This window comes from Streptomyces clavifer, assembly GCF_036345975.1.
GTDB classification, from domain to species: Bacteria; Actinomycetota; Actinomycetes; order Streptomycetales; family Streptomycetaceae; genus Streptomyces; species Streptomyces clavifer.
The window spans coordinates 57,399-115,069 of record NZ_CP107793.1; the positions used below are offsets into that span (position 1 = coordinate 57,399).

General features: G+C 71.6%; 34 protein-coding genes and 2 pseudogenes (1 of these 36 only partly in view). 19 read left to right on the plus strand and 17 right to left on the minus strand.

Translation table 11 applies throughout. The features are described from left to right. Positions 1-1,105, plus strand: partial view of an IS701 family transposase gene (locus OG927_RS00280; protein ID WP_330319465.1) — the 3' portion only. Its footprint begins 59 nt before the window's first position; only the last 1,105 of its 1,164 coding nucleotides appear in the window; its start codon lies off the left edge, out of view; the stop codon is at positions 1,103-1,105. Positions 1,106-1,187: 82 nt separating this feature from the next. Then, positions 1,188-2,018, plus strand: a complete 831-nt coding sequence (locus OG927_RS00285; protein ID WP_056791270.1) for an AfsR/SARP family transcriptional regulator — start codon at positions 1,188-1,190, stop codon at positions 2,016-2,018. Between the two features lie 14 nt (positions 2,019-2,032). On the opposite strand, the gene OG927_RS00290 is transcribed toward OG927_RS00285, so the two are convergent. After that, complete coding sequence (locus OG927_RS00290) at positions 2,033-2,716, minus strand: ScbR family autoregulator-binding transcription factor (RefSeq protein ID WP_241192063.1); 684 nt, start codon at positions 2,714-2,716, stop codon at positions 2,033-2,035. A gap of 105 nt (positions 2,717-2,821) precedes the next feature. Here OG927_RS00290 and OG927_RS00295 point away from each other — a divergent pair, with 105 nt between their 5' ends. After that, a complete protein-coding gene (locus tag OG927_RS00295; protein ID WP_056791265.1) occupies positions 2,822-3,730 on the plus strand; it encodes a ScbA/BarX family gamma-butyrolactone biosynthesis protein in 909 nt (302 codons plus the stop codon). 91 nt (positions 3,731-3,821) lie between these two features. Here the strand turns inward: OG927_RS00295 and OG927_RS00300 are convergent, their stop codons facing one another. From OG927_RS00300 to OG927_RS00315, 4 genes and pseudogenes are all read right to left on the minus strand, one after another. Continuing rightward, the gene (locus tag OG927_RS00300; RefSeq protein ID WP_056791441.1) at positions 3,822-4,592 is read right to left on the minus strand and encodes an SDR family NAD(P)-dependent oxidoreductase; all 771 of its coding nucleotides are present in this window, start codon (positions 4,590-4,592) and stop codon (positions 3,822-3,824) included. 183 nt (positions 4,593-4,775) lie between these two features. Next, positions 4,776-11,273, minus strand: a complete 6,498-nt coding sequence (locus tag OG927_RS00305; RefSeq protein WP_408058125.1) for a type I polyketide synthase — start codon at positions 11,271-11,273, stop codon at positions 4,776-4,778. Between the two features lie 102 nt (positions 11,274-11,375). Further along, a pseudogene (locus tag OG927_RS00310) lies at positions 11,376-16,778 on the minus strand (SDR family NAD(P)-dependent oxidoreductase); the annotation flags it as partial. Positions 16,779-16,874: 96 nt separating this feature from the next. After that, positions 16,875-30,719 carry a type I polyketide synthase gene (locus OG927_RS00315; RefSeq protein ID WP_330319468.1) on the minus strand — a complete coding sequence of 4,615 codons (13,845 nt, stop codon included), beginning with the start codon at positions 30,717-30,719 and terminating at the stop codon, positions 16,875-16,877. A gap of 258 nt (positions 30,720-30,977) precedes the next feature. Between OG927_RS00315 and OG927_RS00320 the strand changes: the two genes are divergently transcribed. The 5 genes from OG927_RS00320 to OG927_RS00340 all read left to right on the plus strand — a co-directional run bounded on the left by OG927_RS00320 (position 30,978) and on the right by OG927_RS00340 (position 33,808). Continuing rightward, the gene (locus OG927_RS00320; protein ID WP_056793629.1) at positions 30,978-31,358 is read left to right on the plus strand and encodes a YybH family protein; all 381 of its coding nucleotides are present in this window, start codon (positions 30,978-30,980) and stop codon (positions 31,356-31,358) included. Between the two features lie 62 nt (positions 31,359-31,420). After that, positions 31,421-31,846: a YybH family protein gene (locus OG927_RS00325; RefSeq protein WP_056793630.1), complete on the plus strand. Its 426-nt coding sequence runs from the start codon at positions 31,421-31,423 to the stop codon at positions 31,844-31,846. Positions 31,847-32,035: 189 nt separating this feature from the next. Beyond that, positions 32,036-32,662, plus strand: coding sequence for a ScbR family autoregulator-binding transcription factor (locus OG927_RS00330; protein ID WP_056793628.1), 627 nt, complete (start codon positions 32,036-32,038; stop codon positions 32,660-32,662). Between the two features lie 47 nt (positions 32,663-32,709). Continuing rightward, positions 32,710-33,411, plus strand: coding sequence for a thioesterase II family protein (locus OG927_RS00335; RefSeq protein WP_330319469.1), 702 nt, complete (start codon positions 32,710-32,712; stop codon positions 33,409-33,411). A gap of 256 nt (positions 33,412-33,667) precedes the next feature. Continuing rightward, positions 33,668-33,808, plus strand: coding sequence for a hypothetical protein (locus tag OG927_RS00340; RefSeq protein ID WP_164494264.1), 141 nt, complete (start codon positions 33,668-33,670; stop codon positions 33,806-33,808). A 126-nt stretch (positions 33,809-33,934) separates the two neighbouring features. Here OG927_RS00340 and OG927_RS00345 read toward each other — a convergent pair whose 3' ends face one another. After that, a complete protein-coding gene (locus OG927_RS00345) occupies positions 33,935-35,521 on the minus strand; it encodes an aspartate aminotransferase family protein (RefSeq protein WP_330319470.1) in 1,587 nt (528 codons plus the stop codon). Between the two features lie 200 nt (positions 35,522-35,721). On the opposite strand from OG927_RS00345, the gene OG927_RS00350 reads away from it, so the two are divergent. The 3 genes from OG927_RS00350 (at position 35,722) to OG927_RS00360 (ending at position 39,259) form a co-directional block, all read left to right on the plus strand. Further along, positions 35,722-36,258, plus strand: a complete 537-nt coding sequence (locus tag OG927_RS00350) for a flavin reductase family protein (protein ID WP_330319471.1) — start codon at positions 35,722-35,724, stop codon at positions 36,256-36,258. Further along, positions 36,255-37,418: a sensor histidine kinase gene (locus tag OG927_RS00355; RefSeq protein WP_124283581.1), complete on the plus strand. Its 1,164-nt coding sequence runs from the start codon at positions 36,255-36,257 to the stop codon at positions 37,416-37,418. Before OG927_RS00350 ends, OG927_RS00355 begins: the two co-directional genes overlap by 4 nt. Positions 37,419-37,504: 86 nt before the next feature. Further along, positions 37,505-39,259: an acetyl/propionyl/methylcrotonyl-CoA carboxylase subunit alpha gene (locus OG927_RS00360; protein ID WP_330319472.1), complete on the plus strand. Its 1,755-nt coding sequence runs from the start codon at positions 37,505-37,507 to the stop codon at positions 39,257-39,259. 365 nt (positions 39,260-39,624) lie between these two features. Here OG927_RS00360 and OG927_RS00365 read toward each other — a convergent pair whose 3' ends face one another. The 3 genes from OG927_RS00365 to OG927_RS00375 all read right to left on the minus strand — a co-directional run bounded on the left by OG927_RS00365 (position 39,625) and on the right by OG927_RS00375 (position 42,576). Beyond that, the gene (locus OG927_RS00365) at positions 39,625-40,809 is read right to left on the minus strand and encodes an acyl-CoA dehydrogenase family protein (protein ID WP_056790258.1); all 1,185 of its coding nucleotides are present in this window, start codon (positions 40,807-40,809) and stop codon (positions 39,625-39,627) included. Positions 40,810-41,051: 242 nt separating this feature from the next. Then, on the minus strand, positions 41,052-41,540 hold the full coding sequence (locus tag OG927_RS00370) for a pyridoxamine 5'-phosphate oxidase family protein (RefSeq protein WP_056790255.1): 489 nt from the start codon (positions 41,538-41,540) through the stop codon (positions 41,052-41,054). A gap of 130 nt (positions 41,541-41,670) precedes the next feature. Beyond that, the gene (locus OG927_RS00375; RefSeq protein ID WP_330319473.1) at positions 41,671-42,576 is read right to left on the minus strand and encodes an NAD(P)-dependent oxidoreductase; all 906 of its coding nucleotides are present in this window, start codon (positions 42,574-42,576) and stop codon (positions 41,671-41,673) included. A gap of 207 nt (positions 42,577-42,783) precedes the next feature. On the opposite strand from OG927_RS00375, the gene OG927_RS00380 reads away from it, so the two are divergent. Beyond that, positions 42,784-44,883 carry a BTAD domain-containing putative transcriptional regulator gene (locus tag OG927_RS00380; protein WP_079100714.1) on the plus strand — a complete coding sequence of 700 codons (2,100 nt, stop codon included), beginning with the start codon at positions 42,784-42,786 and terminating at the stop codon, positions 44,881-44,883. Between the two features lie 300 nt (positions 44,884-45,183). Here OG927_RS00380 and OG927_RS00385 read toward each other — a convergent pair whose 3' ends face one another. The 3 genes from OG927_RS00385 to OG927_RS00395 all read right to left on the minus strand — a co-directional run bounded on the left by OG927_RS00385 (position 45,184) and on the right by OG927_RS00395 (position 48,963). After that, on the minus strand, positions 45,184-46,026 hold the full coding sequence (locus tag OG927_RS00385) for an NAD(P)H-binding protein (protein WP_056790247.1): 843 nt from the start codon (positions 46,024-46,026) through the stop codon (positions 45,184-45,186). Positions 46,027-46,129: 103 nt separating this feature from the next. Then, on the minus strand, positions 46,130-47,308 hold the full coding sequence (locus OG927_RS00390; RefSeq protein WP_056790241.1) for an acyl-CoA dehydrogenase family protein: 1,179 nt from the start codon (positions 47,306-47,308) through the stop codon (positions 46,130-46,132). A gap of 230 nt (positions 47,309-47,538) precedes the next feature. Further along, the gene (locus OG927_RS00395; protein WP_056790238.1) at positions 47,539-48,963 is read right to left on the minus strand and encodes an MFS transporter; all 1,425 of its coding nucleotides are present in this window, start codon (positions 48,961-48,963) and stop codon (positions 47,539-47,541) included. Between the two features lie 222 nt (positions 48,964-49,185). Here OG927_RS00395 and OG927_RS00400 point away from each other — a divergent pair, with 222 nt between their 5' ends. After that, a complete protein-coding gene (locus OG927_RS00400; RefSeq protein ID WP_056790236.1) occupies positions 49,186-49,623 on the plus strand; it encodes a winged helix-turn-helix transcriptional regulator in 438 nt (145 codons plus the stop codon). A gap of 848 nt (positions 49,624-50,471) precedes the next feature. After that, positions 50,472-50,894, plus strand: coding sequence for a hypothetical protein (locus tag OG927_RS00405; RefSeq protein WP_157866818.1), 423 nt, complete (start codon positions 50,472-50,474; stop codon positions 50,892-50,894). Positions 50,895-51,251: 357 nt separating this feature from the next. On the opposite strand, the gene OG927_RS00410 is transcribed toward OG927_RS00405, so the two are convergent. After that, positions 51,252-51,560, minus strand: a complete 309-nt coding sequence (locus OG927_RS00410) for a hypothetical protein (protein ID WP_330319474.1) — start codon at positions 51,558-51,560, stop codon at positions 51,252-51,254. A 368-nt stretch (positions 51,561-51,928) separates the two neighbouring features. Between OG927_RS00410 and OG927_RS00415 the strand changes: the two genes are divergently transcribed. The 4 genes and pseudogenes from OG927_RS00415 (at position 51,929) to OG927_RS00425 (ending at position 54,978) form a co-directional block, all read left to right on the plus strand. Further along, positions 51,929-52,465, plus strand: coding sequence for an NUDIX hydrolase family protein (locus OG927_RS00415; protein ID WP_107103223.1), 537 nt, complete (start codon positions 51,929-51,931; stop codon positions 52,463-52,465). A 500-nt stretch (positions 52,466-52,965) separates the two neighbouring features. Continuing rightward, the gene (locus OG927_RS00420) at positions 52,966-53,904 is read left to right on the plus strand and encodes an SDR family oxidoreductase (RefSeq protein ID WP_056790220.1); all 939 of its coding nucleotides are present in this window, start codon (positions 52,966-52,968) and stop codon (positions 53,902-53,904) included. Between the two features lie 365 nt (positions 53,905-54,269). After that, positions 54,270-54,614 (plus strand): annotated as a pseudogene (locus tag OG927_RS35940) (IS256 family transposase); the annotation flags it as partial. An 88-nt stretch (positions 54,615-54,702) separates the two neighbouring features. Continuing rightward, on the plus strand, positions 54,703-54,978 hold the full coding sequence (locus OG927_RS00425; RefSeq protein ID WP_364798543.1) for a GNAT family N-acetyltransferase: 276 nt from the start codon (positions 54,703-54,705) through the stop codon (positions 54,976-54,978). 13 nt (positions 54,979-54,991) lie between these two features. Here OG927_RS00425 and OG927_RS00430 read toward each other — a convergent pair whose 3' ends face one another. From OG927_RS00430 to OG927_RS00445, 4 genes are all read right to left on the minus strand, one after another. Beyond that, positions 54,992-55,390, minus strand: a complete 399-nt coding sequence (locus OG927_RS00430; RefSeq protein ID WP_056790217.1) for a roadblock/LC7 domain-containing protein — start codon at positions 55,388-55,390, stop codon at positions 54,992-54,994. 38 nt (positions 55,391-55,428) lie between these two features. Continuing rightward, on the minus strand, positions 55,429-55,551 hold the full coding sequence (locus OG927_RS00435) for a hypothetical protein (RefSeq protein ID WP_277426320.1): 123 nt from the start codon (positions 55,549-55,551) through the stop codon (positions 55,429-55,431). Positions 55,552-55,646: 95 nt separating this feature from the next. Next, complete coding sequence (locus OG927_RS00440; RefSeq protein ID WP_330319475.1) at positions 55,647-56,462, minus strand: hypothetical protein; 816 nt, start codon at positions 56,460-56,462, stop codon at positions 55,647-55,649. Next, a complete protein-coding gene (locus tag OG927_RS00445; protein ID WP_241192066.1) occupies positions 56,459-56,764 on the minus strand; it encodes a hypothetical protein in 306 nt (101 codons plus the stop codon). Before OG927_RS00445 ends, OG927_RS00440 begins: the two co-directional genes overlap by 4 nt. Before the next feature lie 204 nt (positions 56,765-56,968). On the opposite strand from OG927_RS00445, the gene OG927_RS00450 reads away from it, so the two are divergent. Further along, on the plus strand, positions 56,969-57,334 hold the full coding sequence (locus OG927_RS00450) for a hypothetical protein (RefSeq protein WP_056790202.1): 366 nt from the start codon (positions 56,969-56,971) through the stop codon (positions 57,332-57,334). The last annotated feature ends 337 nt before the right edge of the window (positions 57,335-57,671 follow it).

Below are 57,671 nucleotides of genomic sequence, written 5' to 3' on the forward strand. Positions count from 1 at the left end.
CCTGCCGAGGAACGACCAGCGGTCGAAGGCCGGGGAGTACGTGGCCGGGCTGCTGGGCGCGCACGGGCGCAAGACCCTGCGCAACGTGGCGAGCCAGTTGGGCGGGCAGGCGGCGCGCAGCCAGAGCATCCATCACTTCATCAGCGAGTCCTCGTGGGAGTGGGAGCCCGTGCGCCGCGGTCTCGCCCGGCGTGCGGACGAGCTGCTCGGGCCCCGGGCCTGGGTGGTGCGCCCCACCGTGGTCCCCAAGGGGGGCGGGCATTCGGTCGGTGTGGCGGAGTACTTCGCGCCGCAGCTCGGACGGACCGTCACCGCGCAGCAGTCCTTCGGGGCCTGGCTGGTCTCACCGGCCGCGGGTGTGCCGGTGAACTGGCAGCTCGCCCTGTCGGCCGACTGGACCGAGGAGCTGCGTCGGCGGCGGGCGCGCATCCCGGCGACGGGCCGGGCGCTGAGTCCGGAGGAGAACGCGGGCGACGTGGCCCTGCGTGCCGTGCGCGCTCGTTCCGGGGTTCCCCTTCCCGTGGTGCTGGACGCGCCGGGGCTCGATCCGCTGCGTATGGTGCGGCGCTTCGGGCGGGCCGGGGTCCCTCTGGTGCAGCGTGTCGAGCAGCGCCTCCGGCTGCGGGTGGGGCCCTTGGCGTTACCCGGCCACGGGGACGTGCCACTCAGCGCGGGCCGGCTCGTCGGCTCGATGCGGCAGCTCTGGCGGGCCCGGCCCGCAGCGGGCGGCAGGAGCTTGTCCATGGCGGTCGCGGTCGTGCTGCCGGGGGCGCCGGACGGCGGCCGGGAGGCGGGCGGGCAGCGGCTCCTGGTGGCCCAGTGGCCCGAATCCGACCTGTCCGCCGCACGGTTGTGGCTGGCGGACAGCCGGCTGGGGCATGCCGGGGTGCTGCGGCTGGCCGGGCTCGCCGAGGTCGTGGACCGCGACGATGCCCTGGTGGCCTCACGCGTGGGGCTGCGGGACTTCGCCGGACGGTCCTTCCAGGGCTGGCACCGTCACATCACGCTGGCGTCGGTGGCCCATCTCGCCTACATGCGGGCGGCCCTCACCACCGCGGCACCGCACCGGACGCCCCTGGTGCCGCTGCTGCCGGGGGCCGGCTGATCCGGCCGGCCCTCCCTCTTCTCCCCCGGCCGCCCGCCGTACGCCGGACCGCCGAAGACGTTCGCATCGAAGGAGAGTGCTCATGCGATTCAACCTGATCGGACCGTTACAGATCATCGCCGACAACGGTTCCGTCCTCCCCGTGGGAAGCCCCAAGGTCTCCCAGGTCCTGGCCGTGCTCCTCACCCATTCCAACGACCTCGTGACGCCGGACACCTTCATCCAGGAGCTGTGGCGGCACGGTCCGCCGCGTTCGGCGCTCAACACGGTGCAGACCTATGTGCACCACGCGCGAAGACTGCTCACGCAGGACGCCCGTCCCGGCACCGAGCACTCCCTGCTGACCACCCGGTTCGGCGGGTACACCATGCGCGTCGACGACTCCGAGATCGACATCAAGATCTTCGAACGGCTCGTCGCCCGGGGGAACAGCGAGCTCCGGGCGGGCCGGTACGAGGCCGCCGCCGACGCCCTCGGCATGTCGCTCGACCTGTGGCACGGCCCCGTGCTCTCCAACGTGCCGACGGGCGATGTCCTCGCCGGCAGGATCGTCCACCTGCAGGAGCTGCGGATCAGGGCGCTGGAGCTGCGGGTCGAGGCCATGCAGCGGCTCGGACGGCTTCGTGAACTCATCCCCGAGCTGCGGACGCTCGTGCACGACTACCCGCTCAACGAGTGGTTCCACGGTCAGTTGATCGCCGCCCTGCACCAGGCGGGACGGCGGGCCGAGGCGCTGGACGCGTATCAGAAGGTCCGGCGCCTGCTGCGGGAGGAGCTGGGCCTCGAGCCGTCGCGCGACATCCAGTGGCTGCACGAGAGCGTGCTCAGCCCGGTCCGGGTCCCGCCGGGTCCCACCACGCCGCTCGGTGGCGGCGTCGTGGTGCCCATGTGGGATTCGGCCCGATCCGGATGAACGCCCCCTCGACGTCAGGGGGTCAGACCGACGAACTCGGATTCCCCCGTCTCGGAACGCCAGGCGGGCATGTCGTCGTGGAGATGGGCCGCCCGCTCGGCCGAGACCGTCAACCGGGACATGACGCCGGGTTCCGCGATGGTCGGCATGAAACGCCGCAGGAGGGAGGCGATCTCGCCCGCCAGGTCGTAACTCCCGGGAAGGCCCTCGGTGACCACCTGGACACCGGTCCAGCAGCACACCAGCATGCGGGCGGTCTCCGTCTCGTCGACGTCCGCGCAGACCTCCCCGCGCTCCTTGGCCTCCTTGAGGAGCGCGGTGAGCAGCTCGGTCCAGTCGACCCAGCGGGTGCCGAACTGGCGCCGGGACTGGGGGTCGATGGCCATGCGCAGGGCGGCGCTCAGTACGGGTTCACGAGGCAGCCGGTAGGCCAGCAGGAGGACGATGTCGATCAGTTCCTGCAGTTTGAGGGCCTGGGGGCGGACTCCGTCCGTGGTCACCGCGGCTGCCAGGACGCCGCGTGCCAGGTGTTCCTTGGACGGGAAGTGGAAGTACAGGGCCCCCTTGGTCACGTCGGCCCGCTCCAGGATCTCGGCGATGGTCGTCGACTCGTAGCCGCGCTCGTCGAAGATCTCGGCGGCCGTCGCCAGGATGACCCTTCGGGTCCGGATCGCTCGTTCCTGCTGCGCCACAGTCACCCCTGGTGTTTGTGTTCTTACCTATCGAAAAAAGGACCGCTTGCGCGGTATATTATCCCGTGCCGAACCCCGGCGCCTCATCTCGGCCTGACCCAGGGGGGGATCATGCCCAAGACACTGCTTTCCGATCGCCAGAGACACAGCCACGTAGTCCGCCGGATCGCGGCACCCGTACAGCGCATCCCCAAAGAGTTCATCCACCTGCACCGGACGGAAGCCGTCCTCCTCACGAACTGGTCCACCCTCGGATCCGGCCGCTACGCCGTGAGCGCGCACTGGCCCCGGGGCGGATTCTTCGGAGACTCGGTGCAGTTACTGCTCGCCCAGACGATCCGGCAGAGCTGCCTGCTCATCGGGCACGCCGAACTCTCGGTTCCGCTTCCGCACCAGACGCTGATGGAGTGGATGGACTTCAGTGTCTCCAGCGATTTTTACGATCCAAAAAATAAACCGGACAACCTGTTCGTTCTTCTGACGTTCAAGCCGAACAACCCCAGGTCACTGCGGGTCGAGCTGTCGATCCTCTCGGAAGGCCGGCTGGTCGCGGAGTCGCTCCTCGACTTCAGCTGGATCGCCCCGGGCGCCTACCGCCGGCTGCGCGGGGCACACGCCGAGGTCCCGTGGGGGGAGGTCGTCGTTCCCTCCCCCGTCCTGCCGCACACGGTGGGGCGCGCCCACGAGCACGAGGTCCTGCTGGCTCCCACGGGGCTTGCGGACCGCTGGGAACTGCGCATGGACGTGTCCAACCCCGCGCTGTACGACCACCGGGTCGACCATGTGCCCGGTCTCGTGCTGATAGAGGCGGCGTACCAGGCCGCCCACGCGGTCACCGGTCCGGGACACGGCCCCGTTCGGGTCATGAGCACCTTCGACTCCTACGTCGAGTTCGACGCGCCGTGCCTGATCGACGCCGCGGTCGTCCCCGCGAAGGACGAGGACACCGTTCGCGTCGAGGTCACCGGCGTGCAGAGCGGCGAGCGCACCTTCTCCATCACCATGGACTGCGCGCAGTAGGATCCGGCCCGCGGCACAGGGGGCGGTGCCGGTCCGTACGGACCGGCACCGCCCCCTCCTCGGTTTCCCCGCCCCGTTCCCGGGGCTGTGCTCACCGGTTGACGTAACCGCCGTCCACCGGCAGCACGGTGCCGGTGACGTAGGAGGACCGGTCACTGAGCAGCCAGGCCGCGGCCTCGGCCACCTCCTCCGGTGCGGCGGTACGGCCCTGGGGGGTGACCGCGTGGACCGCCTCCTCCAGGCCGGGGTTGCGCGCATACCAGTCCACCGTGATCTCGCTGCGGGTCGAACCGGGCGCCAGCGCGTTGACGCGGATGCCCTGGCGGGCGTACTCGTCGGCCGCGGCGCGGGTGAAGCCGACCACCGCGTGCTTGGACGCCACGTACGGGGCGGCGGTGGGTATCGCGACCAGGCCTCCCACGCTGCTGTTGTTGACGATGGCACCGCCGCCGCTCGCGAGCATCGCGCCTATCTCGGCGCGCAGGCAGTTCCACAGCCCGCGCACGTTGATGTCGACGATGGTGTCGTAGACCTCGTCCCCCATCTCGTGGAGAGGGGCCCGGTCCCCGCCGATGCCCGCGTTGTTGAAGGCACCGTCGAGCCGGCTGTGGCGTTCCGTGGCGTGCCCGACCGCGCGCCGCACGTCGTCGGCGCGCGTCACGTCGCACACCACCGAGGAGGCCTCGAACCCCTTGGCGGTCAGCTGCGCCACGAGAGCGGCGAGCCTCTCCTCGCGGCGTGCGGCGAGGACCACCGACGCGCCTTCGCGGGCGAAGAGGTACGCGGCTGCCGCGCCTATCCCGCTGCTCGCGCCCATGACCAGAATGACCTTGTCCCGCAGTAATCCACCCGTATCGCTCATGGCGCCGATGCTGCCATCGGGCGGTCCGCCGCCGGCCCGCATTCCCGCAAGGCCGGGGCAGGGTATGTCAGGTCGGGGGAGGTCCGGGGCCCGGGCCCCGGGCCCCGGGCCTCCTCCGGGTCCCAGGGTGCCGGGGGAGGTCCGGGCCGGGCGCTTCGCCCGGCTGCCGGCCCGGACCTCCGGTCAGGCGCGCGCCTGCTCCCTGCCCGGCGCGGGTGGGAAGTGGCCCACCTCGACGAAGAAGTCGACGTACCGGGCGAAGAGGCCGTCGGTGAGCGGCGGGCAGTCGACGCCTGTCCCGGCGAGCGCCGCGAGGGTCTCCGAGGTGTCGATCGGCGGGTAGAAGCCGTCGGTGTCCGAGGTCATCATCTCGAAGGCGTGGAGCAGCGGACGCAGTGCGTTGTCGCTGCTCGCGCTGACCCTCTCGTTCCAGCTGGGCCAGTCCTGCTCGTCCAGCGCGTACCCGTGCGCCCGCAGGTTCTCCACGCACTGGGCGAGGCTGAGGGAGCTCTGGTTGAACAGGTGGAACGTGCGGCCGGCGGTGTCCGGCTGCCGGGAGAGGGTGGTGATGGCGGCGCTGACGTAGTCGACGGGCAGCAGGTGGAAGCGGCCACCGGTGCCGCCGGGCACCGCCGCGGACTGGAGGATGCCCTTGAGGCTGAGCCATACGAAGTCGCGGGTCTGGCAGGCGCCGTTGCGTGTGTCTCCGGAGATCACGTCGACCCGGTAGACGGAGACGGGCAGCCCCCGGTCGCGGGCGGTGCCGATGAGCTGCTCGGCGACCCACTTGCTCTGGAGGTATCCGCTGGGCAGTGCCTCGGCGGGGCCCGTCGGGTCGGTCACCTTCAGGGGGACGCCCTCCTCCCGTACGCCGTCGAAGACGCCGACGGTGGACACGTAGTGGACGGGGACGGTGCGGTGACGGGCCGCCAGGCGCAGCACCTCCTCGGTGCCGCGGACGTTGGCGTCGCGCAGTGCCGTGTAGGGATGCAGCCAGTGGACCCGGGCGCCGTTGTGGTAGACGGCGTCCACCGTGTGGGCCAGGGCGTCGAAGCGCTCCTGCGTGAGGCCGAGCCGCTCCTCGGCCAGGTCGCCCAGGACGAGGGAGAGCCGGCTCTCGTCGACCTCGTCCCACAGCCGGTACCACTGCATGTTGGTCCGCAGCCGGTCCCTCGCCTCGTCCTGGTCGGCGCCGCGGACCAGGCAGTGGATGGTCGCCGTGGTCGTCCGCATCAGGTCGCGCAGCAGGAAGGCGCCGAGGAAGCCGGTGGCTCCGGTCAGCAGGATCGAGTGCGGCTCCTCGGCCGGCCGTACGGTCCCGGCCGCAGGGCGGATGTCGTCGGCGAGGCGCGCCTCGGCCGCGAAGTCCACGGTGGGCGGGGCCGGGGTGGTGTCCGGGCCGGGCCCGCCGGCGAGCTGCCCGCAGACGAAGGCGGCGAGGGCGGCGGGGGTGGGGTGGTCGAAGACCAGTGTGGCGGGCAGTTTGGAGCCGGCCAGGGCGCTCAGCCGGTTGCGGAGATCGACGGAGGTCAGCGAGTCGAAGCCCAGTTTCGTCAACGGCTGTCCGGCCTGGATGCCGGAGGTGTCGGCGTGGCCGAGTACGGCCGCGCTGAGGTCGAGAACCGCTTCCAGGACGGCCTGTTCGCGCTCTGGCCCCTCGAGCCCGGCGACCAGGTCGGCGAGCGAGGCGGTTGCGGGTGTGCCCTTCTCGACGGCGGTCCGGCGTGCGGGGGCGGGTGCGAGACCGGTGAGGACTGCCGGGATGCGGCCGGGCTGTTCGCGCAGGACGGCGATGTCCAGGGGGGTCGCGACGACGGCCGGGTGCCCGAGGGCGATCGCCCGGTCGAGCAGGGCGGGTCCCTGGTCCTGGGGGACGGGGCGGAATCCGCTGCGGGCGATGCGGGCGAGGTCGCTCTCGCCGAGGTGGCCGCTCATGCCGCCGGACTGCTCCCAGAGCCCCCAGGCGACGGAGGTGGCGGGCATCCCGTGTGCGTGCCGGTGCTGGGCGAGGGCGTCCAGGAACTGGTTGGCGGCGGCGTAGTTGGACTGGCCGGGGCCGCCGACGACCGCGGCGATGGAGGAGAAGAGGACGAAAGCGGTGAGCTCCTTGTCCTGGGTGAGGCGGTGCAGGTTCCAGGCGGTATCGGCCTTGGGGCGCAGCACGCGGTGCAGCCGTTCGGGGGTGAGGGTGGTGACGAGGCCGTCGTCCAGGACGCCGGCGGCGTGCACGACGCCGGTGAGCGGGAGGCTGTCGGGGATCGTGCCGAGGAGTTCGGCGAGTGCCGTGTGGTCGGCCGTGTCGCAGGCGGCGATGGTGACCCGGGCTCCGAGGGCGGTCAGTTCGGCCGACAGTTCCTGGGCGCCGGCGGCCGCGGGGCCGGTGCGGCTGGTGAGCAGGAGGTGGCGCACTCCGTGTGCGGTCACGAGGTGGCGGGCGAAGAGGGCTCCGAGGCTGCCGGTTCCGCCGGTGATCAGGACCGTGCCGTCGGGGTTCCAGGCCGGGGCGGTGCCGGGGCGGGGGGTGACGGCCCGTGCGAGGCGGGGGACGTACACCTGTCCGGCGCGCAGGGCGGCCTGGGGTTCACCGGAGGCGGCGAGGGCGACGACGTGCCCGCCGTTCGCGGGGCAGGGTCGGCGGGCCGTGCCGGTGTCGGTGCGGGCCGGCGTGGTGTCGGTGTCGGTGTCGATGAGGACGATGCGGTCGGGGGCTTCCGACTGGGCGGAGCGGAGCAGGCCCCAGACGGCGGCGCCGGCCAGGTCGGTGACGTCCTCCCCCTCACGGGTGGCGACCGCTCCCGAGGTGACGACCACGAGCCGGGTCTCCTCCAGGCGCTCGTCGGCCAGCCACTCGCGCACCAGCTTCAGGACCTTCTCCGTCGTGGCGTGGACCGAGCCGGGCAGGGAGCCCGCCGGTTCCGGCCGGGTGCGGAGCACGACCAGGGGGACTGTCCGGCCGGCGGCGACGGCCGCGGCGACTTCGGCGGGGCTGGTGAAGTCGCCGTCGTCGCCGAGTGCGGCGGGGGTGATGCCCTCCGCCGCTTCTACGGCCAGGGGCGTCCAGCCCATGTGGAACAGCGCGTCGTCGTGCCGGTCGGCGGCCGCCGCGAACGCGCGGTCCTCGACACCGCGCGCCGACGCCGCGGTGATGAGGGCCACGGGCTGTCCGGAAGGGTCGGCTATTTCTATGCGTGCGCCGCCGTCCCCCGGCGTGATGCCGATCCGGAGTGTGGTGGCACCGGTCGCGTAGAGCCGTACGCCGTGCCAGTGGCCGACGAGCGGGCTCCCCTTCGTCACGGCGGGCAGGAGGGGGCGTACCGCCGCGTCGAGGAGTGCGGGGTGCAGGGTGAAGCCGTCGGTGCCGGTCGGCTGGGGCAGGGCGGCTTCGGCGAAGAGTTCGCCGCCGCGGCGCCAGGCGGCTGTGAGGACCTGGAAGGTGGGCCCGTATGCGAGGCCTGCTTCGGCGAGTCCGGCGTGCAGCTCGTCGAGGGCGATCTCCTCGGCGTCGGCGGGCGGCCACGGGGCCGGCTCGAACGCGGGGCCCTGGGCGGTGACGCCGAGCGTGCCGTGGGCGTGCATGGTCCACGGTGCGTCGGGGTCGTCGGGGCGGCCGTGCACGGTGACCGGGCGGCGGCCTGTGGGGTCGGGGGCGCCGACCTCGACCTGGAGCTGGTGGGTGCGGGCCTTGCCGAGGACGAACGGGGTGTCCATGACGAATTCGTCGAGGGTGGTGGCCCCGGACTCGTCGCCGGCCCGGACGGCCAGCTCGACGAGCGCTGCGGGGGCCAGCACCACGGAACCGGAGACGGTGTGGTCGGCGAGCCAGGGGTGGGTGCGGGCGGAGAAGGTGCTGGTGAACACGGTCCGGTCGGCGCCCGCGAGGGTGACGGCGGCGCCGAGGAGGGGGTGGCCGGTCGGGCGGAGGCCGTGTCCGGCGGTGCGGGGGGCTGCGGCCGCCGAGTCGATCCAGTAGCGCTGGTGCTGGAAGGCGTAGGTGGGCAGTGGGATCCGGCGGGCACCGGTGCCGGAGAAGAACGCCTTCCAGTCGACGGGGACGCCGTGCTGGTGGAGGAGGCCGAGTGCCGTGACGACCGTATCGGTCTCGGGGCGGTCGCGGCGGGCAAGGGCGACGGTGGTGGGGACGAGGTCGGCCGCGAGGGCGGAGAGGGTGCTGTCGGGTCCGATTTCCAGCGTGACGGTTACTCCCTGGGCGGCCATCGTGTCGACCGCGTCAGCGAAACGCACCGTCCCACGCACCTGATCCACCCAATACCCCGCCGACCGCAACTCCTCACCCACCGCCACCCGGCCCGTCAGCGTCGACACCACACCAAAACGCGGCACCCCGAACGAAACCCCCGCCAACGCAGCCCCGAACTCCTCCAGCATCGGATCCATCAACGGCGAATGAAACGCATGACTCACCCGCAACCGCCTCGACCCGAACCCCCTCCCCTCAAGCTCCGCCACCACCTCCAGCACACCGGCCTCCACACCCGAGACCACCACCGACCCCGCACCATTCACCGCAGCAACAGCCACCCCGGCCCGACCCCCCAGCAGGGAAACAACCTCCTCCTCCCCCGCCCGGACCGCGACCATCGCCCCACCCACCGGCAACGCCTGCATCAACCCCGCACGCGCCACCACCAACCCCACCGCATCCTCAAGCGACAACACCCCCGCCACATGAGCCGCCACCACCTCACCCACCGAATGCCCCACCACAAAATCAGGACACACACCCCACGACTCCACCAAACGAAACAAAGCAACCTCCACCGCGAACAACGCCGGCTGAGCCCACCCCGTCTCATCCAGACCCACACCCGACACAATCACCCCACGCAACGAACCACCCAAAACCTCATCAAACAACCCACACACCTCATCAAACACCCCCGCAAACACCGGAAACACCCCACACAAACCCACCCCCATCCCCACCCGCTGCGCACCCTGACCCGTAAACAGAAAACCCAACCGACCGTCCTCAACCGCCCCCGTCACCACACCGGCCCCCTGTTCGCCGTCCGCCAGCGCGCGCACCCCCGCCAGCAACTCCCCACGGTCCCGCCCCGTCACCACCGCACGATGCTCCAGAACCGCCCTCCCCGCCGCCAGGGAGAAACCCACATCCAGCGGGGAGAGGCTCGTGTCGGCCGAGATGTGGTCGAGGAGGCGGCGGGCCTGCTCCCGCAGGGCCTGCGGTGTCCTGCCCGAGATCGGCCAGGGGATCACGGGCAGGCCGGCCGTCCCGGCCGGCGCCGGCTCGGCAGGCTCCTCCGCGGGCGGCTGCTCGATGATCACGTGGGCGTTGGTGCCGCTGACGCCGAAGGCGGAGACGGCGGCCCGGCGGGCGCGGTCGGTGGCCGGCCATGCGCGGGCCCCGGTGAGCAGTTCGACGGCGCCGGAGTCCCAGTCCGCCATCGGTGTGGGGCTCTCCACGTGCAGGGTGCGGGGCAGCACGCCGTGCTCCATGGCCTGGATCATCTTGATGACGCCGCCGACGCCGGCGGCGGCGACGGTGTGCCCGATGTTCGACTTGAGGGAGCCGAGGTAGAGGGGACGGCCTTCGGGGCGGCCCTGCCCGTAGGTGGCGAGGATCGCCTGTGCCTCGATGGGGTCGCCGAGGCGGGTGCCGGTGCCGTGTGCCTCGACGGCGTCCACGTCGGCGGTGGTCAGGCGGGCGTCGGCGAGGGCCTGGCGGATGACGCGTTCCTGGGAGGGGCCGTTGGGGGCGGTCAGGCCGTTGGAGGCACCGTCCTGGTTGACGGCGGAGCCGCGGACCACGGCGAGGACCCGGTGGCCGTTGCGGCGGGCGTCGGACAGCTTCTCCACGACGAGCATGCCGACGCCCTCCGACCACGAGGTGCCGTCCGCGTCGGCGGAGAAGGACTTGATGCGGCCGTCGGGCGCCAGGCCGCTCTGCCGGGAGAAGTCGATGAATCCGCCGGGGGTCGCGGTGACCGTGACGCCGCCGGCCAGGGCGAGGTCGGACTCGCCGGAGCGCAGCGACTGGATCGCGAGGTGGAGGGCGACGAGGGAGGAGGAGCAGGCGGTGTCGACGGAGAGGGCGGGGCCTTCGAGGCCGAGGCTGTAGGCGACCCGGCCGGAGGCGACGCTGCTGAGTTTGCTGGTCAGCAGATAGCCCTCGAACTCCTCGGGTCCGTGCAGGCCGAGGTAGCTCTGCTCGATGATCCCGGCGAAGACGCCGGTGCGGCTGCCGCGCAGGGTGTCGGGGTCGATGCCGGCCTGCTCGAGCGCTTCCCAGGAGGTCTCCAGGAGGAGGCGCTGCTGGGGGTCCATGGCGAGGGCCTCGCGGGGCGAGATCCCGAAGAACGCGGCGTCGAAGAGGGCGGCGTCGTGCAGGAAGCCGGCCTGGCGGGTGTAGGAGGTGCCCAGGTGGCCCGGGTCGGGGTCGTAGAGGCCCTCCAGGTCCCAGCCGCGGTCGGTGGGGAAGTCGGTGATGGCGTCGGTTCCGGAGTCGACCAGGTGCCACAGTCCGTCGGGGGACGTCACTCCGCCGGGGAAGCGGCAGGCCATGCCGACGACGGCGATCGGCTCGGACTCGGCCGCCTCGAGTGCGGCGATCTTGCGGTTGGCCTTCTGCAGGTCGACCGTGACCCGCTTGAGGTACTCGACCAGCTTCTCTTCGTTCGACGGGTTGGACATCGGGTTGATGCTCCTCGGGCGGAAGGCTGAGTGGCAGGGGGCCGGCCGGTCCGGCGAGGGGCCGCCGGACCGGCTTGGGGTTCCGTGTCCGCCACCGGGGCGGACCGGTCGCTAGGTGGCGGGGTTGCCGAGTTCGTTGTCGATGAAGCTGAGGAGTTCGTCGACGGAGGCCGACTCGATGGCGTCGGACGGGTCGGGCAGGCCGGTCCCGGGCGCCGGGGCCGTGGCGCCGGTCTCCTCGACTCGGGACAGCAGTGCCCGCAGGCGGGCGGAGACGGCGGAGCGGCCCTGGTCGTCCTGGGGTGCGGCGGCCAGCGTCCGTTCCATCCGGTCCAGTTCGTCGAGCAGTGTCCGGTGGGCGTCCGGTTCCTGCGGTGTGAGGCGGTCCCGCAGGTATCCGACGAGGGCGGCGGGGGTGGGGTGGTCGAACACGAGGGTGGCGGGGAGCTTGACCCCGGTGGCGGTGCCGATCCGGTTGCGCAGGTCGACCGCGGTGAGGGAGTCGAAGCCCAGGTCCTGGAAGGCTCGTCCCGGTGCGATGGACTGGGCGTCGTTACGGCCGAGGACCGCGGCGACATCGGTGCGTACGAGGGTGAGGAGCAGGTGTTCCTGTTCCGCCTCGCTCAGTTCGCCCAGTCGTGCGGCGAGGCCGGCCGCCGGGTCGTCGGCGGAGGGGCCGGCGGGTCCGGAGTGGGCGACGCGCCGGCCCGGTAGTGCCGCGAGTTCGCTCAGCAGGGCGGGGATCCGGGTCTGGGCCCGTACCGCGGACACACCGATCGGTGTCGCGACGAGGGCGGCCCGGCTGTCGGCGGTGGCCCGGTCGAACAGGGCGAGGCCTTCGACGCGTGCGATCGGCCGGAAGCCGTCGCGGGCGAAGCGGTTGAGGTCGCTCTCGGTCAGGTGGGCGTTGATGCCGCCCAGTTGCCACAGGCTCCAGGCGATGGAGGTCGCCGGCAGGTCCTGGGCGTGCCGGTGTGCGGCGAGGGCGTCCAGGAAGGCGTTGGCTGCCGCGTAGTTGGCCTGGCCGGGGCCGCCCAGGACGCCCACGGTGGAGGAGAACGTCACGAACGCCTCGAGTTCCAGGTCCCGGGTCAGCTCGTGCAGGTGCCAGGCGGCGTCCGCCTTGGGTCGCAGTACGTCGGTGAGTCCGTCGTCGGTGAGTGCGGGGATCAGCCCGTTGTCGAGTACGCCGGCGGTGTGCACGACCGCGGTCAGCGGGTGTTCCTGCGGGATGTCGGCGAGTACCCGGGCGAGTGCGTCGCGATCGCTTGCGTCGCAGGTGGCGACGGTGACGTGGGCGCCGATGCCCCGCAGGTCGTCCAGGAGGCCTGCCGCGCCGTCGGCCTGTTCCCCGGTGCGGGAGAGCAGCAGGAGGCGGGTGGCGCCGTGTTCGGCGACGAGGTGGCGGGCGAATTCGGCGCCGAGGGTGCCGGTGCCGCCGGTGATGAGGACGGTGCCGTGCTTCCAGACGGGGGCCCGGCCGGTATGTGTGCCGGTGGCGGGGACTCGTCGTAGGCGGGGCAGGAGTGTCCTGCCTTCGCGCAGGGCGGCCTGGGGTTCGCCGGCGGCGAGGAGGGCGGGCAGTGCCTGGGGGGCGGTGATGTCGGCGTGGGCCGTGGTGTCGGTGTCGGTGTCGATGAGGACGATGCGGTCGGGGGCTTCCGACTGGGCGGAGCGGAGCAGGCCCCGGACGGCGGCGCCGGCGAGGTCGGTGACGTCTTCTCCGTCGCGGGTGGCGACCGCTCCCGAGGTGACGACCACGAGCCGGGTCTCCTCCAGGCGCTCGTCGGCCAGCCACTCGCGCACCAGCTTCAGCATGGTGCGGGTGGCTGTGTGGGTGGCGGCGATCCGGTCGGTGCCGGGGTGTTCGGGGGGCCAGGGCAGCAGGACCGCGTCGAGGTGGGTGCCGGAGGCCAGGGCGTCGGCCACGGCTCGGGGGTGCGGGTAGCGGTTTTCGCCGGTGGTGTCGGGGTCCAGGACGGCCCAGGCGGGCGGTGGGGCGGTCTCCGGCAGTGCGGTGGGGGTCCAGTCGAGGTGGAAGAGGGATTCGCGTCCTGTGCTGTCGCCGCCGACGGCGGCTGTGAACTGTTCGTTGGGTATGTCGCGGAAGACGACGGACTCCACCGAGACGACCAGGTTGCCGGCCGCGTCGGCGAGTTGGAGTGAGTAGGAGTCGTCGTTGATCTCTGCGACCCGTGCCTTGACGGCGGTGGCTCCGGTGGCGTGGAGGCGTACGCCGTACCAGTCGGCGGGGACCGGGACGGTGCCGGATGCCGGGTCTTCGGGGCGGGTGGGCAGGGCTGCCTGCAGCAGGACGGGGTGCAGTCCGTACCGACCGGCGTCGGTGCGGAGGCCTTCGGGGAGCTGGATCTCCGTGGTCCGGCCGGTCGTTTTGTCGTCCCAGGCGAGGGAGGCTGCGGTCTCGGGCTCCTCGGTGAGGTACCAGCCCTCCGCGTGCATGGTCCATGGTGCGTCGAAGTCGTCGGGGCGGGAGTAGAGGCACAGGCAGTGCCGTCCGGTGTCGTCCGGGGTTCCGGCCCTGACCTGGAGCTGGATGTTGCCTTCGTGCGGGAGTACCAGGGGGACCTGGAGGTTGAGTTCGTCGAGTGCCGGGTGGCCGATCAGGTCGCCTGCGTGGATGGCGAGTTCGACCAGGGCCGATGCCGGGAGGACGGGTGAGCCGAGCACGACGTGGTCGGCGAGCCAGGGGTGGCTCTGCAGGGAGAGGCGGCTGGTGAACAAAATCTGGTTGAAGCCGGCCACGGTGATGGGTGATCCGAGGACGGGGTGGCCGGTGGTGGGGGCGTCGTGGCTGTGGGCCCCGGGGACGGGTCCGGGTTCGAGCCAGTAGCGTTGGCGTTGGAAGGCGTAGGTGGGCAGCGGTACCCGACGGGCACCGGTCCCCGCATACAGGGCCCGCCAGTCCACCGGCACACCCCGCGTGAACAGGGCACCCACCGCCGACAGCAGCGACACCACCTCGTCACGGTCCCGGCGCAACGCCGGAACCGCACCCTGCGCCAGCACCGACAGCACCGCGTCGGGCCCGATCTCCAGAAACGACGTCACTCCCTGAGCGGCCATCGTGTCGACCGCGTCAGCGAAACGCACCGTCCCACGCACCTGATCCACCCAATACCCCGCCGACCGCAGGTCCTCACCCACCGCCACCCGGCCCGTCAGCGTCGACACCACACCCACCCGCGGCACCCCGAACGAAACCCCCGCCAACGCAGCCCCGAACTCCTCCAACATCGGATCCATCAACGGCGAATGAAACGCATGACTCACCCGCAACCGCCTCGACCCGAAACCCCTCCCCTCAAGCTCCGCCACCACCTCCAACACACCGGCCTCCACACCCGAGACCACCACCGACCCCGCACCATTCACCGCAGCAACAGCAACCCCGTCCCGACCCCCCAGCACAGCCAGAACCTCCTCCTCCCCCGCCCGGACCGCGACCATCGCCCCACCCACCGGCAACGCCTGCATCAACCCCGCACGCGCCACCACCAACCCCACCGCATCCTCAAGCGACAACACCCCCGCCACATGAGCCGCCACCACCTCACCCACCGAATGCCCCACCACAAAATCAGGACACACACCCCACGACTCCACCAAACGAAACAAAGCAACCTCCACCGCGAACAACGCCGGCTGAGCCCACCCCGTCTCATCCAGACCCACACCCGACACAATCACCCCACGCAACGAACCACCCAAAACCTCATCAAACAACCCACACACCTCATCAAACACCCCCGCAAACACCGGAAACACCCCACACAAACCCACCCCCATCCCCACCCGCTGCGCACCCTGACCCGTAAACAGAAAACCCAACCGGCCACCGGCACGCTCACCACGCACCACACCCGGAGCCGTCCCGCCCTCCGCCAGCGCACGCACCCCCGCCAGCAACTCCCCACGGTCCCGCCCCGTCACCACCGCACGATGCTCCAGAACCGCCCTCCCCGCCGCCAGGGAGAAACCCACATCCAGCGGGGACACGTCGAGGTCCGCGGTGAGGCGGGCGTTCAGCCGTCGCGCCTGGTCCCGCAGGGCGGTGGCGGTCCCGCCGGAGACGATCCACGGCATGACGGGGAGCGTCACCGTCCGCGGGGGGCCGTCCGTGGTTCCTTCGGCCGGGGGCGGCTCCTCGATGATCACGTGGGCGTTCGTGCCGCCGAAGCCGAACGAGGAGACGGCCGCGCGGCGCGGGGCCCCGGTGTCGGGCCAGGGCCTGGCCTCGTTGAGCAGGGAGACGGCTCCCGCGTCCCATTCGACGTGGGTGGTGGGCTGATCGCTGTGCAGGGTGCGGGGCAGCACGCCGTGCTCCATGGCCTGGATCATCTTGATGATGCCGCCGACGCCGGCCGCGGCCTGGGCGTGGGCGATGTTCGACTTGAGGGAGCCGAGGTGGAGGGGACGGCCGTGCGGCCGTTCCTGCCCGTAGGTGGCCAGCAGCGCCTGTGCCTCGATGGGGTCGCCGAGGCGGGTGCCGGTGCCGTGCGCCTCGACGACGTCCACGTCGGCGGGGGTGAGGCCCGCGGCGGCCAGGGCCTGGCGGATGACGCGCTCCTGGGAGGGGCCGTTGGGGGCGGTCAGACCGTTGGAGGCACCGTCCTGGTTGACGGCGGAGCCGCGCATGACGGCCAGGACCCGGTGGCCGTTGCGGCGGGCGTCGGACAGCTTCTCCACGAGGAGGAGGCCCACTCCCTCGGCCCAGCCGGTGCCGTCCGCGGCTGCGGAGAAGGACTTGCTGCGGCCGTCGGCCGCCAGTCCGCGCAGCCGGGAGAACTCGACGAAGGCGACCGGTGTCGACATCACGGTGGCGCCGCCGGCGAGGGCCAGGTCGCACTCGCCGCGGCGCAGGGCGCTGGCCGCGAGGTGCAGGGCGACGAGGGAGGAGGAGCAGGCGGTGTCGATGGTGACGGCCGGGCCTTCGAGGCCGTACGTGTAGGCGACGCGGCCCGAGGCGATGGAGCCCGCGCTGCCGCTGAACAGGTAGCCCTCGAAGTCCTCCGGGGGGAGGTGGGGGCGTGAGCCGTAGTCGTTGTACATGATGCCGGCGAACACGCCGGTCCGGGTGCCCTTGAGCGAGACCGGGTCGATGCCGGCCCGTTCGAAGGCCTCCCAGGCGGTCTCCAGGAGGAGTCGCTGCTGGGGGTCGGCCGCCAGGGCCTCGCGTGGGGACATCCCGAACAGTTCGGGGTCGAAGAGGTCGGCGTCGTAGAGGAATCCGCCCTCACGGGAGTAGGAGGTGCCGGTCTTCTCCGGGTCGGGGTCGTAGAGGCCCTCCAGGTCCCAGCCGCGGTCGGTGGGGAAGTAGGAGACCGCGTCGACTCCGTCGGCCACCAGTTGCCACAGGTCCTCGGGCGAGGTGACGCCTCCGGGGTAGCGGCAGGCCATGGAGACGATGGCGATCGGCTCCTGTTCCTTGTCCTCGACCTCGCGCAGACGCTTGCGTGCGTCCCGGGCGTCGGCGATGGCCCTCTTGAGGTATTCGCGGAGTTGTACCTCGTCAGCCACGTGAATTCAGCTCCCCGGTGATGGTGTGTCCGATTGCCGTGTGCGTGCCGTGGGCGGCGCGTGCCTGGCGGGTCATTCGAGTTCGTCCAGCAGTGCGAAGAGTTCCTCGTCGCTCGCCGTTTCGAGGTTCTGCTCGTCGTCGGTGTCCTGTGGTCCTCCGGGGCTGCCGGCGGCCTCGGCCGCCTTGAGGAGTTCCTTGAGCCGTGCGGCGATCAGGTTGCGCGTCTCCTGGTCCGGTGCGGCGGCGATGGCCGTCTCCAGACCGGCGAGGGGGGCGAGGACCGGTTCCGCCGGTGAGGCGTCCTCCACGGCCAGTTCGGCCAGGAGGTGGGTGGCGAGCGCCTGCGGGGAGGGGTGGTCGAAGACGAGGGTGGTCGGCAGGCGCAGTCCGGTGGCCCGGCCGAGCTGGTTGCGGAGTTCGACGGCGGTGAGCGAGTCGAAGCCGAGTTCCTGGAAGGCCCGGTCGGCCTCGATGCGGCCGGGGTCCCCGTGTCCCAGGACACCCGCGACCTGGGTGCGTACGAGATCGGTGAGGGTGCGTTCGCGTTCGGCGGGGCCGAGGGAGGCGAGGCGTTGGGCGAGGGGGGCCTCCTGAGGCGTCCCGGTGCTCGCGGCGGTGGTGGCGCGGCGCTTGGCCGGCCCGGCGAGGGCGCGCAGGACGGGGGGCAGTTCGTCGCCTGCGCCGTGCAGGACCGCCGTGTCGAGGCGGGTGACGGCGAGGACGGCCTCGCCGGTGGCGGGGGCCGCGTCGAAGAGGGCCATCGCCTCCTGGGTGGCGAGGGGACGCAGGCCGGCGCGGGCCAGGCGGCGCAGGTCGGTGTCGTCGAGACTGCCGGAGATGGTGCTCGCCTGGGCCCACAGGCCCCAGGCGAGGGACAGTGCGGGCAGGCCGTGGGCGCGGCGGTGGGCGGCTAGGGCGTCCAGGAAGGTGTTGCCGGCCGCGTAGTTGGCCTGGCCCGCGGTGCCGATGAGGCCGGCCACGGAGGAGTAGAGGACGAAGGCTGTGAGGTCCAGGTCCCGGGTGAGTTCGTGCAGGTGCCAGGCGGCGTCGATCTTGGGGCGCAGGACGTTGTCGAGTTGGTCGGGGGTGAGCCGGGCGGCGACGCCGTCGTCGAGGACGCCGGCGGTGTGGACGACGGCGGTCAGCGGGTGCTCGTCGGAGAGGGTGGCGAGGACGCCGGCCAGGGAGTCGCGGTCGGTCACGTCGCAGGCGACGGTCATCGCGTGGGCGCCGAGTGCTTCCAGTTCGGTGCGGAGTTCGGCGGCGCCGGGGGCGTCGGGGCCGCGGCGGCTGAGCAGCAGCAGCCGGCGGGCTCCGTGTTCGGTGACGAGGTGCCGGGCGAGGACGGTGCCCAGGGTGCCGGTCGCGCCGGTGACGAGGACGGTGCCCCGGTCCCATCGGGGTGCCGGGCCTTGGGCCGGCGGGGCGGTGCGGGTGAGCCGGGGGACGGTGAGGGTGTCGCCGCGGACGGCGATCTGGGTTTCCCCGCTGGATACGGCGAGGTCCAGGAGCCGGTCCTCCGCGGCGGTGCGGTCTGTGTCGGTGGGGGCGGGGTCGAGGTCGACGAGGACGATCCGGCCGGGGTTTTCGGTCTGTGCGGAGCGGAGCAGGCCCCAGACTCCGGCGTGGGCCAGGTCGGTGACGTCCTCGGGTCCGGCGGCGACGGCTCCCCGGGTGGTGACGACGAGCCGGGTCCCGGCAAGCCGGTCGTCGGCGAGCCAGTCCTGCACGGTGTCGAGGACCTGTCGTACGGCGGTGCGGGCCCGCTGGGGCAGGGTGTCGTGGTCGCCGGTGACGTCGGGGGCGGGGCCGGATGTCTGCAGGAGGAGTACGGCCGGTGGTGCGGCGCCCGCTTCGAGTGCGTTGTCGAGGGCCCGGGCGTTTCGTGGGCCGGTGCCGTCGGGGACCAGGGCCCAGCCGGTGCGGGCCGGGGCCGTGCCGGTGGTGGGCAGGGGCTTCCAGCCGAGGCCGAACAGGCCGTCGCGTGCGGCGGTGCCGGCGGCGCGGAGTGTTTCCTGGGACAGGGGGCGCAGCAGGAGGGATCTGGCGGTGGCGACGGGGGTGCCGGCGCCGTCGGTGGCGGTGAGGGCGGCGTGGAGGGATTCGTCGCCGGACCGGTTGAGGGAGAGCCGTACCCGCAGGTCGGTCGCTCCGGTGGCGTGCAGGCTCACTCCGGACCAGGAGAAGGGCAGCCAGGAGGGGCCTTCTGGTTCGGTGACGCCGGGGAGCAGTGGGTGCAGGGCGGCGTCCAGGAGGGCGGGGTGGAGGCCGAAGTGCGGGGCGTCGGTGCGGTGTTCCTCGCCGAGGGTGACTTCGGCGAAGAGTTCGTCCTGTGTCTTCCAGAGGCGGTCCAGGCCCTGGAAGGCGTTGTCGTAGCCGTATCCGGCGGTGGCGAGCCGGTCGTAGACGCCGTCGAGGTCCACTTCTGTGGCGTCGGCCGGGGGCCAGGTGGGGAGTCCTTCGGGGGTGGCGGTGGTGGTGGAGAGGCGTCCTTGGGCGTGCAGGGTCCAGGGGTGTTGTGTGTCGTCCTGGTCGGGCCGGGCGTAGACGGCGAGGGGGCGGCCTGTGGTCTCGTCGGGTTCGCCGACGACGAGCTGCAGTTGGACGGCGCCTTGTTCGGGCAGGATCAGCGGTGCGGCGAGGGTCAGTTCGTCGACCGTGTCGCAGTCGGTGTGTTCGGCGGCGCGGAAGGCGAGGTCGAGCAGTGCGGTGGCGGGCAGCAGGACGGTGCCGGCCACCGTGTGGCCTTCCAGCCAGGGGTGTGTGCGGCGGGAGACGCGGCCGGTGAGGAGGTAGGCGTCCCGGTCCGCGACCCGTACGGCCGCGCTGAGCAGGGGGTGGCGGACGCCGTGGAGGCCGAATCCTTCGGCGTCGGCGGGGGTGGCTGCGCCCTCCAGCCAGTAGCGGGTGTGCTCGAAGGAGTAGGTGGGCAGGTCGACGCGGTGGGCGTCGGGGAAGTACGAGGGCCAGTGGGGGCGTGTGCCGCGCAGGACGGCGGTGGTGAGGGCGGCTGCGACGGTGTCGCTCTCGGGTCTGCCCGAGCGCAGGAGGGGGGTGAGGAGGGCGGCTTCGTGGGTGAGGCATTCCTGGGCCATGGCGGTCAGGACGCCGTCGGGGCCGAGTTCCAGGTAGTCGGTCACGCCGAGTTCTTCGAGGTGGCGGACGCCGTCGTGGAAGCGGACCGGCTCGCGGATGTGGGAGGCCCAGTAGTCGGGTGAGGTGAGCTGTTCGGTGGTGGCGAGGACTCCGGTGACGTTGGAGAGGACGGGGATGCGGGGTGGGTGGTAGGTGAGGCACTCGGCGACGGCGCGGAATTCGTCGAGCACTTCGTCCATGTGCGGTGAGTGGAAGGCGTGGCTGACGGGCAGCCGCTTGGTCTTGCGGCCCTGCATGCGCCACAGGGCGCTGATTTCTTCGACGAGGTCCTGGTCGCCTGAGATGACGGTGGAGCGGGGGCCGTTGATTCCGGCGATGGCGACGTTTTCGTAGTCGGCGAGTACGGACCGTACTTCTTCCTCGGAGGCCTGGAGGGCTGCCATTGCGCCGCCCTCGCGTGCCGCCTGCATGAGCCGGCCGCGTTCGGCGACGAGGGTGCACGCGTCGGCGAGGTCCAGGACGCCGGCCAGGTGGGCGGCGGTGACCTCTCCGATGGAGTGGCCGAGGAGGTAGTCCGGGGTGATGCCGTGGTGTTCGGCCAGTCGGAAGAGGGCGACCTCGGTGGCGAAGAGGGCGGCTTGGGTGAAGGCGGTCTGGTCGATGAGGGCCGAGTCCGCTGAGCCTTCGGGGGCGAAGAGGACGTCTTTGACGGGCCGGAACAGTTCGGTGTCCAGGTGCCTGCACACGTCGTCGAGGGCGCTGCGGAAGACGGGGGACGTCTCGTACAGTTCGCGTCCCATGCCGAGCCGCTGGCTGCCTTGTCCGGTGAGCAGGAAGGCTGTTTTGCCGCGGTGGGTGGTGGCGGCGCGTATGACGGAGGGTGTCGGTTCGCCGGCGGTGAGGCGGGCCAGTGCGTCCAGGAGTGTCGTGCGGTCGGTGCCGAGGACGGCGGCGCGGTGTTCCAGGGTGGCGCGGGTGGTGGCCAGGGTGAGGCCGACGTCGGCCGCTTCGAGCTCGGGGTGGTGGGTGAGGTGGTGGTGGAGCCGGTCTGCCTGGCGGCGCAGGGCGTTCTCGTCCTTCGCGGTCAGGATCCAGGGGATGACGGTGCTGTCGGCCGGGGTGCGGGTGGGTGTGGGCGGTGTCGGGGTGTCGGCGGCGAGTTCCAGGACGACGTGGGCGTTGGTGCCGCTGATCCCGAAGGACGATACGGCGGCTCGGGCGGGGCGGCCGGTGGCGGGCCAGGGTGTCGCCTCGGTGAGTAGTCGCACCGCGCCCGCGTCCCAGTCGATGTGGGGGGAGGGGTTTTCGGCGTGCAGTGTCCTGGGGAGGATGCCGTGGCGCATGGCCTGGATCATCTTGATGACGCCGCCGACGCCGGCCGCGGCCTGGGCGTGCCCGATGTTCGATTTGAGGGAGCCGAGGTGGAGGGGGCGGTCCTGGGGGCGGTCCTGTCCGTAGGTGGCGAGCAGGGCCTGTGCCTCGATGGGGTCGCCGAGGCTGGTGCCGGTGCCGTGGGCCTCGACCGCGTCGATGTCGGCGGGGGTGAGGCCCGCGGCGGCCAGGGCCTGGCGGATGACGCGTTCCTGGGCGGGGCCGTTGGGGGCGGTCAGGCCGTTGGAAGCGCCGTCCTGGTTGACGGCGGAGCCGCGCATGACGGCCAGGACCCGGTGGCCGTTGCGGCGGGCGTCGGAGAGTTTCTCCACGAGGAGGAGGCCCGCTCCTTCGGCCCAGCCGGTGCCGGAGGCGTCGGCGGAGAAGGAGCGGCAGCGGCCGTCCTCGGAGAGGCCGCGCTGCCGGGAGAACTCGACGAAGGTGCTGGGGCCGGACATCACGGTGACGCCGCCGGCGAGGGCGAGGTCGCACTCCCCCTGGCGCAGGGCGCCGGCCGCGAGGTGCAGGGCGACGAGGGAGGAGGAGCAGGCGGTGTCGATGGTGAGGGCGGGGCCTTCGAGGCCGTATGTGTAGGCGAGGCGGCCGGAGAGGACGCTGGAGAGGTTGCCGGCGAGCAGGAAGCCCTCGAACTCCTCCGGGCTCTTGGCGAGCCGGGAGGCGTAGTCGTCGTACATGGCGCCGGTGAAGACGCCGGTGCTGGTGCCTCGCAGGAGTGCGGGGTCGATGCCGGCGCTCTCGAAGGTCTCCCAGGCGGTTTCGAGGAGGATGCGCTGCTGGGGGTCGGTGGCGATGGCTTCGCGCGGTGACATTCCGAAGAACGCCGGGTCGAACCGGTCGGCGTCGTGGAGGAATCCGCCGTGGCGGGTGTAGGAGGTGCCGGTCTTCTCCGGGTCCGGGTGGTAGAGGGATTCCAGGTCCCAGCCCCGGTTGTCGGGGAATTCGCTGACGGCGTCGGTGCCTTCGGCGACGAGCCGCCACAGGTCCTGGGGTGAGGTGACGCCGCCGGGGAAGCGGCAGGCCATGCCGATGATGGCGATGGGCTCGTCGGCGGGTGCGGTGGACCGGCGGGCGGGTGCGGTGCTGGTGGCGGGCTTGCGGCCGGCGGCCTGCTGGTGCAGGTGGGCGGCGAGGGCGGCGGGCGAGGGGTGGTCGAAGACGGCGGTGGCGGGCATCCGCAGTCCGGTGGCGGTGTTGAGCCGGTTGCGTAGTTCCACCGCGGCCAGGGAGTCGAACCCGATGTCGTTGAAGGCGCGTTCCGGGTCGATGCTCTGCGGGCTCCCGTGGCCGAGGACGTCGGCGACGATGGTGCGTACGAGGTCCGCGGCGGCGGAACGGCTCTCCTCCTCGGGGAGGGTGGCGAGGTGGCGGACCCATTCGGTGCCGTCGTGCGTTCCCGCGGCCGGCGTTCCCCGGGCGGCCCGTGTGGTGGCGCGGGGGCGGATCAGCCCGCGCAGCAGGGCGGGCGGGTCACCGGCCGCGGTGATACGGAGCCGGGCGAGGTCCAGGAGGGCGGGTACGACCAGGGTGTCGCCGCCGGTGAGGGCGGTGTCGAACAGGGCGAGGCCGGTGTCCGGGTCGAGCGGGTCGATGCCGGCCCGGCTCCAGCGGGCCAGGTCGGCCTGGCCGAGCTGGGCGCCCATGCCGTGGCTGGAGTCCCACAGGCCCCAGGCCAGCGAGGTGGCGGCCAGGCCCTGGGCCCGGCGGTGGGCCGCGAGTGCGTCGAGGTAGGTGTTGGCGGCGGCGTAGTTGGCCTGGCCCGCGGTGCCGATGATGCCGGAGACGGAGGAGAACAGGACGAAGGCGGCCAGGTCCAGGTCGCGGGTCTGCTCGTGCAGGTGCCAGGCGGCGTCGACCTTGGGCCGCAGGACCTTCTCCAGCTGTTGTGGGGTGAGGGATTCGACGGTGGCGTCGTCCAGGACACCGGCGGTGTGCACGATCGCGGTGAGCGGGTGTGCGGGGTCGACGGATGTCAGGAGGGCGGCGACGGCGTCCGGGTCGGCGGCGTCGGCGGCGAGGGTGGTCACCCGGGCGCCGAGTTCGGTGAGTTCGGCGGTGAGCCGGTCGGCTCCGGGGGTGGCGGGTCCGCGTCGGCTGGTGAGCAGGAGGTGGCGTATTCCGTGCCCGGTCACGAGGTGGCGGGCGAGGAGTGCGCCGAGGCCGCCTGTGCCGCCGGTGATGAGGACGGTGCCCTGCGGGTCGGGGCCGGGCGTGGGGACGGGTGCGGGGGTCCGGTCGCGGGTGAGGCGTGGGACGTGGAGTTGTGATCCGCGCAGGGCGAGTTGGGGTTCGCCGGTGGCCAGGGCGGCGGGCAGCAGTTCCTCGGCCTCGGGGGTGCCGTCGACGTCCAGGAGGGTGATGCGGTCGGGGTGTTCGCTCTGGACGGTGCGGAGCAGGCCCCAGAGGGGGGCGGTGGACAGGCCGTCGACGTTTTCGCCGGGGGCGGTGGCGACTGCGCGGGTGGTGACGAACGCGAGGCGGGTGTGGGCGAATCGTTCGTCGGCGAGCCACCGCTGGGTCAGGGCGAGGGCGCGGGCTGCGTTCTCGTGGGCTGCGGCCGGGGCGGGGGGAGCGCCGGCGCCGGTGCGGACGAGGAGGACGTCGGCGTCGGGTCCTTGCGGGTCGGGGAAGGCGTCGGTGCCGGCGGGGAGTTCGGCGATGCGCGGTGCGGGGCCGCCCGGCGGGGCGAGTGAGGGCCAGGCGAGGGTGAAGAGGCCGTCCGTGGTGTCCGCGGGGGCGAGCCGGTCCTTGGCGACGGGGCGCAGCATCAGCGAGTCGATGGTGGCGACGGGAGCGCCGGTGGCGTCGGCCAGGTGCAGGGCGACCGTGTCGGGGCCGGTGTGCCGGATGCGAACGCGCAGGGTGGTGGCGCCGACGGCATGGGTGGTGACCCCGCTCCAGGCGAACGGCAGCCGGATGGTGTCCGGTTCGGTGGTGTCGGCGGTGTCGAGGACGACCGGGTGGAGGGCGGCGTCCAGGAGTGCGGGGTGGATGCCGTAGCCGGCGGCGGCCTCGTGCTGGTCGGCGGGCAGGGCGATGTCGGCGTAGGTGGTGCCGTTCCTGCCGCGCCACAGGGCGCGCAGCCCTTGGAAGGTGGTGCCGTACTCGTAGCCGAGGTCGGTGAGCTGCCCGTAGGTGTCGTCCGGGGGGACGGCTTCCGCGTCCCGGGGCGGCCATTCGAGCAGTTCGTCGAAGGCGGGGTCGGTGGTGGCGGGGGTGTCGGCGAGGGCGCCGGAGACGTGGCGGGTCCAGGTGGTCTGCTCGTCGTCGGTCTCGGGCCGGGAGTGCACGGTGAAGGAGCGGGTGCCTGTGGTGTCGGGGGCGCTGACGGCGACCTGGACGCGGACGGGCCGCTGTTCGGGTAGGGCGAGCGGGGCTTCGAGGGTGAGCTCGAGGAGGTGTTCGGTGCCGGCGGTCCGGCCCGCTGCCGAGGCGAGCTCGATGAACGCGGTGGCGGGTACGAGGACGGTGCCGTGGATGCGGTGGTCGGCGAGCCAGGGGTGGTCGGTCAGCGACAGGCTGCTGGTGAGGACGAGGCCCTCGCCCTCGGCGAGGTCGACGGTGGTGGCCAGGAGGGGGTGGCCGGCCGGGTCGAGTCCGAGGCCTCGGGCGTCGGTGCGGGTCCGGGGCCGGAGCCAGTAGTGGCTGCGCCGGAACGCGTAGGTGGGCAGTTCGACGCGCGAGGCGCCGGGGAAGAGCGATGCCAGGTCGAGGGGGGCGCCGAGGGTGTGGGCGCGGGCGAGGCCGGTGGTGAGGGCGGTGTCCTGGGGGCGGCCGGCCCGCTGGAGGGCGACGGCCTGGGAGGTGCCGGCCAGGAACGCGCCGTCTGCCATCGCGGTGAGGACGGCGTCGGGGCCGACCTCGACGAAGACGGTGACGCCCTCGTCCTCGAGCGTGTGGGTGGCGTCGAGGAAGCGTACGGCTTCGCGTATCTGGCGCACCCAGTAGTCGGGGGTGACGAGGTCGTCGCCGGTGGCCGGCCGGCCGGTGAGGGTGGAGACGATCTGGAGGAGCGGTGCGTGGTAGGTCAGGCCCTCGGCGACGGTTCGGAACTCGTCGAGGATGGTGTCCATGTGCGGTGAGTGGAAGGCGTGGCTGACTGTCAGGCGGCGTGTTCTGCGGCCGCGTTCGCGCCAGAGTGCGGCGAGTGTGTCCGCGGCGTCGGCGTCGCCGGAGATGACGACGGCGTCCGGGCCGTTGACGGCGGCGAGGGTGAGCCGGCCGGCGTAGGGGGTGAGGGTTTCGGCGACCTCGCTCTCCGCGGCCTGGATCGCGAGCATCGCGCCGCCGGGGACCGCCGCCTGCATGAGCCGGCCGCGGGCGGCGACCAGGGTGGCGGCGTCGTCGAGGGAGAGGACCCCGGCGACGTGTGCGGCGGCGAGCTCGCCGATGGAGTGCCCGGCGACGGCATCGGGGACCAGCCCGTGGGCCTGGAGGGTGCGGTGGAGGGCGACCTCGAGGGCGAACAGTGCCGGCTGGGTGGCGCGGGTCTCGTGGAGCAGGGCGGCGCCGGACCCACCGGCATCGGCATCGGTGCCGGTGCCGGTGTCGGTGTCGGTGTCGGTGTCGGTGTCGGTGAACATCACGTCGCGCAGGGGGCGGCCGAGGTCGAGGTGCGGGTCCAGTGCGGCGCACACCTCGTCGAGGGCGGTGGCGAACTCGGAGCGCGACTCGTACAGTTCTCGGCCCATTCCGGGGTACTGGGAGCCCTGGCCGGTGAACAGGAACGCGGTGCGGCCCGCGCGGGCGGCGGATCCGGTGACCAGGTTCGGGGCGTCGGTGGTCCGGCGCAGTGCGTCGAGGCCGTCGAGGAGTTCCGCGGTCGCGGTGCCGGTGACGACGGCCCGCTCGGGCCAGGTGGCGCGGGAGGTGGCGAGGGAGAACCCGATGTCGGCGATGTCCTGGGCGCCGAGCTCCGGGCGGTTGTCCAGGTGGGTGCGGAGTGCTTCGGCCTGGGCTGACAGGGCCGCGCGGTCGGGGGCGGAGAGGGCCCACAGGGCGGGCGTTCGGGAGCCGGTGGTGGTGTCGTCCCGGGGGTGGGCGGGGGTGTCGTCGGGGCGGTCGGGGGTGTCGTTCTCCGGCTGCTCGACGATGACGTGGGCGTTGGTGCCGCTGATGCCGAAGGCGGAGACGGCGGCCCGGCGGGCACGGTCGGTGGCGGGCCATGCGCGGGCCTCGGTGAGCAGTTCCAGTCCGCCGGTGGTCCAGTCGACGTGCGGGGTGGGTGCGGTGACGTGCAGGGTGCGCGGGAGGACGCCGTGGCGGATCGCCTGGACCATCTTGATGACACCGCCGACCCCGGCGGCGGCCTGGGCGTGCCCGATGTTCGACTTGAGGGAGCCCAGGTACACCGGTGTTCGGCCGCTGCGGTCGCTGCCGTAGGTGGCGAGGATCGCCTGTGCCTCGATGGGGTCGCCGAGGCGGGTGCCGGTGCCGTGTGCCTCGACGGCGTCCACGTCGGCGGTGGTCAGGCGGGCGTCGGCGAGGGCCTGGCGGATGACGCGTTCCTGGGAGGGGCCGTTGGGGGCGGTCAGGCCGTTGGAGGCACCGTCCTGGTTGACGGCGGAGCCCCGGATCACGGCGAGGACCTGGTGGCCGTTGCGGCGGGCGTCGGAGAGTTTCTCCACGAGGAGGAGGCCGACGCCCTCGGCCCACGAGGTGCCGTCGGCGTCGGCGGAGAAGGATTTGCTGCGGCCGTCGGCGGCGAGGCCGCGCTGCCGTGAGAACTCCGTGAACATGCCGGGGGCGGACATGATCGTCGCGCCGCCCGCGATCGCGAGGGTCGTCTCGCCCTGGCGCAGCGACCTCACGGCGGTGTGGAGGGCGACGAGGGAGGAGGAGCAGGCGGTGTCGATGGTGAGGGCGGGGCCGACGAGTCCCAGTTGGTAGGCGATGCGTCCGGACATGACGCTGCTGGTGGAGCCGGTGAGCAGGTGGCCCTCGACGCTGGTGGGGGCTTCGTGCAGGCGGGGGCCGTAGTCGAGGGCGGTGGCTCCGACGAAGACGCCGGTGCGGCTGCCGCGCAGGGTGTCCGGGTCGATGCCGGCGCGCTCGACGACCTCCCAGGAGGTCTCCAGGAGGAGGCGCTGCTGGGGGTCCATGGCGAGGGCCTCGCGGGGCGAGATCCCGAAGAACGCGGCGTCGAAGAGGGCGGCGTCGTGCAGGAAGCCGCCTTCGTGCACAGAGCTCTTGCCGGAGCGCTCGGGGTCCTGGTCGTACAGGTCGGGTTCCCAGCCGCGGTCGGCGGGGAAGCCGGAGATGGCGTCTTTGCCGTCGGCCACGAGCCGCCACAGGTCCTCGGGCGAGGAGATGCCGCCGGGGTAGCGGCAGGCCATGGCGATGATGGCGATGGGTTCGTCGTCGTGGAGCGGGGTGGCGGGGTGCTGTTCGTCGGTGGTGGCGGAGCCGGTCAGTTCGGCCTCGATGTACGCGGTGAGTGCGGCGGGGGTCGGGTGGTCGAAGAGGAGGCCGCCGGGCAGGCGCAGGCCTGTGGCGGTCGCGAGCCGGTCTCTGAGTTCGACGGACATCAGGGAGTCGAAGCCGAGGTCCTTGAAGGAGTGCCGGGCGTCGGGGCGGTTGTCCTTGTCGTGTCCGAGGACGGCGGCGATGTGGGCGGCGGTCAGGCCGGTGACGGAGTGGGTGCGGTCGGCCTGGGACATGGTGGCGAGCCGGCGGCCGAGTTCGCCGTGGGGGGCGGGGGGCTCGGTGGGTGTGCTCGCCGGGAGGGCGGGGGCCGTTGTCCTGTCGGTGGGGCCGGGTTCGAGCCAGTAGCGTTGGCGTTGGAAGGCGTAGGTGGGCAGCGGTACCCGACGGGCACCGGTCCCCGCATACAGGGCCCGCCAGTCCACCGGCACACCCCGCGTGAACAGGGACCCCACCGCCGACAGCAGCGACACCACCTCGTCACGGTCCCGGCGCAACGCCGGAACCGCACCCTGCGCCAGCACCGACAGCACCGCGTCGGGCCCGATCTCCAGAAACGACGTCACTCCCTGAGCGGCCATCGTGTCGACCGCGTCAGCGAAACGCACCGTCCCACGCACCTGATCCACCCAGTACCCCGCCGACCGCAGGTCCTCACCCACCGCGACCCGGCCCGTCAGCGTCGACACCACACCCACCCGCGGCACCCCGAACGAAACCCCCGCCAACGCAGCCCCGAACTCCTCCAACATCGGATCCATCAACGGCGAATGAAACGCATGACTCACCCGCAACCGCCTCGACCCGAAACCCCTCCCCTCAAGCTCCGCCACCACCTCCAACACACCGGCCTCCACACCCGAGACCACCACCGACCCCGCACCATTCACCGCAGCAACAGCAACCCCGGCCCGACCCCCCAGCACAGCCAGAACCTCCTCCTCCCCCGCCCGGACCGCGACCATCGCCCCACCCACCGGCAACGCCTGCATCAACCCCGCCCGCGCCACCACCAACCCCACCGCATCCTCGAGCGACAACACCCCCGCCACATGAGCCGCCACCACCTCACCCACCGAATGCCCCACCACAAAATCAGGACACACACCCCACGACTCCACCAAACGAAACAAAGCAACCTCCACCGCGAACAACGCCGGCTGAGCCCACCCCGTCTCATCCAGACCCACACCCGACACAATCACCCCACGCAACGAACCACCCAAAACCTCATCAAACAACCCACACACCTCATCAAACACCCCCGCAAACACCGGAAACACCCCACACAAACCCACCCCCATCCCCACCCGCTGCGCACCCTGACCCGTAAACAGAAAACCCAACCGACCGTCCTCAACCGCCCCCGTCACCACACCGGCGCCGGGTTCGCCCTCGATGAGGGAGTCGAGGCCCGCGAGGAAGGTCTCCTCGCTTTCCGCCAGGACGACGGCGCGTGTGTCGAAGGCGGTGCGGGTGGTCAGCAGGGACCAGCCGACGTCGGCGGGCTCCGCCTCGCTCGTGGGGGCGAAGGTGCGCAGCTTCCGGGCCTGGGCGCGGAGCGCTTCGGTGTCCCGGCCGGAGAGGACCCAGGGCAGGACGGCCGGGGCCTCGCCGGTTCCGGCGTCACCGGCTGCGGCGTCACCGGTTCCGGCAGCCGCGGCCGGGGCATCGGCGGTGGGTGCCCGGTCGGGGGCGGGGGCCTCCGTGAGGACGATGTGGCAGTTGGTGCCGCCCATGCCGAAGGAGGACACTCCCGCGACCAGCGGGTGGTCGGGGTGCGGCCAGGGTCCGAGCTCGCGCGGTACGCGGAGGCCGAGTCCGTCGAGGTCGATGGCCGGGTTCGGGGTCTCGAAGTTGAGGCTGGCGGGGATCTCGCGGTGTGTCAGGCTCAGGAGGGCCTTGAGCAGGCCGACCATGCCGGCGGCCCCTTCCAGGTGTCCCACGTTGGTCTTGGCCGAGCCGACGACCAGAGGGTCGCCCGGCGCGCGGTGGGAGCTGAAGACGTCTCCGAGCGCGGCGGCCTCGATGGGGTCGCCGACGGGGGTGCCGGTGCCGTGCAGCTCGACGTACTGGACTTCGGAGGGACTTATTCCGGCCTTTTCGTAGGCCTCCCGCAGGACCTGGCGCTGGGCCTCGCGGCTGGGCACGGTCAGTCCGGGTGTGGCGCCGTCGTTGTTGACCGCGCTGCCCCGGATGACGCCGTAGATCCGGTCGCCGTCGGCTTCCGCCCGGGCCAGGGGCTTCAGGATGACGGCTCCGCCGCCCTCGCCCCGTACGAAGCCGTTGGCGCGGGCGTCGAAGGTGTAGGCGGTGCCGTCCGGTGAGAGGCCGCCGAAGCGCTCCTCGGTCACGGCGCTCTCGCCGAGGATGTTGAGGTTGATGCCCGCGGCTATCGCGGTGCTGGACTCCCCCGAGCGCAGCGACTCGCAGGCCAGGTGCACGGCTACCAGGGAGGAGGACTGGGCGGCGTCGACGGTGAGGCTCGGTCCGCGCAGACCCAGGTGGTAGGAGACGCGGTTGGCGATGATGCCGCGGTTGAGGCCCGTCATCGAGTGCTGGGTGATGGCCTGTTCGCCGTACTGGCCGGCGAGGCTGGTGTAGTCGTCGCGCAGGGTGCCGACGAAGACGGCCGTGCGGGAGTCGCGCAGCCGGGCGGGGACGGTTCCGGCGTCCTCCAGGGCTTCCCAGGCCAGTTCGAGGACGAGTCGCTGCTGCGGGTCCATGGCGGCGGCCTCGCGGGGGGAGATCGCGAAGAAGCCGGCGTCGAAGTCGCCGATGCCGTCGATGAATCCGCCGCGGCGGATCCCTGCGCCGGCCTGTGGTTCCGCGGTGTTCCAGCGTCCGGGCGGCGCGGCGGTGATCGCGTCGGTGCCGTTGCGCAGCATCTGCCAGAAGTCGGCCGGGCCCAGGGCCATGGGGAGCCGGCAGGACATGCCTATGACGGCGACGTCCCCCTCGCCGTCTCGCGGCGTGTGGCTCTCCACAGAATTGCGATTAGTCGTCATGGCGCTCGGCTGCCCTTTCTGACTGATATCGAAGCGGCCTGAGTATCCCGGATATGGAAGCCCGCATGGTGACCTTAGGATCGGCCGCTCTGTTTCTTCTCAATACCTGGTCACGTGTGGGTAACCGGCCGGTTCGGGTGGCCCGTTACTTGTCGGTGGGCGACCGGTGAGGTCCACCCGTTACATTCTGAACAGATCTGCGTGAAACTCCTCGAATTCCCGGGAGTAATGCCGGAAGAAAGCAGGAATGGTCTCACCATGAGTAATCTGACCAGCGATGTCGCACAGCACACCGCGCTGTACGAGGCGGCCTTCAACGCGGGCGACGCCGACGCCGTGAACGCGATGTACACCGATGAGGCCGTCGCGGTCTGGGAGCCGGGCAAACCGCTCACGGGCCAGGCCCGGAAGGACGCGGTCAAGGAGTTCCTGGCCCGTTCTCCGAAGATGAGCGCCAAGCCGCGCCAGACGTTCGTGACCGGAGACACCGCGCTCCTGATCGTGGACTGGTCCATCGCCACGGTGGACGGCTCGGGCAGCCCCGAGCTGCTGACGGGGGTCGGTGTCGACGTGCTGCGCAAGGGTGCGGACGGCAACTGGCGCTACGCCATCGACGAGCCGTACGGCGAGCAGAAGTAACCCGTGCGGCTCCGTGCCCGGCACGGGGTCGCCCCCAACCCAAGGAAATGGTGTCGCAGACCATGAGCATTCCCGGTATCACGGTCGACTTCGATGTCGACAACCCCGACCTGACCGCGGACGCGGATACTCAGAACGAGATCTTCATCCAGCTCTTCAATTCCGGTGACGGAGCGCTGTTTGATCTCCTCTACCGTGACGACGCGATATCGAACTTCTCCGGCTCTCCGCTCACCGGGAAGGAGCGTCTGGAGTTCTTCAAGGAGTTCCTCGCGCCGAAGCCTTTCCTCAAGGCGGAGATCACGCACGCGTACGTGGCCGGCGACGTGGCCCTGATCGGCGTGAAGTTCAGCGTCGACAGCACGGGTCCCGACGGTGAGCCCGTCCGTATCGAAGGCAACTGCACCGACGTGCTCCGTCTCGGTGATGACGGCCGCTGGCTCATGTCCATCGACCGTCCGGTCGCCGGCACCCTGCTCCCCGAGTAGGTCCCCCTTCTCCCGGCCTGCCCGGTCCTTCCCCCTCGGGCAGGCCGGGTTCCGGATTCCGGACCGTCCGGCGGGTGGTCCTTTCAAGACGAATTCGATCAGCGCCGTGAGAAAACCGTCGCTGCGGTTCATTACGCTGGACGTTCTTGAAGGGCCGTCAGCGGCGCCCCAGGCATCCACGGAGTACACATGGCTAAGCAGGAACGCGCCGTCCGTACGCGGGCGGCGGTGCTCCGGTCCGCAGCGGAGATCTTCGACACGGACGGTTTCGTATCGGCTTCCCTCTCCTCCATCTCCCACCGGGCCGGGGTGAGCAGTGGGGCCCTCCACTTCCACTTCGCCAACAAGGGCGCGCTGGCGGCGGCCATCGAGAAGTCGGCCGAGCAGCGGCTGTGGAACATCACCGGTCCGACCCCGGACGGGTTCGACGGGCCCGGGTCCCCGGGTGGCGTCGACGTGATCCACAACCTGGTGGAAACCTCCCACCAGCTCTTCGACGGGCTGCACAGCGACGTCATCCTGCGCGCCGGGTTCACGCTGGGCTGCGAGCCCTCGTGGCCCAGCCTGGTCGACCTGCGCGGCCAGTGGCAGGACTGGATCGGCGGCACGCTGCGGCACGCGGCGGAGATCGGCGCGCTCGCCGACGGGACCGAGGCGGAGGACGTCGCCACCGTCGTGACGGCGTCGACCGTCGGCTTCGAGGCCCTGGGCCGCAGGGACCCCACCTGGCTGTCGCAGCAACGGATCGCCCGGTTCTGGCAGTTCATGCTCCCCCGTCTGGTGCCCTCGGGTACCGGCCCGCAGAAAGGGACGTAGTGGATAGCACGTGGTTCAGACGCTTCGGAACGGCCCGTGAGGACACCGTGCGGTTGGTGTGTTTCCCGCACGCGGGGGGCGCGGCCAGCGCGTTCCTTCCCCTGTCGCGGGCGCTCGGCGGGCACCTGGACGTGCTGGCCGTCCAGTACCCGGGCCGTCAGGACCGGCGGCGGGAGGAGCCGTACCACAGCATCGCCGCGCACGCCGACGCCCTCGCGGAGGTCATGGAGCCGCTGACCGAGGGCCCCTACGCCCTGTTCGGGCACAGCATGGGGGCGGTCCTCGCCCACGAGACGGCCCGCCGCCTGGTCACCGCCGGGCGGCCGGAGCCCCGCAGGGTGTTCCTCTCCGGGCGGGGCGCGCCCTCGCCGCTGCCCGGCGCGCACGACCGGCTGGGCAGTGACACGGAGATCCTGGCCGCGGTGGGTGCTCTCGGCGGGACCGGCCGCGCGGTCCTCGACGACCCCGAACTGCTCGCCATGGTGATGCCGGCGCTGCGCGCGGACTACGGCGCCCTGGGCACGTACCACTGGGGCGGCGGCTCCCCGCTGAGCTGTCCCCTCACCGTCCTGGTCGGCGACGCGGACCCGGTGGTGGGTGTCGCCGAGGCGGCGGCCTGGCGCGGTCACACCACCGGCGGTTTCGACCTGCGGGTCCTGTCCGGTGGCCACTTCTACCTGGACGACCGTACCGACGACGTCCGCGACATCATCACGACCAGCCTGCTCGTCGCGGGCTCCCCGGCGTGATCCTCCGCCGGGAGCGGGTCTGACCGCGCGCCTTTCAACGGGCGGCGGGCGGTGCGTCCTTGCTGTTCAGTGCCAGGGGGAGCGTCCGCAACGGCGGGTCCTCCCCAGCAGGGCGGGCTCCGGGCTCCGGCGAGGTCTGTCACGCCCCGGCCCGGTGGTGACCGCCGTCGGTCTGCGGTCCGTGGAGTCCTCGCCGTCCACCCCGAACCGGACGCAGGGACGTGAGAGCCGTTCCACTCGACAACCGGAGGACATGATGCGCGACGACACGTACGACGCCGACCTCGGCCACGCGTTCCCCAAGGGCCTGGCGCACGTCCTGCGGTATCCGCCTCTGCAGCTCGCCGGCGCGGAGGACGAGTCCGGCGAGCCCCACATCGTGCGGGGTATCGACTGACCTGCCAGTGGTGGGAGGCGCCCGGTCGGTTCCCCACCGGGCGCCTCCCACCGCCCGCCCGGTGGGGCCGGGGCGGCGCGCGGTGGGCGACGGCCCGGCCGTCCCGGGCCGGGCCGTCCTGTTGCGTCAGGCCTCCACCGCCGTGCCGGTGAGACCGGCACCGTCGTGGGTGCGGAAGAGCCGGCAGGCGCCCCGCAGACCTCGTTCCAGCTGGTCGGTCTCTGTGTCGGTCAGGTACAGCGAAGGCTCGAACCGGAGCGTGTTCACGGCGCTCGCGGTCGGGAAGGTCCGGATCCGGTGCTCGCGCATCAGGTATCCGGCCACCGTGTAGCCCAGCAGGGGGGCGCTCTCGCGGATGGCCTCGGAGCCGGATCCGGACTGGTCGTGGAACTCCAGGCCGAGCATCAGGCCCCTCCCCCGCACGTCCTTCACCACGTCGGGGAAGTCGGCGCGCACCGCCGCCAGCATCCCGAGCAGTTTCTCGCCGCGCTCGCGCACCACACGGTACGCGGCGCCGTCATCGGCCTCGAGGATCTCCAGGACCTTCTTCGAGAGGAAGCACGAGAAGGCGTCCTTCGCGAAGGTGGAGCTGTGCACCAGCTCGAACTCGGAGCGATAGCGGGACTGGTGGGCGAGCATGACGGACGTCTTCGCTATTCCGCCGCCCAGGCTCTTGGCGAGCACGTAGTAGTCACCACGCAGGCCCAGCGCCGAACTCGCCAGGAAGTCGCCGCTCCGGCCCATCCCGCTCTGTACTTCGTCGACGACGACCGGGCAGTCGGCCTCGGCACAGGCCCGCTGGATCTCCTGCGCGAATTCCTCGGTGAGGACGCGGATCCCGCCCTCGCCCTGGATCGGCTCCAGGACGAGGGCGCAGAAGACCGGGGAGTCCCGCTCGATGACCGACACCGTGTCGCGCTCGACGACCAGGTCGAACACGGTCGCCCGCTCACTCTCGAAGATCGCCTTGAGCGCCTGCGGGCTGTCCGCGGAGATGAACCGGGCGGGTGCCCCCAGTGCGGCGAAGGGGGCCCGGTAGCCCTCGTTGTGGGTGAGCTGGACGCTGCCGACCAGCTTGCCGTGGAACCCGCCCTCCAGGGCCAGGAGTACGGGCGGGCGGGCGGTCTGCTCGGCGTTGTGCCGTTCGACCGCGCTCGCCAGCGCCTCGAATCCGGCTGTCCCGGGCCGGGCGTCCACACCGGCGAGGCGGTACGCCTGCGGTGCGACGCCGGCTCCGCCGGCCACCGCGGCACGGGCGGCGGCCAGGTTCTCCTCGAGCCGCCCGCGGAGCTCGGCGAGCCGGAGCCCGCGGTCGAGTTCGGCGTGCTTGATCGCCGCCTCCACCGCCTCGGCACCGGTGTTGGCGAAGATGGCGGAGTAGTTGTCCTCCGTGCCCAGCTCGCGCTGGATGATCCGGTTGAGCGCGACGGCGACGTCGTTCGCGTACGGATGGCGGGAGAACTGCGCGTGCACCGGCGTCCCGGCCGCGAGGAGCTGCTGCGCGTACGTCGTGATCTCCGGATGGTTGTGTCCCAGGATGAGGGAACCGTACCCGCCCGCGAAATCGAGTACGGGAATCTCTTCGCCGCTCGCCCCGAGATAATAGAGAGTGTTTCCTTCGGCCCGCACGTATTCGACATCGAGGCCGAGCGAGGCCAGCCAACCGAGCAGATAAGGTTCCGCGAGCTGCGGATCAGCGGAGACGTTATTCATTTCACCCCTTATGGAGAGTGCACCTGACCGAAACGCCCAGAGCCTAACCACGGGGCACTCATCCGCTCGTGAACCGGCGCTCATGGAACGGTAATCCGGCACTCCCCCGCGCACGGCTGAGCGGACAGTTACTCGACAATGCCCCGCCCGAAGGGATCCCCTCGTACATTCCTCCTCATGGATTACATGAAAGGCGCGGCATGAATTCTGTATCCACTGGCGTCGCCGTTTCCCGGGGGCCCGCGGCGAATCCCGTCCCCCTGCGCGAGGTCATGTCCCTGTTCGCGACCGGTGTCACCGTGCTGTCCGTCGGTGGTGAGGACATCCACGGCATGACGGCGAACGCCTTCACGTCGGTCTCCCTCGACCCTCCGTCCGTCCTGTGCTGTGTCGCGCACAGTGCGGTCATGTACAAGGCGATCACTTCCGCCGGCCATTTCGGCGTCTCGATCATGGAGGCCGGACAAGAGGGTCTGGCCCGCTTCTTCGCCGACAAGAAGCGCCCTCTGGGGCCCAGCCAGTTCACCGGTGTCGACTGGGTCCCGGGCCCACGGACGGGTGCGCCGCTCCTGAGCGGGTCGCTGGCCTGGCTGGAGTGCGAGCTGTCCGCCGCTCACGACATAGGCGACCACACCGTGTTCATCGGCGACGTGGTCGCCTCGAGCCGCGGCGACGGGGCGGACGGGCTGGTCTTCTTCGGCGGCGCGTTCCACCGCGCGGACGCCCCCTCCCGATGATCTCCGAGGCCGCGGTCGGCGGCTTGGAGTCCGTCATCGGCCCCGGTTTCGCCGAGGCGCTGCAGCAGGGACTCGTCCGTGTGGCGCAGCAGGCGTCCTCCGCGCCGTCCGGGTCGCACGTCGCTCGGCAGCTGGCGTCCCGGAATCCGGCGAGTCCTGTCGGGGGGCCCGGCCCCGAGTGCCTGGACGCGGTGCTGCGCCGGTTCGAGTCTGCGCTCCCGGCCACGCTGAACAAGGCGGTCCGCTGGGACAGTTCGGTGCGGCAGGCCCTGAACGACCGGGCCCGGGCCGTCCTGGCAGCCGCTTTCGGCACGGAGCCCGCAGCCGGCGGGGGCGGGTTGCCCGACCCGCCGGTGAAGCTGGCGCCCCATCACCACGCGGCGGCGGCGGTCCTGCTCATGGAGTGCGCCATGCTGCAGATGATGGAGAGCGGCCGTCTCGACGAGGGGGCTGTGCGGGTCCTCGGCGAGGCGGCCCGGCGGGCGGGCGAGAGCGAGGGCCGGGCGAACCAGTCCGAGTGCTGCTGGCAGGAGCAGCGCCGTATCTCCCGTGAGCTGCACGATGATGTCGCCGACGGTGTCATCGCGGCCCGTGAGGCCCTGGAGGAGTGCGAGGGGCTGCTGGATCCGGTCGCCGCCGGGCGGGTCGCGGCGGCCCGGGACGCGCTGCGGGGTACGGACGCGCGGCTGCGGGACCTCGTCGGCGGTGTGCGCGAGCGGTCGGTCGTCCCGCCGCTCGACGTGGCGCTGCGGGAGTTCGCGGTCGGTTCCGCTCCGGGCGGGGTCCAGGTCAGTGTGAGGGTGACGGGTGACGAGGGCCTGATACCCGATGTGGGGCGCCGGGACCTGTACTTCACCGCCCGGGAGGCGCTGCGGAACTGCTTCGCGCATTCGGGTGGTGGGCGTGTGAGGGTCTTTGTGCGTTCCACCCGCTGGTGGGCGTACGCGCGTGTCGAGGACGACGGGCGTGGATTCGACGTCGAGCGGGTGCTGCGGCCCGGCCATTGCCATCAGGGGTTCCGTTCGATGACGGAGCGGATGGAGGATGCCGGCGGCCGGTTGACCGTGAGCAGTTCACCGGGGCGTGGGACCCATGTGGAAGCGCATCTGCCGCTTCAGCCGTACCGGCACGGGGCTCGGACGGGTCCGTCTTCTGGTTGAGCCCTCTTGTGTGGAGTCCGGTCCGGATGCGCCATCAGACAGGTATGTCGTGAGACAGGTATGTCAGACAGGTATGAGGAGCCGTCGTGCGTAAGGTGCTCATCGCCAACCGTGGCGAAATCGCTGTCCGCGTTGCTCGGGCTTGCCAGGATGCCGGAATCGCGAGCGTAGCCGTCTACGCCGATCCGGACCGGGACGCTCTGCATGTCCGTGCGGCCGACGAGGCGTTCGCTCTGGGCGGTGACACCCCGGCCGCCAGCTACCTGGACATGGCCAAGGTGCTCCAGGCTGCCAAGGACTCCGGGGCGGACGCGATCCACCCCGGCTACGGCTTCCTCTCGGAGAACGCCGAATTCGCCCAGGCCGTCCTGGACGCCGGCCTGACCTGGATCGGCCCCCCGCCCCAGGCCATCCGCGACCTCGGCGACAAGGTCGCCGCCCGCCACATCGCCCAGCGCGCCGGCGCCCCCCTGGTCGCCGGCACCCCCGACCCCGTGTCCGGCTCCGCGGAAGTCGTCGCGTTCGCCGAGAACAACGGCCTGCCCGTCGCGATCAAAGCCGCCTTCGGCGGCGGCGGACGCGGCCTCAAAGTGGCCCGCACCCTCGAAGAGATCCCCGAACTCTACGACTCCGCCGTCCGCGAAGCCGTCGCCGCCTTCGGCCGCGGCGAATGCTTCGTCGAGCGCTACCTCGACAAACCACGCCACGTCGAAACCCAGTGCCTCGCCGACCAGCACGGCAACGTCGTCGTCGTCTCCACCCGCGACTGCTCCCTGCAGCGCCGCCACCAGAAACTCGTCGAAGAGGCCCCCGCCCCCTTCCTCACCCCCGCACAGAACGCCGAACTCTACGCCGCGTCGAAAGCGATCCTGAAGGAAGCCGGCTACGTCGGCGCGGGCACCGTCGAATTCCTCGTCGGCGCCGACGGCACGATCTCCTTCCTCGAGGTCAACACCCGCCTCCAGGTCGAACACCCCGTCACCGAAGAAGTCACCGGCATCGACCTCGTACGCGAGATGTTCCGCATCGCCGACGGCGAGGAACTCGGCTACACCGACCCCCCCGTACGCGGACACTCCTTCGAATTCCGGATCAACGGCGAAGACCCCGGCCGCGGCTTCCTGCCCGCCCCCGGCACCGTCACCACCTTCACCCCACCCACCGGCCCCGGCGTCCGCCTCGACGCAGGCGTCGAGTCCGGCAGCGTCATCGGCCCGGCCTGGGACTCCCTCCTCGCCAAACTCGTCGTCACCGGCGCCACCCGCGAACAGGCCCTCCAGCGCGCGGCACGCGCCCTCGGCGAATTCACCGTCCAGGGCATGGCCACCGCCATCCCCTTCCACCGCGCCGTCGTCACCGACCCCGCCTTCACCGCCGACCCGTTCCGCATCCACACCCGCTGGATCGAAACGGAATTCGTCAACACCATCAAACCGTTCACCGTCCCCACCGACACCGACACCGACGAGGACACCGGCCGCGAGACCGTCGTCGTCGAGGTCGGCGGGAAACGCCTGGAAGTCTCCCTGCCCTCCTCCCTCGGCATGACCCTGGCCCGGACCGGCCTCGCCGCCGGCGCCAAACCCAAACGCCGCGCAGCCAGGAAAGCCGGCTCCGCCGCCTCCGGCGACACCCTCGCCTCCCCGATGCAGGGCACCATCGTCAAAATCGCCGTCGAAGAAGGCCAAGAGGTCAAGGAAGGCGACCTCGTCGTCGTCCTCGAAGCCATGAAGATGGAACAACCCCTCAACGCCCACCGTTCAGGCACCGTCAAGGGTCTGACGATCGAGGTCGGGGCGTCCGTCACCTCCGGTGCCACCATCTGCTGCATCAGGGGCTGACCGGTCCGCCGGGGCGATCCCGCCCACCGCCACGTGACGCCGCGTGGGCCGGCCGCGTGGTTGTCGGCCCGGAAGCCTGTTCCTCGCGGGCCTCGGGGGCGTCCGTACGCCGGCTCCCCCGCCACCGTGGTGGACGGACAGCGCCTGCGGGGCTCCACGCCGTCCGGTGGGTCCGCCGGGGCGGGTCGGCGGGCGTGGTCCAGCGGCTCCTTGTTACCTCGTTGCCTTTGGCCTGGGTTTCTTCCGGAGCGGCTCAAGGCTTTCCCGGTTGCCCGGCTTTCGTCCTCGGCCCCCTGGAGACAGTTGTGGGCCGCATACGGCCGGGGGGGTGCCGTATGCGGCCCGTATGGGGGGTGCCGGGTGGTCTAGAAGAACTCGGTGTCCGGGTCGAGTCCGACGAGGACCCTGCCGTACGCCTCGAAACCGCCGAGCGGCGCCATCAGGCCGTGCAGCGCCAGCCCCTGGATGTCCCGGTGGACGCGCTGGAACGGCTGTGACCGCTGGATGACCGAGGCACCGCTGACCGAGTGCAGGGTGTCGACGGCCTCCTTCGCCAGCAGGACCGCGTAGGTGATCTGGCTCCGGATCTCCACGCGGTCGTGCATGGACATCCGCGCACCCGCGTCGGCGGCGGCCTGCATGCGCCGGGTCCAGCTGTCGGCCAGTGCCTGGGCCGCGGAGATCTTGTTGGCGGCGGCGGCGACCTGGAACTGGATGTGCGGGTGAGCCCGCTGTTCCTCCCAGTGCGTGTAGGCGATGCCCTTGCCCGGCAGCCGGTCGAGGAAGAGCTCGAGGCCGGCTCGGGCCATCCCGAGGTAGGCCGCTGCGGACAGTGCCATCACGTACGCGGTGAGGCCGTACTCCCGGCCGCTGCCCTCGGTGTGGGCCCGGTCGGGGACCTGGCCCTCCAGCACCTCGAAACCGTCCACGACCCGGTACGCGGGGACGAAGAGGTCCTTGACCGACGAGGTGCAGCTGCCGGTACCCGCGGCGGCGGAGACGTCCCAGTCGTCGGCGAGGGTCATCTCCTCGGCGCGCACCACCGCGTAGACCTCCTCGTGCACGTCGTCGGTGCGCTCGACGAGGGCGGCGAGGATGTTCCAGTCGGCGCCGCGGATACCGGTGTTGAAGCGCCAGCTTCCGTTCAGGACGAAGCCGTCCTCGGTGCGGGTGGCCCGGCCCGTGGGGGTGAAGCCTCCCGAGACCTTCAGCGAACCTCCGCCGGTGCCGTAGATCTCCTCCTGGGCACGGTCGGGGTACTGGGAGATGATCCAGGCGCTGGAGATCCAGGCGTTGGCCACCCACCCGGTGGAGCCGCAGCCCCGGGCGATCTCGGCTATGAGGGCGAACTGGTCGGCGAGCGGCAGGTCCAGCCCGCCGAACCGCTGCGGGACCGCGGACCGGAAGACCCCGGCCTGGTCCAGCAGCTCGATGTTCTCCTGTGTGAGCCAGCCGCGCTCTTCGGTCGGGCGTCCGTTCTCACGGAGTGTGTGAACGCTTTCCCGTACCGCTTTCAGTACGGTGCCGGCGTCGATGTCGACCGTGGCCATCCTGCCTCCTCTGGCGCGAATTCATCCGGTTCCGGGCCGACTGTACTGCCGGTTCATTGAATTGCTTCCAGAATTCACTCACACCCCGGTCATTACCGGGACTGCCAATTGATGAGCATTCGGTTACCACTGTCCGGGAGCCTTGGTGCTTTTCGCGTCCGGGTGCGGGCCCGGGGCGGGCGGAGGCCGGACCTCCTGCCGCCCCGGGGTTCTCGCACCGCGTCCGCGTCAGGGGTCAGGGGTCAGCGGCGGCTCTCGTCGGTCCAGATGCGGCTGCTGAGGTCCGAACCGCGGAGCACCTGCACCCTCCAGGGGTCGATGCGCAGGACGTGGTACTTGGGGTCCTCGGGGCCGCCGCGCCAGAAGTTGAGCGGGTTGTACCCGACGCCGGCGGGGCTTCCCTTGCGGTAGAGGTCCCACGCGTACTGCCTGGTCTCCCGGTCCTCGGCCCAGGTGGAGACGCTGTCGACGAACACCGCGTTCTGGCTGGGGTTCCAGTAGGAGTACGTGGTGTGCGGGTTGTTGGCCAGATGGGCGACCTTGACAGGTGTCTTGTAGGCGGCGAGCCAGCCGACCGGCTTCCCGTCGACCACTTCCCAGATGGGAAGCAGCACGCGGGCGCGCGGGCGTGACTTCCTGTCCACTGTGATCATCGTGCAGTAGACGATTTCCTGGATGTAGGAGAAGAACTTGTTTTCGATTTCCGAGAAGGATTCCACAGTGGTAGCCATAACGATTCCTCCCGGCATCCGATTATTGATGGGAAGGGTCCGGAAAGGCCCTCCGGAATCAGAATGCGGCACTGCCGGACGGGCACGCAAGAAGGCACTTCGAAGTCACTGACTTCTTCCGCGGTTACCGTCAGGGGTGTGCGCGGAACCGGTCGGCGACGGCGGCGTAGCTGTCGCCGCCCCGGCCCTTCGCGACCGTGTCGGCGACCAGGCCCCTGAAGAACCGCGGCAGCGAGACGTCGATGCCGGCGGCCTCGCTCTCCTGGACCAGGTGGTCCATGGCCGCGGCGTGGGTGTCGAGGCTGGCGTCCTGGGCGACGGCTGTGCCGGCGTCGACCTGTTCGGCGTAGGCCGAGACGAACTCGGTGACCGAGAGGATCCACTGGTTGGCCAGGACGGCGAACCGGGAGGCCGGGACGCGCGCCGTGCCCACGAGGGCCGCCCCGTGCAGGAAGCTGTTCAGCACGCCCCACATGACGTTGAGCAGCGCCACGTCGTGGAGTGCGGCCAGACCGGGGTCCGTCCCGATGTGCAGGCAGGTTCCCAGGTCCCGCAGGACCGGCAGGTGCTTGTCGAAGACCTGCTGGTCTCCGCTGTGGAGCAGGACGGCCTCCGGTCCTCCCATGGACTGCGGGACGGCCATGATCGCGCCGTCGAGGTAGGCGGCCCCGTGGGCGCCGGCCCGGGCGGCGGCCTCGCGGGCCTGGTCGGAGGTGCTGGAGGTCAGGTTGACGACGGTGCGTCCGCTCAGCGCCTCGCCCAGGGGGTCGAGGACCGACTGGACCGCCTCGTGGTCCTTGAGGCACACGATGACGGGTCCTGTGGTCGCCGACAGGGCCGCGGCCGGAGAGGGGGCGCTCCGGGCGCCCTGGGTGATGAGGTCCCCGGCCTTTCCGGGGGTCCTGTTCCACACGGTGGTGGGGCGGCCGGCCCGCAGGAACGCGGCTGCGATCGCCTGCCCCATGAGGCCGAGGCCCAGAATTGCCACGTCCGCTTCGACAGCGTTGTCGATTGCTTCGGCTGCGTTGCCGGTCATGAGTTCCGCCTTCTCTTTTTTGTCGGTGCACCTTCGGGGGGGGAATATTCCCGTCACGCGCTGCTCAAGGTTATTCCAAGGTTCTGGTGAGAGGGTGGGGGAAAATCTGCGGGAAGTGCACCACAGGCCTTGCAGTGCGTCAAGGATTGCCAGCCTGATTCGGCCGTGGGTATTTTCGAATGCACTCAAACCTTGGAGCGGGGGGCAATGAGGTTCAGATTGCTGGGGCCGTTGGAAGCGATATCGGCGGACAAGCCCGTTCCTCTGGGTGGGACGAAACAGCGTGCGACGCTCGGCTATCTGCTGTTGAATGCCAACCGCGTGGTGGCCACGAGCGAGCTCGTGGAGGCGCTGTGGGAATCGGAGGATGTTCCGGCCACGGCCCGGAAGATTCTGCACAACGCGATATGGGGACTGCGAACGATTCTGGCCGAAAACGTCGGTCCGGGATCGGCGGAGCTTGTGACCAAGGTGCCCGGTTACATGGTGCGTGTCGATCCCGGTGACGTGGATCTGCTGGTCTTCCGCCGGTGGGTGGCCGCGGGCAGGGCCGAACTCGCCGCGGGTGCGCCGGAGGAGGCCTCGCGGCTGTTGAGGAAGGGGCTGGACCTGTGGGCAGGGCCGCTCCTGGGCGATCTCGCCGAGTCGGGTATCGCCTGGCCGGAGCTCGACGCGGCCCGCCGGGACAGGCTCGATGTCCTGGAGGACCTCTTCGAGGTCGAACTGGAGTGCGGTCGCCATCACGCGATACTCGGTGAGCTGACGATGATGGCCGAGGCGGAGCCCTGGCGGGAGCGGGCCTGCGGGCAGCTGATGCTCGCGCTGTACCGCTGCGGACGGCAGGCCGACGCCCTGAACGTCTACGAGAGGGTGCGGTCCTCCCTGGTGGAGAACCTCGGCCTGGAACCGGGCCGAGGTCTCCGTACGCTGCAGCACGCGATCCTGACGCACGACCCCGTGCTGACCGCGAGGGCCGCGGCTCCTGCGGGCGCGTCGGTCTCCCCGGTCCTCGATCAGCGGGGCCCCGTCGAACAGCCCGCCGGTGCCCCGCTGGTGGTCCCGCGTCAGGGCGGCGCGGCCGTGACCGGGCGGATCCCGGTGAGCGCGCTGATCGTGGGCCTCAGGCTGGGCAGTCTCGACGAGGTGTCCCCCGGTGAGATCGACATGGCACTCCACACCGTCGAGGACGTCATCGCCCGGTTCGGCGGCACCGTGGTCGCCGCGCTCGGATCGCTCACGCTGGCCCTGTTCGGTGTCGACGGGCCCGGGGACGACGATCCGGAGCGAGCGGTCCGGGCCGCCCTGGCTCTGCGCGAGAGGTTCTCGGTCGACATGCAGACGGCCCTCAGGTCGGCGGTGACCACCGGCAGGGCCCTGGTCCGGCTCAGCCCGGCCGCCGAAGCGGGCCGCACCTCCGCCGTCGGGACCCTGCTGGACGACGGCCGGGCGATGGTGGGGCGGGTGCCGGACGGCGAGGTGTGGATGAGTGGCGCGGCACGACTGGCGACCACGGCCTCCGTCGCGGCGAAGTCCGCCGACGACTCGTCCGACGCGTGGCAGGTCCTGGGACTGCTGGGCGACGAAGCCGGGTTCCGTACCGACCGCGAGCACGAACTGGGAGTGCTCAACGGTCTGCTCGACTGGGCCCGGCACAGCTCGGTGCCCCACCTGGTGACCGTCCTCGGTGCGCCGGGGGTCGGCAAGTCCCACCTGCTGGCGGAGTTCGAGCGCAGCATCGCCGTGCAGTCCCCGGCGCCCGTGCGTGTCCTGACCGCCCGGGCCACCGGTGGGGGTGATCCGCTGTCCGTGGCCGGAGTGATCCTGTCCCGTTACTGCGGTGTCCTGGCGGAGGACGCGGCCGAGGTGTCCGGGGCCAAACTCGCCGCGGCCCTCCGGCGCCTTCCCATGGACGAGTCCTGCCGCGCCCTGCTGTACCGGCGTCTGCTTCCGCTTCTGTCCTCGGGCGGGTCCTCGGTGGGCCCGGCCGACCGGGGTGAGGTGATGGGCGTGTGGGCGGAGCTGCTGACCGCGGCTGCCGCACTCGAACCGGTCGTGGTCGTCGTGGACGACGCCCATGAGGCGGCGGACGTCGTGCTGGACCGGCTCGAGTCCCTGTCCGACGGTGCGGGAACCGCCCCGTTGCTCACCGTCACCGCGGCCCGGCCGGAGCTGCTCGAACGCCGTCCCGGCTGGGGCGGTGGAAAGCGCCGGGCGTCGGCCCTGACGCTGCTGCCTCCGCAGACGGACCGGCCGGCGCCTGCGGCGCCTTCGCAGGCGCGGCCGCGGGTACGGAGGATCGCCGTGTGAGGCGGGAGGACCCGGGGACCCGGGGGCCCGGGGGCGTTGCCGGCTGGTTCGGTGCCGTGTGTGTGGCATCGGCTCCCCGGGCCTGTGGTGACGAGGGCCCGGCCGGTCCCTGGGGTGGCGGGTGCGGGTGGTGCTGGTGCAGCCGGCCCCGGACCGCCCCGCCCGGGCGGTCCGGGGCCGGCTGCTTCGCGGGCTTCGCCCCGTCGGCCGCACGACCGGCGGGGCGAAGTGGTCAGGACTCCGGAAGGCCACGGGTGGCCCTGGACGGCAGATGGTGCGGGGGCGTGTCCCGGGTGGGGCTCAGGTGTTCCAGACGCCCCGCGCGGCGGCGTCCTTCACGAAGTCGGAGAAGTCCCGGGGCTCACGGCCCAGTACGCGCCGGACGGTGTCGGTGGGGGTGGCGTTCTTGTTGTCGCGGATCTGGGCCACGAGGTCCGCGACGAAGAGCGCGTAGTCGGCGGGCACGTCGTAGCTGACGAGCTCGTCCACGTAGGCCTGGTGTTCGACGGGGATGTAGCGGATGTCGCGGCCGGTGGCCTGGGCGATCTCCTTGACGGCTTCGTCCAGGGTGAGGGCGCGGGCGCCGCTGAGCTCGTAGGTCTGTCCGGCGTGGCCGTTCTCCAGCAGGGCCTCGACCGCGACGGCGGCGACGTCCTCGGTGTCGACGAACGGCTCGCGGCCCGATCCGGCGGGCAGGGGCAGCTCACCGGCCCGGACGCCGTCGAGCAGGACCCCCTCGTCGAAGTTCTGGAAGAACCAGTTGGGCCGCAGCACGGTCCACTCGGCACCGGACTCCTGGACGGCGCGTTCGCCGGCTATCAGCGACTTGCCGCCGACCAGCTCGGTCACCCGGGCCTGGAGCAGCACCAGTCGGCGGACTCCGCGGGCGACGGCGAGGGTGGACAGCTCGCGCAGTGCGGCTTCGGCGTCCCAGGCGCCGGGCTTGTCCTGTGCGTCCACCAGGTAGGCGGCGTCGGCGCCGGTGAGCGCGGGCTCCCAGGTGCTGGGGTCGTCCCAGTCGAAGCGGACGTCCCCGGAGCGGCTGGCCGCGCGGACGGTGGCGCCGCGCTCCTTGAGCCGGTTCGCGACGCGGCGGCCGGTCTTTCCCGTACCGCCGAGGACGAGGACGGTGGTGTCGGTCATGGCAATGGGCCTTCCTGAAAAAGGGGGGGGTGTACGAGACCGGGCCGCCCGCGTGTGCGGGCGGCCCGGTGGCCGGAGTGTTCCGGTCAGCCGGAACGGTGGATCACAGGAACGGGGTGTCGGGGGCGAGCCCGAGGATGGCCCGTCCGTGCACTTCCTGGTTGGTGTTGAAGGTGAACAGGGCGTGCAGGGCCAGGCCCCGGATGTCCCTGTGGTAGCGCTGGAAGGGCACGTCGCGCATGATCACCGAGGCGCCGCTGGCCTCGAACAGTTCGTCGACGGCCTCCTTGGCGAGCTGGATGGCGAAGGAGGCCGTGCCCCGGGCGGTTGCCCGCTCGTCCACGGACGGGCTCGTTCCGGCGTCGGCGTGCTCCTGGAGCCGGCGCAGCCAGTTCTCCTGGAGTGCCTCGGCGGCCGCGATCTTGTTGGCGGCCGTGGCGACCTGGATCTGGGTGACCGGGGACTGGCTCTGGTCGGTCCAGGAGGTGTAGGTGATGCCGCGGCCCGGCAGGCGGTCGAGGAACAGTTCGTAGGCGCCCTTGGCTATTCCGATGTAGGCGGAGGCGCCCTGGGCCATGAAGAAGGGGACGAAGGCGTAGTTGCGGCCGGTGGCACCGGTGTTGGAGCGGTTGCCGGTGGTGCCGCCGAGTATCTCGATCAGGCTGACCACGCGGTGGGCCGGGACCGTCACGTTCTCGGCGCTGACCGTGGAGCTGCCCGTGCCGGCGGCGGACGAGGCGTGCCAGTCGTCGGCGATGGTCAGTTCGCTGAACGGGACGAGGGCGGCGAAGGGGGCCGGGGTGCCGTCCGGGCCGACGAGCAGGGCGGACAGCAGGGCCCAGTTCGCGCCCCGGGAGCCGGAGATCCACTTCCAGGAGCCGCTGAGGGTGTAGGAGCCTTCGCCCGCTGTCAGCGTGCCGGAGGGGGTGAAGCCGGTCGAGACGCGCACTGCGCCGCCGGCGTACACCTCTTCCTGTGCCTTGTCGGGGAAGAGGCTGGGAACCCAGGCGCTGGACACCCAGATCATCGAGACCCAGCCGGTGGCCGTGTCGGCACGGGCTATCTCGCTCAGGATCCTGACCTGGTCGGCGACCGGGGCCTCGAGGCCGCCGAAGCGGCGCGGGACCGCGAGGCGGTACACGCCGGCCTTGTCGAGCAGCTCGACGTTCTCGTCCGGGATCCAGCGACGCTCCTCGGCCGCGGGGCCGCTCTTGCGAAGCGTGTCGACGAGGGCCGTCACCTCGTCGAGCACCGCGGTGACGGCACTGTCGGTCGTGGTCATCCTGTCTCCTCAGAATTTTCCGCAGCAAATTTACGGCGCGCTTTTTTCTTGCGCCGACTGGATTCCTATTCTTGCGGGGGCGGGGTCACGTGCAGGTAATCCGGCGCTCTCGGGAAACCTTTGGAGCGGCTGGTTACCGGGGAATGGGTGGGCGCAGGAAAAGGCATTGCCCCGGCCGACCGGAGTGCGGGGGCCGGGGCAATGCCGTGTGCGTGGTGTCGCGGGTGGGGCTACCTGGATGCCTCGGCGTGTTCGACCGGGCCCGGGATCTCCGTGGGCCCGGCGTCGTCCGCCCCGGCCCGGCTGCGGAGGCCGAAGGCGCTGATGACGACGGCGATGAGTGCGGCGACCAGGGGCACGACCAGGGCGGCCTGGTAGCCGTCCAGGAGTGCTGCCGGTGAGGTGCCGTCGGTGGCCGCGATGTTGACGGCGGCGACGGAGGACAGTCCGAGGGCGGCGCCGAACTGGAAGGAGGTGTAGAGCAGTCCGCCGGCGACGCCCTGCTCCTCCTCGGCGATGCCGTCGGTGGCGACGATGGTGAGCGGTCCGTAGGCCAGGGAGAAGGCCAGGCCCAGGATGATCAGGCTCGGGAACATCGCCATGTACGTCCAGTCCGCGCCGACCGGCAGGAACAGGGCGTAGGACAGGGCGGCGAGGAGCAGGCCGCCGAAGATCACCCGTGCGTTGCCGAACTTGGCCACGAGCTTGGGGGTGAGGGTGGGCGAGAGGATCGCGTCCACCCCGATGACGATGAGGGCGAAGCTGGTCTGCAGGGTCGACCAGCCGCGCAGTTCCTGCAGGTAGAGCACTGCGATGAACTGGAAGCCGAAGAAGCCCGAGGCGAAGAGCAGTCCGGCGAGGTTGGCGCGGACCAGTGAGCTGTTGCGGAAGATGCCCAGGCGCACCAGTGGCGAGGCGGCCTTGCGCTCGACGGCGATGAAGATGAGGAAGAGCACCAGGCTCGCCGCGATCGTGCCGGTCGTCCAGGCCGCGGAGGCGTGGGTCGCGCGCTCGACGCCGAAGACGAGGAGCAGGATGCCGCCGGTGACGCTGATCGCGCCCGCCAGGTCGACGCCCTGGCCCGTGCGGTCCGGGCGGGGCGACTTGGGGATGAGGGCGATCGCGGCGATGAGGATGAGGAGGCTGAGGATGACGGGCGCGAAGAACACCCAGCGCCAGTTGATGGCGGCCAGCAGGCCACCGACGACCAGACCGATGGAGAAGCCGCCGGCTGCGGTGCCGGAGTAGACGAGCAGGGCCTTGTTGCGCTGCGGGCCCTCGTCGAAGCTGGTGGTGATGATCGACAGGCCTGCCGGGGTCATGAAGGCGGCGGCGACACCGGTCACGAAGCGGGCGACGATCAGCATCCAGCCTTCGGTGGCGAACCCGCCCAGGCCGGAGAAGAGCAGGAAGACCACCAGCCAGAAGACGAACATCTGGCGGCGTCCGAAGAGGTCGGCGGCCCGGCCGCCCAGCAGCATGAACCCGCCGTAACCGAGCACGTAGGCGCTCATTACCCACTGGAGCATGCCGGTCGACATGTCCAGGTCCTCGCGGATCGAGGGCAGGGCCACGTTGAGCATGGCCACGTCGATGCCCTCGAGGAAGATCGCGCCACACAGCACGAACAGCACGCCCCACGCGCGCCCGCTCATGCGGTCGGTGCCGCTACTCGGGGGGGATGGCAGTGTGGACACAGAGTTTCTCCTTGTACGCGAAGGAATAGCCATGAGGAATCAGCCGCATTTTTGCGGAAGGCGCTTGCAGTTCCCTTGAAGTTCGCGTGAGAAACCGGAAGGCCGGGGCCAGTTGCAAAGAATAAGTTCGGGCCGGTTCCCACTTGTAACCACTGGCATCATGCGGCACGGTGGGGAACCATGGAAGAACGCACTTTAAAGTCACCGAGTTCCTGCACGGGTACCGAGCAGGACTACGACATCCACCAGTGGGACTCCCGCGAGGGGTGCGAGGTGAGGCAGATCCTCGACCGCATCGCCGACAAGTGGTCGCTGCTCGCCATAGCGCACCTGGAGCGTCAGACACTGCGCTTCTCCGAGCTGCGCCGCCGTATCGAGGGCATCAGCCAGCGCATGCTGACGGTGACCCTGCGTCAGCTCGAACGGGACGGCCTCGTGCGACGCACGGTGCACCCGGTCGTCCCTCCGCGCGTCGATTACGAGCTGACCCCGCTCGGAGCGACTCTGCACACCACGATCAGCGCCCTCGTGGACTGGACGGAGAACCACCAGGAGGAGATCGCCACGGCCAGAGCGGCGTACGACACCCGGCTGGACGCCCTGGAGTCGGCCACCTGACCCGAGGGGACTGCGGCGGGAGTGCCGGTCGGAGCCGCTCGCGGAGGGCGGCGGCCGGCACGGCCGCCGGGGTGCGAGGTGTCCGTGCCCGGTGATGTTCCCGCCCCCGGACGCCCCTCAGGGCTGGAGGGCTGAGGGGGTGACAGGTCGCCGGGGGACCGGGGTGGGCCTTCTGGGCCGTGGTGCCCGGAGGGCTCCCTTCGTCGTGGTGGGCGGGGGTGGTCCGGCGGTCCGTCCTCGGGTGCTCCGAGGACGCGTCGGGGCGATCACCGGCGGTACCGGGCAGGGCGGGAGCAGCGGGTCCCGGGCTCGGGGTGCGGGCCTGGAATCAGCGGTGCCGGGCCGTTGTTCAGCGGGTGACGCACACGTGGGAGGGGTGCCGTCGCAACAGTGGTTTCGCTGGGCCCGGTGGGGCGGGTCCCGAGGGTCTCGTATGGCTGCGCCATGTGCGGGGCGGCATCATCGGCCGCGGGGCCGTGCCTGAAGCGGCGTGTGGTGCCGGACTGGGGCGAGGGGGCTGTGCGCCGAGGCGGTGTTCGGTCCCCTGACCTCGTCGTCACGGGCGTGGTCTGCCCGCATGTACGTATCGCGTATCGGGGAAACGACGGACGCGCGGCGCCTTCTCGGCCTGGGAGGGTTGTGGTCGGGACGATGAGCCGTGCATGAGGTGCGTGCACCGCGCGACGCCCTGGGGGGGGTGGTCAGTGCCGGGGAGGGTGAGGCAGCTGGTCAGGGTGGCGGCCGGGGTCGGGGCGGCCGCGGGCCTCGCGGCGGCCGGGTGGTTGGTCTGTCTGTTTCCCGGACCTCACCTGCTGGCCGTGCTGGGTGTCGGGCCCGTGGACGGTGTCATGAAGATCACCGAGTGCTACGAGGTGACCGGTGGGGACGGCGAGCAGCGGGGCTTCGACTGCACAGGCGTCTTCACTCCGCGCTCGGCGGTTCAGCCACGGCGGGAGATCACGCTGGACAGTGCGGCCGGTAAGCACAGGGCCGGCAGCATCGTGGAGGTACGCACGGCAGGAGGGGACGCCCACGAACTGTCGGCTGACGGGCTGAGGCTGTGGGTCACCTTCACCGCGGGCATGGTCGGGGTGTCCGTGGCGCCGGCGTTCTGGCTGCTGGCGGGTGCGCGGCACGACAAGTGGGATCACAGCGGTCATTACCTGAGTGTGTTCGTCGTCGTGGCGCCCGGCGTGTACCTGTTCGGTCTCGTGGTCGGCGTCGCGGCCGAGATCCTCATCGCGCTGTTCGGCCGGGACGGCTTCGGCTGAGGGCGGGCGTCCTTCGCCGCAGGGGCGCATCCGTCCGGCCCCCTTTTTCTCGGGCCGCCGCTCCACGCTCCCGGGCCCGGCAACGCGGACAGGCACCTCGGCGGCGAGGGCCGCGTCGGCGGGTCGGTGGCTGCTGCTGCGGGCCGGGTGCACGGTTCCTGACGGCAGGGCACAGACATCGGGGCCGGGGCGGCAGTCCTCCGGGCTGCCGCCCCGGCCCGGGGCCGTGCGGGCGGCTCCGCCGGGCAGGGGTGCGGTCCGGGGGAGGACGCCCGGCCGGCCGGGAGCGTGCCGCGGCGCGGTCCTGCGGCTGGCCGGCGCACGACCGGTGCCGGGGGTCCGCAGGATGACGGGGGGTCAGAGGTCGCTGTCGATCCCGGTGACGGCGGGTGTTCCCAGCAGTGCGTCCTGTTCTGTGTACCCCGTCTCCCGCAGGGCGGCGGACACGAGTCCCAGGGCGTTGAGTTCCGCCTCGTACCGGTCGGTGGCGTCGACTTCGAGGCGGATGGAGAAGGTGCCGTCGTCGTGGAGGGTGAGCAGGCTGAGGCCCTCGTTCTCACTCAGGTCCGTGTGCTGCGTCGCCAGCTTGCGTTCCAGGGCTGCCCGGGAGGTCTCTGCGACGTCGGCGACGAAAGTTCCGGGGACGGTGATGACAAAGGTGGTCATGACAGCTCCTCACGTCTGGTGCGGGTTGGCGTCCAGTTCCGGCTTCCCGCTTTTCCGGAAGTCACCAGGGGTCCTTCGTGCCCGTGCCGGGGCCCGGGCCCTCTTGCGACGCGCTGGTCGTGGCCGGGCAGGGTGGTGAAGGCCTGTCGATCCGGGGTGGTCTCCTCCCGCTTCGCCGGGAGGGAGTGCAGGAGGGGGCCCGGTTTTGCCCGGAGCGGGGACCCTCCCGGCGTTGTCGTCGCCGGGAGGGTGTCGTGGCACCGCGTCGGCCGGTCCTGACGACGGGGTGCCCCTCCTGGAACGGATTCTCATCGGAGTGCTCGCCCGGGACCTGGGCCGAGGAGCGGCCCGGAAAGTATGATCAAGCGATGTCTGACATGACCGAAACCACGACCGGCTGGCTGACCACGGACGAGCTGGCCATGGCCAGGGCTCGGATGCCCATCCTGTACGTCGAGGCCGTGCCTGTGCGCGTGGACGACAGCGGCGACATCACCAGTATCGGACTCCTCCTACGGATCGGCTCTGACGGAAACATCAGCCGCGCACTGGTGTCGGGGCGTGTCATGCACCACGAGCGGGTCCGTGACGCGCTGCTGCGCCACTTGGAGAAGGACCTCGGCCCGGTGGCCCTGCCCCGCGTTCCCGTCTCCCCGCAGCCCTTCACGGTCGCCGAGTACTTTCCGACCGCGGGCGTCACCCCGTTCCACGACCCGCGCCAGCACGCGGTCTCCCTCGCGTACGTGGTCCCGGTGGCCGGCGACTGCCGTCCGCGGCAGGACGCACTGGACCTGGTCTGGTTCAGCCCGCAGGAGGCCGCTTCGCCCGCTGTGCAGAGCGAGATGCCGGGCGGCCACGGGGTCCTGCTGAAGCAGGCCCTCGCGCACGTGGGGCACACACAGTGAGGCATGGCCCCCGGGCGGCCGGCGTCGGCCGGTGCGCCGGCTGACACGGCGCTGCACGCGGACCAGGCCTGAAACGCACCGGTGTTGAGAGCCTGCGCAGCCATGTCCGGCCGCGGTGGCCCAGCCGCTCGGACAGACTCCGCCCCCGGCTCCCTCCCGGGCACCCCGCCGCGTACCGGCCCGGCGGCGGGCTCTTGTCATCGCACCGGATCCCGGCTGCTTGTCACGGTGCTCGCACCCGCGGGCTGCTCCGCCCGCCGCAGGTCCCGGTCGCTCCCCTGCCTGTCGCGGACGGGACGAGCGGACGCCGGAGACCGAGCCGGCGGGTGGGTCCGCGCCCGCCCCGGGCCGTGCCCGGGGGCTGCGGGCCCCTGTGCGCGCCGCCCCGCTCCCGGGCCGGGTCCGGTTGCGGTAGCCGGCCGGCGGCCTGACGGTGGTGCGGTGACCGGAGTGACCGGACAGGCCTGCACCGGTGCCCGGCACGGGAGCGAGGAGAGATGATGCACGACACCCCTGGCGGTCGCCGGACCCGCCGTGCTCCCGGCAGTCCTCTGCGTGGGCGGGTCGCGGTCGTCACCGGTGCCGCTCGCGGCGTCGGTGAAGCCCTCGCGCGAAGCCTCTCCGGTGCCGGGATGCACGTGGCCCTGCTCGGGAGGGAGGAGCAGACCCTGCAGGACGCCGCCGCGTCCCTGCCCGGTCCGAGCCTCTGTATCGAGTCCGACATCACCGACCGTGCGGCGCTGGCGGACGCGGCCCGCCGCGTGGAGGCCGAGCTCGGCCCTGCCTGCGTGGTCGTGGCCAACGCCGGCATCGCGGTGAGCGGGCCGTTCGACCGCACGTCCGCCGAACTCTGGCAGCGGGTCATCGACGTCAACCTCACCGGGTCCGCGAACACATTCCGTGCGTTCCTGCCCCAGCTCGCCGCGACCCGCGGATACTTCCTCCAGGTCGCCTCCACAGCGGCGTTCGGTGCCGCGCCCATGATGAGCGCCTACTGCGCCTCCAAGGCCGGGGCGGAGTCGTTCGCCCTCGCACTACGCGGTGAGGTCGAGCCGGACGGCATCCAGGTCGGGATCGCCTACCTCCACTGGACCGGAACCGACATGCTCAGCGGCCTCGACGACCATCCCGTCCTGCAAGCCCTGCGGCGCAACCAGCCCCGCCCCGCCCGCCGTGTGCACACCCCCGACCAGGTCGCCCGGTGGCTCACCCGGGGCATCACGCACCGCGCCCCGCACATCTACGCCCCGCCGTGGCTTCGCTGGTGCCAGCCCTTGCGCCCCCTGTTCCCCGCACTCGTCGCCCGTACCGCGCGGCGCGAGCTGCGGGGCCGCCCCCGCGACACGATGTCCTCCCCCGTGGAGGTGCTGGGCGCCGGAGGACGTGCCGACTGGGACTCCTACCGGGCCACCCGCCCCTCTCCCCCACGCGACGGGTAGGCGGCAACACCGCTGCTCCGCGGCACGGGCGCCCGCCTGCCCTGTTCCTGCCGGGGCCGGCAGACGGCAGGGCAGGTCCGTTCGGATCCTCAGCGGTCCGGGGCAGGCCGTCTCCTACCGACCGCACGTCCGGGTTCGTTGGGATCAGCGACTGTCCTCGACCCGTTGCGGTCGACAGGACATGGCCGGCGTGACAGCCGCGGTGTACGCGCTGAACCTCGCACGGGCTGCAGCCGCGTCGAGATCTCCAGGAGCCCAGCGAGGTACTGCCCCTGCTCTGTCTGCTCTGCCTGCACGGGCTGCACGGGCTGCCCTCCGGGGACTTCGCGCCTGCGCTGGAGCAGTTCCTGGGAGGCTCGGCCGGGCTGTCGTCGGCGACGGTGACGCGGCTGGCCAAGCAGTGGCAGGCAGAGCACGCCGTCTTCCGGGAACGCGAGCTCTCGGCGTCCGGCTGCGTTTGGGGTGGGCCGACGGTGTGCACCGAGGTCCGCCTCGGTCAGGCCCGCTCCTGTGTACTGGTCCTGATGGGTGTGCGCGTGGACGGCATCAAGGATGCTGATCGCGCTCACGGAAGGGCTGCGGGAGCCCACCGAGTCCTGGGCCGACCTGCTGCGCGACTACCGCCGTCGCGGCTGCGCGATCCCGAACTGGTCGTCGGGGAAGGCGCGATGGGCCTGTGGAGGGCCCTCGCAGAGGTGTTTCTCCAGGCCAGGCGCCAGACCTGCCGCGTTCACAAGATCCGTAACGTGGTCAACGCCCTGCCGAGTCGGCCCAGCGCGAGCGCCCCGAGGCGGCGGCGTGAGCGTCATGACGGCCCGGACCATCAGCACCTGCCGGCTGGACCTGCTGCCGCTGTATGTCGAGGATGCCGGGGAGGTGGCCGCGGTGCTGTCCGATCCGGCCCTGCACACCTTCATCGGCGGCACCCCGGACGGTGCCCCGGTCCTGAGGTCGCGCTACCAGCGCATGAGCGCAGGCTCTCCCGACCCGGCCGTGGCCTGGCTGAACCGGGTAGTCCGGCTGTGTGAGGGCCAGGTCCTGGAGCGGCTTGGTGCGGCGGACCGCGGCTCCTGACCGGTATCGCTCCCTAGGAGGCCTGGGAGGGGGTGTCGTGTTCGAGGATCCGCACCAGCTGATCGACGGTGGCGGGCATGTGCAGGTGCAGCAGGGCGAGGTCCAGCCCTTCGTCACCCAGGACGGTCAGCAGGGCGCGGTCGCCGACGGCCTGGATGAGGACATGACGTCCGGCGCAACGGGTCGTGACGTCGCGCAGCGTGCCGCCGTTGGCCTCGTGGGCCAGCCGCTGGCCGAGGCTGAGGGTGGCGGCGGAGAGCGCCGCGATGGATTCGGGGTGAACGGTCGCGGCGTCCGCTGCAACCAGAAGGCCGTCGCCGGTCGACAGGACGAGGTCGTGCACCCCCATGACCCGTTCCCGCAGAGCGGTCATGATCTCGACAAGAGGGCTGGTGTGCGAGGTGCCGGACATGTGACTCCTGGTGTGAGGGAAAGTGCGTCCAGAGGAGGTCAGGGTTCTGGACTGTCGATCAGGCGGGCGTACACGCGGCGCAGCAGGCCGACGTCGGGCCGGTGGGCGTCGAGGCCGTCCGGCGGACGGGGCAGGGTGCCGGGGCTGCTGGGGCGGCGCACCGGCAGTGGAGAGGGCGGTGGCCGCCGGCCGTGGATCCGGAGACTCCGAGCCAGCAGCAGGTTGCGGGTTTTGGCCCGTGTCCGGCGGCGCGCGTTCACGACCGGCCCGTCCCGCCCAGCTGGTGGGCGCCGGGAGTGCGCCGGGGCAGGGTGACGACCGGGACGGGCTTCGGGTTTCGGGCTTCGGGCGCGGGGGCGCGCGGTGCCGTGCTCGGACGGGCGTCCGCGAGGGAAGCGGTCTCCTTGAGGAGGCCCAGGGTGTGCATCCGTGCCAGGTCGAGCATGACCGCGTACGTTCCGCGCCCCAGGGCGAAGGCCAGATCGCGGGGTGTGCGCCGGTCGTTGGCGGCCCGCAGCAAAGTCCCGTACCGGGGCGGGAGCAGGGAGGGCACCGGTTCGGCAGGCTGCACGCGCAGAGCGGCGAGGGCGCTCGCGGGCATCCACAGGCCGTCGAGGGTGGCGAGGCGGCGGGTGGTCTCCGCGGCGATCCGCCGAGGGGCGAGGGCGGGACCGCTGACAGGTACGGGAACCGGCCCCGTGACCTCCCATCCCTGAGGAGGGGCGAGGGCGAGGACGAAGGCGGCGTCGAACACGGCCGCCACGCAGAGAACTTCGAATTCGGTCGCTGTCAGCAGGCCGCGGGCCGACAGTTCGTCTGCCAGTCGGCCCTCCTCGTCGCGGCAGACCGCCCGGACCGCGGTCCAAGCGGTGTCCGACACGCGCCCGGACTTGAGGAGTATCGATTCTGCGCCGGGGGCGCCGGGGGTATCGATGCTCACGACAAGTCCCTGTCGCACGTGTATCCGGCCACCAGGGGTGCCCGCAACGAGCACCGTGCCGTCGCGCTCCTGCTCGTGCAGGGTGTTGAGCACCGCGGAGACGTTGCGCGGTCCGTCCGCCCGGGTCGTCACGCGGCCTCCTGGGCCGGATAGCGGTCGAGGTGGCGCAGTACCACGGCCAGGTTGGCGCGCTCGCGCTCCAGGGCCACGGCCAGCAGCAGGGGATCACCACAGCCGGGCAGCACGCGCAGTACAAGCTGGTGCCGGGCGCCGGTGACGACTACCGTCTCCAACTCTCCCTCTGCACCGGCTGAATGCAGCCGTTCGTCGATGAGTACGGCCAGTCGGCCGCATTCGTCGGCGCCGAGGTCCTGGGGGCCCGCCGCACCGTATGACAGCCCGGAGACGGCGTCCACCAGGGAAACTCCAGTCACTCCGGGCACCTGAAGCAGGCGACCCAAAGAGTCTTCGACCGAGGACACCGGTCCCATCACTCCCTCGTGAGGCTTCACTTTCGGACAGAAAGCACAGTAGTTTAAAGATCAAGCTCGATACAGGGCTTCTGGATGTTTTTACGACATGACGCCGATGTATGACATGACGCCGATGCGGCGCGAACGTGACCGAGAGGCAACGCAATGACCGTGGAGACAGCACTCAAGGAAGCCATGGCGATCGACGGGGCCCTGGGCGTCGCCCTGGTCGACTACGAGAGCGGTATGTCCCTGGGGACGCTCGGGGGCGACGCGGGCGTGGACCTGGAGATGGCAGCGGCCGGCAACACCGAGGTCGTCCGCGCCAAGATCCGTACGCTGGCGACGCTGGGTATGGAGGACACCATCGAGGACATCCTCATCACCCTCGGCCGGCAGTACCACCTCATACGTCCCCTCGCGAGCAGCAGCGGCAGCCTCTTCCTCTACCTCGCGCTCGACCGCGGACGCAGCAACCTCGCCCTGGCCCGGCACAGCCTGAAGCGGATCGAGTCCTCCCTGGACGTCTGACCGGTCGCGCGGCATCTCCTTGGCCACGCACGGGGCGGCCGCTGCGGCGTGCCCCGGATGCGGGGCCGGTGAGATCTGCTCCGAAGCCGGATCCGGGCCGGTGGCGCAGGTGGCGCAGGTGGCGCGTCAGGGCGGACGCCCGCCCACGCGGCCCGACGCCGTCCGGCAGGACGGCCTTCCCGGCCTCCACGCCCTCGCCACGGGGCTGGCACGCGACCGCGCCGCTGTCGTCGCCGGCCTGGCCTTGCCCTGGAGACCGGGTGACGCGACGGCCGACGCCCTCGCCCTCGCCCTCGCCCAAGGAGTACGCCCTGGTCTGTCCCCGGGGCGGGCGACC

Bases quoted from the DNA above. Each gene is read 5' to 3' on its own strand.
- OG927_RS00285 (WP_056791270.1), top strand. From the start codon at position 1,188: ATGCGATTCAACCTGATCGGACCGTTACAGATCATCGCCGACAACGGT.
- OG927_RS00295 (WP_056791265.1), top strand. From the start codon at position 2,822: ATGCCCAAGACACTGCTTTCCGATCGCCAGAGACACAGCCACGTAGTC.
- OG927_RS00300 (WP_056791441.1), bottom strand. From the start codon at position 4,592: ATGAGCGATACGGGTGGATTACTGCGGGACAAGGTCATTCTGGTCATG.
- OG927_RS00315 (WP_330319468.1), bottom strand. From the start codon at position 30,719: ATGACGACTAATCGCAATTCTGTGGAGAGCCACACGCCGCGAGACGGC.
- OG927_RS00320 (WP_056793629.1), top strand. From the start codon at position 30,978: ATGAGTAATCTGACCAGCGATGTCGCACAGCACACCGCGCTGTACGAG.
- OG927_RS00325 (WP_056793630.1), top strand. From the start codon at position 31,421: ATGAGCATTCCCGGTATCACGGTCGACTTCGATGTCGACAACCCCGAC.
- OG927_RS00330 (WP_056793628.1), top strand. From the start codon at position 32,036: ATGGCTAAGCAGGAACGCGCCGTCCGTACGCGGGCGGCGGTGCTCCGG.
- OG927_RS00340 (WP_164494264.1), top strand. From the start codon at position 33,668: ATGCGCGACGACACGTACGACGCCGACCTCGGCCACGCGTTCCCCAAG.
- OG927_RS00345 (WP_330319470.1), bottom strand. From the start codon at position 35,521: ATGAATAACGTCTCCGCTGATCCGCAGCTCGCGGAACCTTATCTGCTC.
- OG927_RS00350 (WP_330319471.1), top strand. From the start codon at position 35,722: ATGAATTCTGTATCCACTGGCGTCGCCGTTTCCCGGGGGCCCGCGGCG.
- OG927_RS00355 (WP_124283581.1), top strand. From the start codon at position 36,255: ATGATCTCCGAGGCCGCGGTCGGCGGCTTGGAGTCCGTCATCGGCCCC.
- OG927_RS00365 (WP_056790258.1), bottom strand. From the start codon at position 40,809: ATGGCCACGGTCGACATCGACGCCGGCACCGTACTGAAAGCGGTACGG.
- OG927_RS00370 (WP_056790255.1), bottom strand. From the start codon at position 41,540: ATGGCTACCACTGTGGAATCCTTCTCGGAAATCGAAAACAAGTTCTTC.
- OG927_RS00375 (WP_330319473.1), bottom strand. From the start codon at position 42,576: ATGACCGGCAACGCAGCCGAAGCAATCGACAACGCTGTCGAAGCGGAC.
- OG927_RS00380 (WP_079100714.1), top strand. From the start codon at position 42,784: ATGAGGTTCAGATTGCTGGGGCCGTTGGAAGCGATATCGGCGGACAAG.
- OG927_RS00385 (WP_056790247.1), bottom strand. From the start codon at position 46,026: ATGACCGACACCACCGTCCTCGTCCTCGGCGGTACGGGAAAGACCGGC.
- OG927_RS00390 (WP_056790241.1), bottom strand. From the start codon at position 47,308: ATGACCACGACCGACAGTGCCGTCACCGCGGTGCTCGACGAGGTGACG.
- OG927_RS00395 (WP_056790238.1), bottom strand. From the start codon at position 48,963: ATGAGCGGGCGCGCGTGGGGCGTGCTGTTCGTGCTGTGTGGCGCGATC.
- OG927_RS00400 (WP_056790236.1), top strand. From the start codon at position 49,186: ATGGAAGAACGCACTTTAAAGTCACCGAGTTCCTGCACGGGTACCGAG.
- OG927_RS00405 (WP_157866818.1), top strand. From the start codon at position 50,472: ATGAAGATCACCGAGTGCTACGAGGTGACCGGTGGGGACGGCGAGCAG.
- OG927_RS00410 (WP_330319474.1), bottom strand. From the start codon at position 51,560: ATGACCACCTTTGTCATCACCGTCCCCGGAACTTTCGTCGCCGACGTC.
- OG927_RS00415 (WP_107103223.1), top strand. From the start codon at position 51,929: ATGTCTGACATGACCGAAACCACGACCGGCTGGCTGACCACGGACGAG.
- OG927_RS00420 (WP_056790220.1), top strand. From the start codon at position 52,966: ATGCACGACACCCCTGGCGGTCGCCGGACCCGCCGTGCTCCCGGCAGT.
- OG927_RS00430 (WP_056790217.1), bottom strand. From the start codon at position 55,390: ATGTCCGGCACCTCGCACACCAGCCCTCTTGTCGAGATCATGACCGCT.
- OG927_RS00450 (WP_056790202.1), top strand. From the start codon at position 56,969: ATGACCGTGGAGACAGCACTCAAGGAAGCCATGGCGATCGACGGGGCC.